At 63.9% G+C, this 44,051-nt stretch carries 35 protein-coding genes (1 of these 35 only partly in view); 12 read left to right on the forward strand and 23 right to left on the reverse strand.

Going from position 1 to position 44,051, the window contains the following annotated elements:
• Both panF and B4E96_RS05865 read left to right on the forward strand, forming a co-directional pair.
• A protein-coding gene (gene panF / locus B4E96_RS05860; RefSeq protein ID WP_286956742.1) for a sodium/pantothenate symporter crosses the window boundary here: on the forward strand, nucleotides 1-1,099 show its 3' portion. 407 nt of this gene lie to the left of the window's left edge; 1,099 of the gene's 1,506 nt are visible here — the last part of the coding sequence; its start codon lies beyond the left edge, outside the window; it ends in the stop codon at nucleotides 1,097-1,099.
• Between the two features lie 124 nt (nucleotides 1,100-1,223).
• The gene (locus tag B4E96_RS05865; RefSeq protein ID WP_286956743.1) at nucleotides 1,224-2,240 is read left to right on the forward strand and encodes a LacI family DNA-binding transcriptional regulator; all 1,017 of its coding nucleotides are present in this window, start codon (nucleotides 1,224-1,226) and stop codon (nucleotides 2,238-2,240) included.
• 9 nt (nucleotides 2,241-2,249) lie between these two features.
• Here B4E96_RS05865 and B4E96_RS05870 read toward each other — a convergent pair whose 3' ends face one another.
• From B4E96_RS05870 to B4E96_RS05925, 12 genes are all read right to left on the reverse strand, one after another.
• Nucleotides 2,250-3,617, reverse strand: coding sequence for a hypothetical protein (locus B4E96_RS05870; RefSeq protein ID WP_286956744.1), 1,368 nt, complete (start codon nucleotides 3,615-3,617; stop codon nucleotides 2,250-2,252).
• Nucleotides 3,618-3,814: 197 nt separating this feature from the next.
• A complete protein-coding gene (locus tag B4E96_RS05875; protein ID WP_286956745.1) occupies nucleotides 3,815-4,852 on the reverse strand; it encodes an LCP family protein in 1,038 nt (345 codons plus the stop codon).
• Nucleotides 4,853-4,975: 123 nt separating this feature from the next.
• Complete coding sequence (locus B4E96_RS05880) at nucleotides 4,976-6,481, reverse strand: hypothetical protein (protein WP_286956746.1); 1,506 nt, start codon at nucleotides 6,479-6,481, stop codon at nucleotides 4,976-4,978.
• An 83-nt stretch (nucleotides 6,482-6,564) separates the two neighbouring features.
• Nucleotides 6,565-8,673 carry a glycosyltransferase family protein gene (locus B4E96_RS05885; RefSeq protein ID WP_286956747.1) on the reverse strand — a complete coding sequence of 703 codons (2,109 nt, stop codon included), beginning with the start codon at nucleotides 8,671-8,673 and terminating at the stop codon, nucleotides 6,565-6,567.
• Nucleotides 8,670-9,857: a non-hydrolyzing UDP-N-acetylglucosamine 2-epimerase gene (gene wecB / locus B4E96_RS05890; protein WP_286956748.1), complete on the reverse strand. Its 1,188-nt coding sequence runs from the start codon at nucleotides 9,855-9,857 to the stop codon at nucleotides 8,670-8,672. The genes B4E96_RS05885 and wecB overlap by 4 nt, the downstream gene beginning before the upstream one ends.
• Nucleotides 9,854-10,726, reverse strand: a complete 873-nt coding sequence (locus B4E96_RS05895) for a DUF6270 domain-containing protein (RefSeq protein ID WP_286956749.1) — start codon at nucleotides 10,724-10,726, stop codon at nucleotides 9,854-9,856. The genes wecB and B4E96_RS05895 overlap by 4 nt, the downstream gene beginning before the upstream one ends.
• Nucleotides 10,723-11,703 carry an ABC transporter ATP-binding protein gene (locus B4E96_RS05900; protein WP_286956750.1) on the reverse strand — a complete coding sequence of 327 codons (981 nt, stop codon included), beginning with the start codon at nucleotides 11,701-11,703 and terminating at the stop codon, nucleotides 10,723-10,725. Before B4E96_RS05900 ends, B4E96_RS05895 begins: the two co-directional genes overlap by 4 nt.
• 91 nt (nucleotides 11,704-11,794) lie before the next feature.
• Nucleotides 11,795-12,604, reverse strand: a complete 810-nt coding sequence (locus B4E96_RS05905) for an ABC transporter permease (RefSeq protein ID WP_286956751.1) — start codon at nucleotides 12,602-12,604, stop codon at nucleotides 11,795-11,797.
• Nucleotides 12,605-12,687: 83 nt separating this feature from the next.
• The gene (locus B4E96_RS05910) at nucleotides 12,688-14,436 is read right to left on the reverse strand and encodes a glycosyltransferase (protein ID WP_286956752.1); all 1,749 of its coding nucleotides are present in this window, start codon (nucleotides 14,434-14,436) and stop codon (nucleotides 12,688-12,690) included.
• On the reverse strand, nucleotides 14,433-15,686 hold the full coding sequence (locus B4E96_RS05915) for a glycosyltransferase family 4 protein (protein WP_286956754.1): 1,254 nt from the start codon (nucleotides 15,684-15,686) through the stop codon (nucleotides 14,433-14,435). Before B4E96_RS05915 ends, B4E96_RS05910 begins: the two co-directional genes overlap by 4 nt.
• Nucleotides 15,683-16,726 carry a hypothetical protein gene (locus B4E96_RS05920; protein ID WP_286956755.1) on the reverse strand — a complete coding sequence of 348 codons (1,044 nt, stop codon included), beginning with the start codon at nucleotides 16,724-16,726 and terminating at the stop codon, nucleotides 15,683-15,685. Before B4E96_RS05920 ends, B4E96_RS05915 begins: the two co-directional genes overlap by 4 nt.
• Nucleotides 16,723-18,573, reverse strand: coding sequence for a polysaccharide biosynthesis protein (locus B4E96_RS05925; protein ID WP_286956756.1), 1,851 nt, complete (start codon nucleotides 18,571-18,573; stop codon nucleotides 16,723-16,725). Before B4E96_RS05925 ends, B4E96_RS05920 begins: the two co-directional genes overlap by 4 nt.
• A gap of 468 nt (nucleotides 18,574-19,041) precedes the next feature.
• Here B4E96_RS05925 and B4E96_RS05930 point away from each other — a divergent pair, with 468 nt between their 5' ends.
• The 3 genes from B4E96_RS05930 to B4E96_RS05940 all read left to right on the forward strand — a co-directional run bounded on the left by B4E96_RS05930 (nucleotide 19,042) and on the right by B4E96_RS05940 (nucleotide 23,111).
• Nucleotides 19,042-20,826: a glycosyltransferase family protein gene (locus B4E96_RS05930; RefSeq protein WP_286956757.1), complete on the forward strand. Its 1,785-nt coding sequence runs from the start codon at nucleotides 19,042-19,044 to the stop codon at nucleotides 20,824-20,826.
• Between the two features lie 23 nt (nucleotides 20,827-20,849).
• A complete protein-coding gene (gene wecC / locus B4E96_RS05935; protein WP_286956758.1) occupies nucleotides 20,850-22,118 on the forward strand; it encodes a UDP-N-acetyl-D-mannosamine dehydrogenase in 1,269 nt (422 codons plus the stop codon).
• A 93-nt stretch (nucleotides 22,119-22,211) separates the two neighbouring features.
• Nucleotides 22,212-23,111, forward strand: a complete 900-nt coding sequence (locus B4E96_RS05940) for a DUF817 domain-containing protein (RefSeq protein ID WP_286956759.1) — start codon at nucleotides 22,212-22,214, stop codon at nucleotides 23,109-23,111.
• 68 nt (nucleotides 23,112-23,179) lie between these two features.
• Here the strand turns inward: B4E96_RS05940 and fbaA are convergent, their stop codons facing one another.
• Together fbaA and B4E96_RS05950 are read right to left on the reverse strand one after the other, a co-directional pair.
• Nucleotides 23,180-24,202 (reverse strand): class II fructose-bisphosphate aldolase, encoded by a 1,023-nt coding sequence (gene fbaA, locus B4E96_RS05945; RefSeq protein WP_286956760.1) that lies wholly within the window; start codon nucleotides 24,200-24,202, stop codon nucleotides 23,180-23,182.
• A gap of 149 nt (nucleotides 24,203-24,351) precedes the next feature.
• Nucleotides 24,352-25,344, reverse strand: a complete 993-nt coding sequence (locus tag B4E96_RS05950; protein ID WP_286956761.1) for a hypothetical protein — start codon at nucleotides 25,342-25,344, stop codon at nucleotides 24,352-24,354.
• A 123-nt stretch (nucleotides 25,345-25,467) separates the two neighbouring features.
• Here B4E96_RS05950 and B4E96_RS05955 point away from each other — a divergent pair, with 123 nt between their 5' ends.
• From B4E96_RS05955 to B4E96_RS05980, 6 genes are all read left to right on the forward strand, one after another.
• Complete coding sequence (locus tag B4E96_RS05955; protein ID WP_286956762.1) at nucleotides 25,468-26,862, forward strand: MFS transporter; 1,395 nt, start codon at nucleotides 25,468-25,470, stop codon at nucleotides 26,860-26,862.
• Nucleotides 26,863-26,989: 127 nt separating this feature from the next.
• Nucleotides 26,990-28,183, forward strand: coding sequence for an acyl-CoA dehydrogenase family protein (locus B4E96_RS05960; protein WP_175293716.1), 1,194 nt, complete (start codon nucleotides 26,990-26,992; stop codon nucleotides 28,181-28,183).
• Nucleotides 28,184-28,220: 37 nt separating this feature from the next.
• Nucleotides 28,221-29,363, forward strand: coding sequence for an acyl-CoA dehydrogenase family protein (locus tag B4E96_RS05965; protein ID WP_286956764.1), 1,143 nt, complete (start codon nucleotides 28,221-28,223; stop codon nucleotides 29,361-29,363).
• A 192-nt stretch (nucleotides 29,364-29,555) separates the two neighbouring features.
• Nucleotides 29,556-30,716, forward strand: a complete 1,161-nt coding sequence (locus tag B4E96_RS05970; RefSeq protein WP_286956766.1) for an LppM family (lipo)protein — start codon at nucleotides 29,556-29,558, stop codon at nucleotides 30,714-30,716.
• 79 nt (nucleotides 30,717-30,795) lie between these two features.
• Nucleotides 30,796-31,419, forward strand: coding sequence for a hypothetical protein (locus tag B4E96_RS05975; RefSeq protein ID WP_286956768.1), 624 nt, complete (start codon nucleotides 30,796-30,798; stop codon nucleotides 31,417-31,419).
• Entirely contained in the window at nucleotides 31,416-32,150 is a 735-nt protein-coding gene (locus B4E96_RS05980; protein WP_286956769.1) for an RES family NAD+ phosphorylase, read from the forward strand. Before B4E96_RS05975 ends, B4E96_RS05980 begins: the two co-directional genes overlap by 4 nt.
• 117 nt (nucleotides 32,151-32,267) lie before the next feature.
• On the opposite strand, the gene B4E96_RS05985 is transcribed toward B4E96_RS05980, so the two are convergent.
• The 9 genes from B4E96_RS05985 to B4E96_RS06025 all read right to left on the reverse strand — a co-directional run bounded on the left by B4E96_RS05985 (nucleotide 32,268) and on the right by B4E96_RS06025 (nucleotide 43,889).
• Nucleotides 32,268-33,518 carry an LppM family (lipo)protein gene (locus B4E96_RS05985; RefSeq protein WP_286956770.1) on the reverse strand — a complete coding sequence of 417 codons (1,251 nt, stop codon included), beginning with the start codon at nucleotides 33,516-33,518 and terminating at the stop codon, nucleotides 32,268-32,270.
• A 125-nt stretch (nucleotides 33,519-33,643) separates the two neighbouring features.
• Nucleotides 33,644-34,879 (reverse strand): amidohydrolase family protein, encoded by a 1,236-nt coding sequence (locus B4E96_RS05990; RefSeq protein ID WP_286956771.1) that lies wholly within the window; start codon nucleotides 34,877-34,879, stop codon nucleotides 33,644-33,646.
• A 53-nt stretch (nucleotides 34,880-34,932) separates the two neighbouring features.
• Nucleotides 34,933-35,601 carry a TrmH family RNA methyltransferase gene (locus tag B4E96_RS05995; RefSeq protein WP_286956772.1) on the reverse strand — a complete coding sequence of 223 codons (669 nt, stop codon included), beginning with the start codon at nucleotides 35,599-35,601 and terminating at the stop codon, nucleotides 34,933-34,935.
• Nucleotides 35,598-37,247 carry an ABC transporter permease gene (locus tag B4E96_RS06000; protein WP_286956773.1) on the reverse strand — a complete coding sequence of 550 codons (1,650 nt, stop codon included), beginning with the start codon at nucleotides 37,245-37,247 and terminating at the stop codon, nucleotides 35,598-35,600. Before B4E96_RS06000 ends, B4E96_RS05995 begins: the two co-directional genes overlap by 4 nt.
• Nucleotides 37,248-38,150 (reverse strand): ABC transporter ATP-binding protein, encoded by a 903-nt coding sequence (locus B4E96_RS06005; protein WP_286956774.1) that lies wholly within the window; start codon nucleotides 38,148-38,150, stop codon nucleotides 37,248-37,250.
• A 136-nt stretch (nucleotides 38,151-38,286) separates the two neighbouring features.
• The gene (pyrE, locus tag B4E96_RS06010; protein WP_170273643.1) at nucleotides 38,287-38,847 is read right to left on the reverse strand and encodes an orotate phosphoribosyltransferase; all 561 of its coding nucleotides are present in this window, start codon (nucleotides 38,845-38,847) and stop codon (nucleotides 38,287-38,289) included.
• Between the two features lie 422 nt (nucleotides 38,848-39,269).
• Nucleotides 39,270-40,109: an SDR family NAD(P)-dependent oxidoreductase gene (locus tag B4E96_RS06015; RefSeq protein ID WP_259800251.1), complete on the reverse strand. Its 840-nt coding sequence runs from the start codon at nucleotides 40,107-40,109 to the stop codon at nucleotides 39,270-39,272.
• Between the two features lie 69 nt (nucleotides 40,110-40,178).
• Nucleotides 40,179-42,377, reverse strand: a complete 2,199-nt coding sequence (locus B4E96_RS06020; RefSeq protein WP_286956777.1) for a malate synthase G — start codon at nucleotides 42,375-42,377, stop codon at nucleotides 40,179-40,181.
• 114 nt (nucleotides 42,378-42,491) lie between these two features.
• Nucleotides 42,492-43,889, reverse strand: a complete 1,398-nt coding sequence (locus B4E96_RS06025; protein ID WP_286956778.1) for an FAD-binding oxidoreductase — start codon at nucleotides 43,887-43,889, stop codon at nucleotides 42,492-42,494.
• On the opposite strand from B4E96_RS06025, the gene B4E96_RS06030 reads away from it, so the two are divergent.
• Nucleotides 43,869-44,051: hypothetical protein (locus B4E96_RS06030; RefSeq protein ID WP_286956779.1), on the forward strand; the 183-nt coding region annotated here is incomplete at its 3' end. The genes B4E96_RS06025 and B4E96_RS06030 overlap by 21 nt on opposite strands.

A 44,051-nucleotide genomic window follows, 5' to 3' on the forward strand; every position in this document is an offset into this window, starting at 1 on the left:
CGTCGCCTATATGGTCGCCCAGTTCGTCGGCGGCGCCCGGGTGCTCGAATCGATCACCGGGATCAACTACTTCGTGCTCGTCATCATCTTCGCCGGAGTCGTAGCGCTGTACACGGCGTTCGGCGGCTTCCTCGCTGCCGCCTTCACCGATGCCGCACAGGGCGTCATCATGCTGCTCGGTGGTGTGGCGCTGTGGATCGTCGTCCTCACCGCCGTCGGCGGCGTATCCGAAGTCGAAGCGGGAACCAAGGCCCTCGACGGCCAGCTCTACGTGCTGCCCGGTGACAGCGGCTTCGATCTGCCGATGATGATCTCCTATGCGGTGATGTTCGGCCTGCTGCTGGCGGCGCTGCCGCACGTGTCCGTGCGGGCGATGTCGTACCGCAACTCCGCGGCGCTGCACAAGGCACTGTGGGTGGGGCCGGCGATCATGGCGGTGTTCACGCTCGGATTCGGTGCGATGGGTCTCATCGGCCGGGTGCTGTACCCGGAGGCGGAGCTGGCCGATATGGTCCTGCCGACGCTCATCATCGACCACCTGCCAGGCCCGCTGGCCGGCGCGGTCCTCGCTGCCCCGCTGGCTGCGGTCATGTCGACGGTCGACTCGATGATCCTGGTGGTCTCCGCGGCCCTCGTTCGCGACCTCTACCGCGGCTTCATCAAGCCGGACATGTCAGATGCCGCCCAGTCGAAGGCCGGCACCTGGACCAGTCTGGCGATCGGCGTCGTCGTTCTCGTCCTGGCGCTGAATCCGCCGGACTTCCTGCAGCACATCATCAACTTCGCCATCGGCGGTCTCGAGGCGGGCCTGTTCGTGCCGCTCATCCTCGGCCTGTACTGGAAGCGCGGCAACGCCCTGGGAGCGATCCTCTCGCTGCTCGGCGGCATGCTGTACTACCTGCTGGCAGCTAACTTCATCCCGGCGCTGAGCCTGGGGATGATGCCAGTGCTCATGGCGACGGTGTTCTCACTGGTGCTCTATGTGCTCGCAGCGTTCATCGGCCCACGGCCCTCGCATCGGGTCATCGTCAAGTTCTGGGGCACCCAGAAGGCGATCGAAGCGATGCGCGCGGAGACCCAGCCGGCTGTCCGCGGCTGAGCGCGGCAGGCGGCACGGTGGACGCGTGCGCGGTGCACGCCAGCGCGTGCGCCGTGCAGACCAGCGCGTGCGCGGCGCAGAGCAGCGCATGTGCGGCGCCGGCCGGCGGTGAGATCATGGCAGCATGACCAGCTCATCCCGCCCCACCCTGGTGACGATCGCCGAGCACCTGGGTGTGCACTACTCCACCGTGTCGCGTGCTCTCAGCCCTGACCCCGCGGTGCGCAGGACGGTGTCCGATGCGACGGTCGAGCGTGTCGAGCGAGCAGCCAGCGAGCTCGGCTACGTGTCGAATCGGATCGGCGCTTCCCTGCGCACCGGCAGGTCGCATGCCCTCGGAGTGCTCGTCCCCCGCACCTCGGAGTGGGTGGTCGGCACAGTGTACGAGGGCATCGATGCGACGGCTTCGGAGCTCGGCTATGTCACCTTCGTCGCCAACACCTTCGACGATGAGGGCACCCGCCAGGCCCGCATCCGGCGGCTCTCGCAGTGGGGGGTGGATGCGATCCTGTATTCCGATTCCCGGCTGGATGCCGAGGACCTCGACCCGGTCGGCGGTGTTCCGTGCTGGCCGATCATCCGGCGCGGGCGCGAGGATCACAGCTTCCGCGTCGACGATGCTGCCGGTGGCCGGCTCGTCGCCGGCCACCTCATCGACAGCGGGTACCGGGATGCGGCGGTCATCTGCGGGCCCAAGGACATGAGCACCTTCCGGGACCGTGCGACCGGGTTCGTCAACGAGTACGTCCGCCTCGGCGGGCGGGTCGGCGCCGACCGCATCATCGAGTCGGATCTGACGATCGAGAGCGGCCGGCGCGAAGCCGGGCGTCTCTTCGACACCGACCGCCCGTCAGCGATCTTCGCCCTGCACGACCCGCTGGCACTCGGCGTCTACGTCGCAGCCGCCGAACGGGGCCTGCGGATCGGCACAGATGTGGGCGTGGTCGGCTACAACGATGTCGAGATGTCCGCGCAGCTGCCGGTCCCCATGACCTCGGTCAACTGGAAGTGCCGCGACCTGGGCGTCACCATCGCCCGCAATGCCATCGCCCGGCTGGAAGGCCGCCCTGAAACGGCGAAGCCTCCCTCGCCCGTTCTGGTTCCGCGCGCCTCCACCATGCCCGAGGCGCCGGCCACCTGACCGCGTCCCTCACCCGTGCACGAACTCGATCGTCGTCGCGGTGCTCGGAGCGATGTCGATGACCAGGCGTCCGTCCTCGGCGGTCTTCACACCGCTGCCGGAGTCTGCGAACTCGGCCAACTCCCGGTACCCGGTCTCGCTCTGCGCGGCATTCGAAGACGCATGGATCTGCGCGGCGCGCTCGGCGGTGAACCCCTCCGGGACACTCACGGTCACCTCGCGGCTGCCGTACTGGGCGGCGTCGGCGTTGTTGACGACGGTGACGATGTAAGAGCCCTCGGTGCGCACGGCGTAGGCGTAGGCGTCGCTGCCGGAAACAGCGACATCGTGGAAGGTTCCGCCTACACCGATTTCAGTCAGCCGCAGACCCTGGAAGTTCGGCTGGGTCAGCACCTCACCGTCGCCGTCCTCTCCCGTGCCTTCTGCTGAGCAGACCACCGACATCGGTGCTCCGCCCTTGCAGGCGCCGAGCATCGAGTGCATGTTCATCCGCTCGACACCCATCTCGGCAGCATGCAGCACATAGTCGACGGTCCACAGCGCCGAGGCGTGGGTGCGGGAGGTGTCGTTGGTTCCCGGGCAGCTGGTCGGCCCGGTCTCCTCGACCCATAGGGGGATGTCGGCGGCCGTTGCCTTGTCCAGCCCGATCGACAGGAGGCGTTCGGCGCTGTCGTGGGCCAGCGGGTTGACGAGGTTCTCCCATTCGGGCCCGCGCCCGGGGACCACGTCCGAGGTGCATTCGTAGGTGGCATACCAGTGCTGGCTCAAGGCGACGGTCTCGTCGAATCCGGCATCGAGGAACGCGGTCATCCATGAGCCTTCGGCCACGCCGGGGCCGACGAGGCTGACAGCGTCGCCGACGCGCTGTTCGATCGCGGTACGGTACGCCTCGACCTGTGTGAGGTAGGCGTCCTCATCCCATTCTGCGGTGTCGCGGATCTTGAGCCCCTCGCGGTGATCGGCGGTGAACCCGTTGGGTTCATTGCCGATCGACACCGCCAGCAGGTGGGATCCGAAGGCCTGCTGCGCATGAGCGACCATGTCGGCGCCGCGTACCGGATCGTAGTCACCCAGTGGGATGCCGAGAGTCACACTCGCGCCGACCTTTTCGACCGTACGCGCGACGCGGTTGAGATCCTCTGGAGCCACGGCGACTCTGCCAGCTGGCGGCTGTTCCCCCGATGAGGTCCAGAACATGCCGCGGTCGAGCTGGTTGCCTCCGAAACGCAGGCCGGGACTGCCGAGTTCGGCCAGCACGTCGTCGAGGTTCCCGGCGTCAGGGTCCCAGCGCGGATCAGCCAGGTCCGTGGCCTCGAAGGAGATGCCGATGTTGTCAGCTGACAGCGCGGTACTCGCGGGATCCGCGCTGACGTCCACATGCACTGGATCGGAACTGGGCGCATCAGAGCCGAGATCCTGCACAAAGGGCACAACCGAGTCCCCGGTCTCAGCCTGACCAGATGTTTCGTCTGAGCGGTCGCGCTCGTTCCCGATGGTGCAGCCGGTGACGAGGAACGTGATGGCAAGCGCTGAGGCTACTCCGGTTCTGCAGAATCGGGACTTAGGTGAGGTTGTCACAGGTGCTGCTGGTCGGCGTTTGCCGCATAGTCCTTCACGGTGTCGTCCTTGAAGGCCGTGCGCACGTCCTCGAGTTCATCTTCGTCGACCTTGACGTATGACTGGCCGTCGGATGATTGGCCGACACCTGTAATCGGAGCGGTGAAGAAGTCGATATCGTCGCTGCGGATATCGCGCATCGCCAGCGCGTACCGGGAGATCGCTGAGGAATGCAGTCCCGAGTCCAGGTACATATACGGCGAGAAGTCCCGGACCATGCCGGTGACCTTGTTCGGGTTGGACAAGGTGTCGGCGTCGACGATCTTGCCGAACAGGGAGGACATGAACTCCTGCTGGTTGCGGGCACGCTGTAAATCTCCGTCAGCGAACTGCTTGCGTGCCCGCACGAAAGCCAGCGCTGCTTCACCGTCGAGGTGGTTCGTCCCCTCCGTAAAGCTATGACCGCCGCTCGAGAATGCCTGCGAGGATTCGACATCGACGCCGCCCACCGAGTCGGTGAGCAGCTGGAAGCCCTCGAAGTCGATCATCGCCACGTGGTTGATCGGCGCCCCGATGAAGTCCTCAACAGTGCTGACCGCAAGCGGCAAGCCTCCATACGACAAGGCCGCGTTGATCTTCGCCTTGCCGTGGCCTTCGATATCGACCCAGGAGTCACGCGGGATCGACATGAACTGGATGCTCGAACGGTCCTCCGGGACGTGGGCGACCATGATGGTGTCAGAGCGGAGTCCGCGCGAGTTCGAGAAGTCCACCTGGTCCATGGGCTCGTCTGCGCCGAGCACGAGGACGTTCATCGCACCGCCGTCGACCGGCGGCGGTGTCTTGTCACCAAAGACCTGCTCGTCAGGGATAGTGTTCGAGTTCTTGTCAAAGGTCCGGCCGAGGTACCATGCGTATCCGCCAGCTCCCGCAACGAACAGGATGACGAGCGTCAGCGCGACTAGCAGTGCGAGCTTCGTGCGTGAACGTCTTTTGCGCCGAGGACGATGTTTGAGCTCGGATTCATCGACCTGCGGGTCAAATTCAGTAGACATGGACAGCTCCTTGAAGACTATGGGGATAGAGGATCGGACGTTCTTTCACAGAACCCACGGAATGATGAACCACTGACCAGTTCACCCGATCACGACCTTGAGCTCCGATGGATCGATCTATCTCTACAATGGCGACTTCACTCCTGAGTCCGTCAGCAACCGCGAGTAGAAGTATCCCGAGAGTCGCTCTGATTCAGGAATCGCATGCATTGCCGCGAAGAAGCGGCGAGAGTTCATTGGTACGGCCGGAATGCATGAAAGGTCGTACTCGGAATACCCGAGCGCTGCCCATTTACTCAAGCGATGTTCCCAATAGAACATATCGTAGAAGTTATAACCCATCAGCTGGTCTTCACAGAAGTCAGTGACATCCATGTACTCTTCGAACTTCGCGATAAGCGAAGGATCCGAGCTGAAGCGTGACGTGGTGTATTTGCGAGCAAGCAATGCGGGGGAGATCGCAGATTCGTCCCGTTCTCGATAGAATCCGGTTCCAACCTCCCCACCGATGGAAAAGAATAATGTTGCAGCTGCCGGCAACCCCTCATATAAACAGGCTGCCAGCGAGGGGAACCGCGCCCCAACAGGGAACGTCGATTTGTAAAGCTGCGCGAATGGACTCGTGCTTGAAAGCTCAGCGATGTCGAGCGTCATATGAGGGAGGCCCGCGGCCACCGCAAGTCGATTTGCAGCTAGAAGGTCGTCGTACGTGGTCGCAGGGTTACGATCGAAGAAGTGGTACGTCATTGCAATCGACCCAGCATCCTGGAACGCGTCCAGGCTACTGGTGAGGACTGCTCGACCGTCTCCTCCCGCCGTCAGGCCAAGGACTGAGATATCGGCCTGTGACAGCCAGAACCGCACCTGTGCGCGAAGGTCCGAGACAAACATGTCATACGCCTCGTCATATGACATTTCCTGGCGGCCAGCGAACGGAAAGAACCGTGAAATTTTGACCTCGGCCGGACTAAACACCGCTTTGCAGTTAGCATAGAGCTGGTCGACGCCGTCGTACGCTGTCACCAAGGCGGGCAGATACTTCCCGCCTGGGCTGTTATAGCCCGGATGGTCCATCACCCAGCGTTGTTCAGTCGACTCGAACGGCCCAGCCACCGCCTCAACGAGTGCTGAGTGAGACGATACACAGAAGACGCTCTGACGAGCCGGCCAGTAGCATGATAGGGAATTGGTCGCATCGCCGTAAAGGTGCAGGCGCGCCCCGTCTACGAGAAGAATGACGTAACGTCCTGATAGCCACGAGATGTAGCGGTCGCAGGCCGACACTCCCTGATCTGCAGCAATTTCTGCGAGGCGGCCGGCAATTTCTACTCCGGAATCAGCAGGCCGATCTGAGTCGAAGATGCGACCTATAACGAGGGCACCCGATTCGGAAACATCCATCGTGGAGAGATAAACCGGCGTGCTAGGGCTTGCATACAGGCGATAGCCAGCGAATCGAAAGCTTGCCCATCCCTGGGGCAAGTCAAATCCTAAAGACCCCGGCTCAGCCGTAATTAGGTAACCACCGGCGTAGGCATTACAGTGTTCGAGCAATTCCGCCGCTGGGCGAAGTGCACGCACCCGTTCTTCGAATCTGGTCCACCGCTCACTCAGTACATGCTTTCTCACAGCATCTCCTCCCGCCGATTGTATGCTCTTGAAGTCGCGGCGATGCGGCGGAATCGACTACCAAGACTAATGGGCAATCGCGCCTACACATCGATCTGCTCAACTCCCCTACCCACGTATTTCATAATGCCGGATCCGAAGAGCTTCGCGTCACTCGTGCGCCACGTATGCTCGGCCGAACCTGCAGAACGATTCACTAGGAAGTTGAAGCGGTCTGCACTGTAGATCGTGCCCCCATCCTGACGGATATTCCGAATCAGCCCCGAGTCCTCTGACACCCCGATCTCGGGGAACCGCCACCGCGTGAACGTCTCTGCCGGGGCGCACATCGTCGCGCCACGGATGAAATCTGTGTAGCGATGCTCGTGAGCCGGGTATGTGAGGATCGTGGCGTTCATGGACTCGAGATAAATATAGCTCGCCGCCTTACCTACCATGTCCGCACCCGAGAAATCGATCGCGTGCAACATATCGTGGATATAGTGCTGTCCGTACCAATCATCATCGTCCATTCGTAGGATGTAATTCCCTTCGGCACGGTCCACCAGGTGGTTGAGGTTGCTACCCAGCGAAACAGTGGATGGAGCAGTGAGATAAGTGCACGTCACTCCATACTGAGAACGTAGGTCAGCTAGGCGTGCAGCGCGCATTTCGAAACCGTGCGTCAAAAGCACAAGTTCCGTCTCAGCACCCGCCTGTCGTGCGATATTCGCGAAGACGTTCTCGATCTGGTGCGGGCGATTCGTGCTGACGATTACCGACGCACTTCGCGGATTCTTTTCGCTCGGTAGACCAATGTCACCAAGTAGCTGATCAATCCGCTTTTCATAAGTGTGCTCGTTCCAAGTGCGGCGTTGCGCGGCATGCACCTTCCGGGTTCGGTAGTCATCGGACCGAAGCAGCGCCCGGATCTTGTCGTAGGCTTCTTCCTCGCCTTCCACGACTGTGAGCTCGTCGTCACGGTAGAAATAGGGAATTGCGTCACTGGGAGGTGAGACGATGGCCGCCCCGCATGCAGTGGCTTCTAGTATGCGACGCGCACACATCGTTCGAGACCCGACAACAGAGTTGACGTTCAATACTACCTTATACGCGTGGTATGCCGTGATCATCTGCTCGTAACTCAGGCTACCCCGGATGAATTTCGTGAATGTCTCGGGGAATGAGTACTTCGGGTCCTTTCCGTCCTGCCGGGAATATATGTCGAAGCCGAACTTCGCAGCTGCAGGGAGGAGAAACGAAAGCTGAGCTCTTCGCTCAGGGTACTTGTGGCGGAAGTACATGCCCCCGAACACAACGTCGCGGTCTCTTAGCACGGCCCCTATTCGGGCTGGGTTGTGGAGCGCCGGCTGCGCTGCAAAAGGTAGCGTGTGAATGCGATTGTGGCCAAGGTCGTTTCGATACCGGTCAACGATGTCGCCATCGGTTGTGGCGACATGGTCGAAAAGTCTCGCAGTGGGCAGAAACTCTTCGTAGTGGGGTGGATCCTCCTTGTTCCAAAAGACGGTGATTATTCCACGCTCGCGGCATTCTTGCACGAGTTCTTGCACTGCCGGGCGAGGTGCCGAGGCTCCTACCAGGTGGTACCGCCAGGCTCCCCCGTTTCCTTCCCAGGCACTTTCAACGAACAGAAGGTCTGGCTGGAAGCTGTCGAGCTCTCCGCGCCAGTTCGCGGGCGTGAGAGAAAGCTGCTCCCATTCGTAGGACAGAGCCCGCTCAGTGAATTCGTCGGCGATAATTGCGACACGAAGCGGCCTCCGCGGTTGCAGTCGCCGTTCGAACCCGGCGGGATTAGTCGCCGGAAGTGAATGCGGCACTCTTGCTCCGGGAACCTCAGCCGGGCCGTGGTGTGCCGACGCCACCCTTGCCGCGATCGACCGAATGATCGGTGCCGCCCGGCCGATCGAACCGGCAGTGTTTCTAATAATTGGCTCTGTTCGGCGCGAGCGATTCGCCACCTCGACAAGAACAGCTGAGGATGCACTCAGATTTTTTTCGTGCTGTTTGAGATATCGGAGAGCGGCAACGCGCGATTCTCTCAACAAATAAATGCTCTCTAACCACGCTAACGAGACAACTGCTGCGATTGCGGCGACAGCTGGGCCGAATTCCAGCCACAGCAGGGTCATTGCGGTTGCCGTCAGCAGAGCTGTAACCGAGAGTTGCTTGATCCAGAAACGGCTGAGATTCACTGCGCTCCTCCAGCTGAGTCGAGGGTCTGTCCTTGTGCTGACCGGGGTGATTCCGTGGTGTCTGCGACGAGCGCTTCCATTGCCGCGACGCCATACTCTGCAGCATGTCCGTCACCGTAGGGGCTCACAGCTTCTGACATCGCCGCATACGCGGATGCGTCATCGAGCAGCCGACTGACTTCCGAGACGATCCGTTGTGTATCCGTGCCAACGAGACGGGCTGTCCCCGCAGCTACGGCCTCCGGGCGTTCCGTATTCTCTCGCAGAACCAGCACCGGCTTGCCGAGGCTAGGAGCTTCCTCCTGCAGTCCTCCTGAGTCGGTGAGGACTACATGCGACCGGTTGATGAGATGGGAGAACTCATCATACCCGACAGGCTCAGTGACGATGACGTTAGCGCAGCCCGCAACCTCGGGGCCGATCGCTGACCGGACCGCCGGATTTCGGTGCGCCGGCCACACCACGAGCAAGTCGGGACGCGCGTGTGCGAGCTGCGCGACGGCTCGCCCGATCCGTTGCATCGGCTCACCGAGGTTCTCCCGCCGATGCGAGGTCAGTAAAAGCATCGGCTGGCTACTGCGCTCAAGCGCCTTCAGAGCAGGATCGTGATAACGAGCAGGTACCTTCACCGCCCACCGCAAAGCGTCGATGACGGTATTCCCCGTCACGGTGATGGTGGCATCGTCGACTCCATCGCGCAACAGGTTCCTCCGCGCCTGCTCAGTTGGGGCTAAGTGGAGCGCGGCGATCTGAGAGACGAGCTTGCGGTTGGCCTCCTCCGGGAACGGCGAGGCAAGGTCCCCGCTACGAAGCCCTGCTTCGAGATGGACTACCGGAATCTCGCGGTTGAATGCTGCAATCGCTGCAGCTTTCACTGTCGTCGTGTCTCCCTGCACGAGCACCGCAGCCGGCCGGTGCTCTTCGTACACAGTGTCGAGACCGGCTATGACCCGAGCCGCAATCTGATTGAGTGACTGCCCTGGTTGCATTAGGTCAAGATCGACGTCGGGGGTAATTCCGAATACCTCATTGACCTGGTCGAGCATTTCCCTATGCTGAGCCGTTATGACCGTAATCGGGAACAGTGTCGGGGACTTCTCGAGAGCCTTAATGACCGGCGCGACCTTGATCGCTTCCGGTCGGGTGCCATACACCACCATGATGGGGGCGCGTCCTGCCGTCATGTGTCTCCTCGGTGTGTCAAGCGCAGGACCTGCGCGGCGATCGATTCATAGTCGGTATTTCGGTAGTGATATGGGGCCTGACCCCAGCGGTGCTGGCTGCCCATCTGCACATCGGCCGCCGAGCGTCGCACGATATGGTCAGGCAGGAAGAAACGGGCTGCGAAGTCCCGGTAACGTCGAAAGCCTCGATTGGCCTCGCGTGCTTGATCAGCGAGGGCTTCTACCTTGGTAGCGGGTGGGTGCAGAAGACAACGGGCAGCAGCGCGGAGGCCCTCTCCACGATGCACTGTTCTCCGCATCTCTCGCAGACCCCGCTGCAGCCGCCGAACAGTGCTGCCCAGCCGCGACCGAACGCCCCGCCGCCCTGGAGCGCCCTCCGGCGCCTCAGCCCAGTCGATGTCGATAAATACGCATACTGCTAAGCGGTTGCGCAGCCCATTCATAACTTGCGAGAACCCTTCTTTCCACAGATCGAAGTGCTCATCGGTTCCGAAAGGCAAGAGCCGCGCCCCGTCGGCCGGTGCCAGTTGTTCGATTCCGATGCGGGATGCCTCTACTGAGTTCGTCAGATACGCGCCGTCGGGGAACAACCACACTCCTCGTCGTTCGTCGACGAGATCGACGAGGATCACCTCCGGCTCGGCTGCGGCGATCCGCGCCGTGACATCAGCTACCATGTCACCGGCAAACATCTTCGCTTGGAAGGCCGATTGAAGATCTGCCGTGGAATACCGCTCAGACCCTACCGGATGCAGACTGCTGATTGCAGACTGACGAGCGACGTAGCAGACCACATCGCTGGTTGGCAGGTACTCGCACGTATCGCGGCTGACACAGGAGCCGAAGATCGCGATCCGGATATCTGTCATCGACGCCTCGCATGGCGCGCGGCCGGGTTACGCCGGTTTGGATACGACAGCACCACTTCGTCACCGGAGATTTCTGGCAGTATATCCGTTTCGACAGGCGGTGAGCGCACAGAAACCGCCTCAGGCCCAGCACTCGAAGCCTCATGCCGCGCGTTCTCCTGCGCGCGCCCCCGGCGCGCTGTGCGGCGCTTCGTCTTCTGTGTCGAGTGGCGCGGTTGCAGGATCCGCTCTGGGGCAGTGGATATCACCTCGACGAGTTCCGGTTCACCTTCCTCGATGGCCCGACGAAGCAGTTTCTCGGCTACCTCGGTTTCACCCTCTGCCACGTTCCAGGCCCACCACCGGTACTTTTCAGCCACCTCCTCGGCGGGTCCATCCATGATCACCTCACCGTGGTGCAGCCAGATAGCCCGAGAGCACATCTCCTGGATGACCTTCGCCGCATGATTGACGAGGAACACCGTGCCAGCGTTCACCAACATCTGTTCCATCGCCTCTTCACTGCGCCGAGCAAACGTGGCATCGCCGGTAGACAGGGCCTCGTCAATCAAGAGAATGGACGGGCGCGCAGCAACTGCGATGGCGAATCGCAGCCGAGCAGCCATACCCGAGGAGTATGATCCCATCGGCCGATAGATCGAGTCGCCCAACGCTGACAGTTCCACCACCTCATCGAAGACCGCATCAGCCTGGCGCGGTGTCATTCCCATCGCAAGACATCCGAGCCGGACGTTCGCCGCCCCCGAAAGAGCCGGCTGCAGGGCTGCATTGACGCCGAGAAGGGTCGGCTTCCGGCGAGCCAGAATCTGTCCCTCATCGGGTCGCTCGACGCCCGCGATCAGACGGAGAAGAGTGGATTTGCCAGAGCCGTTGGCACCGATGACGCCGATGAACTCACCCTGCCGAGCGACCAGGTTCACACCGCGGAGCGCTTGAACTGTCATTTTTCCGCGCCGGCCGGGCAGTTTCCGCTTCATGCTAGCTATCCGACCACGCTGCCCGCTGACTCTGACGGCGTACCGCATGTGAACATTCGACACGACGACCGCAGCACCGCGACCACGGGGGTCAAGCTCGCCCATATTTCTCCTCTCCGAAGTAGAAGTACAGGAATCCGAAGATAAGAAACGCGATCCCCCACCCAAACACCAGCATCCACATCCACATCGGGGAATCGGTCCCATAGAGGAACGAGTTCCTGACTACCTGCAGATATGAGTACATAGGGTTGATCTTCATGATTGCAGCTAACACTGGGACGCCAACGAAACGATCAATGGAGAAGAACACCCCGGAGGCATACAGCCAGAAACGAGCCGCGACCTGAATCACATTTATGAGGTCCGGGATCTCGTGACACAAACGCGCAACGATGAAGGCGCAGCCCTGCGCAAAACAGACCTGCATAGCAAAGCACGGCACGATCAGCACGACGCGCCACGTCAAGTTTTCGACAGGAGGAAACACCAGAATGATCGCGGACATGACAATGAAGCTCGGTATGAAGTTCATGGTCTCCCGCACGACGACAGCAATCGGCAGGGACGCCCGGGGAAACGTGAAGGCGCGGATCATCGACTGTCCTTGGCGGATGGACTGTGCACCCTGAGTGACCGATCTGATCGTGAACTGGAAGAAGAACACCCCGATGATTAGATAGCCTACGAAGTTCTCGACGCCATTCGATGTGTTTAGGACGTAGCCAAAGATCAGAAAGTAGCCCATTCCGTTGAGTAACGGGCTGAGCACCAGCCACACGTTTCCGAGAACATTATGGCGGCCGTCGCCAGCCACTTTGGCGCGTGACTCCGCGATGATGAAATGCCGCCGTTGCCACAGTTGCTCAAAATAGATTTCAAGGGGCGTACGTTTACCCACCTCGCTGAGTGTCCAAGATGGGACCGTGATGGGGCTGCGCCAGGGCAGTTCCGTCTTCGCAGACTCCGATGAGCGGGACCCGGTCATTTCAAGCCTCCAACCCCGAGTGCGGCGTACATTTCGGCATACCTGTTTCCTACAGCCTCCCATGTGCGATGGCGCTCGACATAGCGGCGGCCGGCCCGGCCCATTTCTACGCGCTCGTCTTCGTTGCCCGCTAAACGGCTCAGCTCTTCAGCCCAATCGTGTACAGCACCAGCCGGAATTGCCGAGCGAGCTTCCGGCGGCAACGCTTCTAAGAGAGCCGGGAGGTCACTCATCATCACTGGACGCGCTAGACCGGCAGCTTCAACCGGCTTCAGGGGAGTGACAAGAGAGCAGACTGGATCGTCTCGACGTGGCACGGCAAAGATGTCGAGAGCTGTGATGAGCTCATGTGCTCGCTTCTGCGGAAGACGACCAGCAAAGACAACGGCATCTTTCAGCGGTTCGGCTCGCTGGATCAGCGACGACAGTTCCGTGCCGTCGCCGACAATGAGCAGACGTATGTCAGACCCCTCCTGCCGAGCTTCGACTACCGAATCGATCAGAACGTCTAGACCTTCGTAACCGACGATCGAGGCCGCTGTTCCCACCCACGTACCAGCGGATGGCAATCCGTTCTCTTCTCTGACCTTGCCCGGAGTACGGCTGATGTCACGACTCAGCAGGCCGTGGCTCACCGCGTTTGGAGCCACAAGTATGCGATCTTCGGGAATACCGCGGCTCGTCAGCTCACGGGCCATGGACGTACCGAGCGTAACGATTCGATCCGCCTCGAGTGCGATTTCAGTTTCTCGGGCACGAAACAGCCTGAAGCGTTCGCTCTCCCGAGCTGCATACCGTTCTGGAAGTGATCCAGCGGATGCGGCCCAGGTCTCCTCGAGTACCCCTCTGACTTCGTAGACCCACGGCAAATCCAGTCTTTTCGCAGCTGCGCGAACGGCTACTCCGTTAACAAAGTGTGTGGTGGTGTGGAGGACTTCAGCATTGCTGCCGACGGCAAGCGCTGCTGTGAACTCCGCTTGCTTTTGCAAACGCTCTTCCGCAGTTCGACCTTGATTCCACGGCACGTCGCGCACGTACGTAATACCGTCAACACTGTCCCGGTCGCGCCACGAGAATCGGCCTACCGAAACGGGGTACCCAGTTCGAGTCCCACTAAAGACGTTGACGCTGCGGGATCGGAGCGACTTCAGCACAGCGTGCGATCGAAGGGTGTAGCCCGACTGCGTATGCGGAAGCGAGTTCGTGAGTATATGCAACACGTCAGCGTCCGGGACATTTAGCCGCGGCAATCGTGCAGGAAGCGCCGGCATCCATCCAGGTTCGAAAATTGTTCGTTCACTAGTTAAGCGCGAATGGAGGCGACCGCGTTCAGCGATTGCGATTGCCTTGTTCATATCGCCGGCCTGCCATGCGACCCGGGCGCGGAGACTGCGGCCGGACTCCGGGGACTTCATCCGTTCGGCAAAGCTTGCCGCTGAGTTTCCCATTCTCAGACTCAGCGCAAACTCGCCGCATATACGAGCGGCAACTCCGTTGGTTTCATCAGACTCCAACTGCTGTCGAAGACCCTTCTCGGCTCCCGCAGCGTCGCCGGTCAGCCATCGCCCCGCAATTCGACAGACCGGCGTGGGAATACGGGCGAGGCGCTTGCCCACAGCAGTTGAGACCGAGCGGGGCAGACGTCGCGATAGCTGCACCCCGAAAAAGACCGGGTCACTTCCCATGTGCTCGATGAGCACACGCACGAGAGTTACGGCCTGCCTGCAGGTAAAGGAGATGGTCATTGCGTTCCTTCGAGGACGTAGAGGTAGCGTTGCAGCGCCGCGGCAGGCGCAGCGTGGTCGGCCAACCAGTCTTGGGCACGTGAATCCGGCGTCAGATTGACGTGTCCGTCACGCATTTCTGACAGCAGCGTGCGCAAACCCTTGTCGTCTCCAGGTACCACAGTGTGACCTGCCCCCGAGGCTGTCACAATGCTTGCAGCCTCACCGGACAGGATACCGGTGACATGAATGCCACGTGCCATGAGCGTGTAGAGCTTCGACGGAATCGTGTATTCGAAAGCGGGCAGCGCCGTAAGACTGACGACGCCACTGTCAGCCCAACGCCAGAGACTCTCCAGTTCTTCTCCTGTGGTTTGAGGCAGGAACTGAATAGGCGGTTCCACGGTCAGGCCGCCCGACATCGTCATGACTTCAGCTGCCGAACGCTGCAATTTACGATGCGCAGCGCCTGCACCAACGATCTTCAGCTGAACACCGGAAACGTCTCCGATAGCGCGTACAAGTGCCTCCAATCCCTGGGAACGCCCCACGGTGCCGACATAGAGCAATCGCAGGTCTTCCCCTTCAGCACGATCTCGGAGCTGTTTGCTTGGACGATATGGCATTGCGGTGTTGCGCACAACGGTCACGGCCTCGTGACCAGCGCTTCGAAGTCGAGCGGCAAAACCCTCAGAAGTAACAACGATGTGGGCAGCCCGGCGCAATACACCGTGGAATGCCGCAGGCAGAGCGGTGCGCTCAAAATAGTCGTTCACTGGTTCAGGCAGCAGATCGCGAGTTGCCGCCCGTATGAGGTGTGAGTCGCCGATGAGATCTGGCCACGCATCCCGTACCTCTGCAATATGCGGAACTCCGAGCATCTGTGCGACAACGTCCCCGGTAAACAGCATCGGCAGACCTGGAGTCGTGGAGATCACGACATCGGGTTTCGCTGACCGCATCCCCGCAGCGACGCGCAGAGCGAAAAGCGACGACACCGACTGATCGAGAAGCTGCCCGACCATCGACGTTGAAATGGGTAGGTACGGAAGACGAAGGACGCGTTCGCCGTTCGCCCCATCCTCCCACACCAAGGTCGTCGTGGGGGACGCGCTGAGGACTGATGCACTGCGGTGGGGGTAATGAGGCACAGGGGCACAGACGGCTACTTGATGCCCGGCGGCCGTGAAGCCATCGACCAGCTCTCGCCAGCGCCGCTGCGGAGCCCCGATTTCAGGCGTGTAGTAATGGGTGAGCAGCAGGATTCTCAATCGACGCTCACCTCGGCCCGTGGACTTGTAAGCGAGCGAGCCAATACGGGCAACTGAGAGTAGACACCCGCAACACACATGAGAACGAATGCACTGCTCCACTGCACGGCACGTGCGTCAGTCAGGAGAACTGGAACCGTGGCAAGACACGCGATTGCGTTTAGGCCGGCGTACGCCGCCGAGGTCTGCTCGTGGGTCAAACCGAATTGATGAGTGCGCTGATAGATATGCCGGCGATGAGCCTGGAAGATGTTCTCTCGCTCGTATAGCCGGATGAGCAGGGTCCACCCAACGTCGAAAACCAGAAGCACGAGCGGAGCACCGACGACAATCGGGTTCACTCCGCTGACGAGAAGGAACGCGGCGAAAGCAGCCACAGCCGAACCGACTCCGTAACTCCCGACGTCCCCGAGAAAGGCCTTGGCGTTTCCGATGTTATACGGCAAGAAGCCCAGACCCGCTGCCGCGAATACGGCTGCGAGAGCCGCCGCTACTGGTTCGTCCACATAGAGGAAGATAGTGCAGTACCAGATACCTACAACTGCCGCCCACGAACTGGTGAGCGCGTTGAGGCCGTCCATGAAGTTGACACCATTGACGATGAATACGATGGCGAGCGCGACCGCCGCGAGCCCGAACGCCCCGCTCTTGTCGAAAAGTGAGAGCAGCATGGAGAAAGCGCCGGCGATCAGCACCTGGAGCGCCAGGCGAAGACCCGACGACATTGAGCCCATATCGTCCATGAATCCCAGGATGCTGAAACACCATGTGAACGTCACGAATGTGCCGACGACGAGCACCGCTGACAGCGTCGTGAACACCCCTGTCGAGGTGCCGATCCATGCCGCAGCAGCACCGCCTGCAGTCACCCCGCACCCAACAGCGAATCCGCCGCCGCGGGCGACCGGAGAGAGATGGCTGGAACGAGCGGTCGGGATGTCGACAAGACCGTTGCGTCTGAGGACGGGAATGACGATCGCGGCTGCCAGCAACGTCACTGCCAGGGAGGTGACTGCGCCGGTTGCCAGAACGGCGATCACGGCGCCCCTCGTTCGGATGCGAGCGCCGGCCACCCATCGGCCGACGTCCCGACCAGTTCGCCGAGCATCCGACGAATCGACTGATCGTCGAAGTCAACGCTTCCCTGCACCATCTCGATGAGCCTTTTGACCCGGTTGAGATCGATGGAGTCGATCGGCACCTGCGTGATGAGCGGGTGGTTCGGCCGCTCGTCCTTCTCCGTTCGTGCGAGCCTGGCTTCCTCCAGCTTCTCCCCCGGCCGCAGGCCCGTGAAGACGATCTCGACATCAGGCTGTCCGCTGAGCGCGATCACCCGCCTTGCGAGATCCTCGATGGAGACGCGATCGCCCATGTCGAGCACGAGTGTCTCGCCGGGCCGCCCGATGGCTCCGGCCTGCAGAACGAGTTCGCAGGCTTCGGCAGCCGTCATGAAGTACCGAGTTGCACCGGGGGCTGTCACAGTCACAGGCCCCCCGGCCGACACCTGCGTCACAAAGGTGCCCAGCACTGAGCCGCGAGATCCGAGCACATTGCCGAAGCGCACCGACATATACCGGCGGCCGGATTCGCGGGCCACTGCTGCGACCGCTCGCTCGGTGAGGTACTTAGAGGCCCCCAGGGTCGAGATCGGATCGGCTGCTTTGTCAGTGGAGATGTGGACGAAGTTCTCGACGCCGAAGTCGCGCGCAGCCTCCAGCAGCTCCAGACTTGCCGCGACATTCGTCTTGACTGCTTCGGCCGGAAAGCGCTCGAGGAACGTCAGATGTTTGAGAGCCGCCGCGTGGAACACGATGTCCGGCCTGACATCTGAGATCAGCGATCTGATGAAGCCGCGCTCCCGCAGATCTCCCAAGATGAGGTTCTCACTCATCAGCGATGCGCTGCCGGTGAGGACGAGTTCTGTGGCGTGCAGCCCGGACTCGTCGCGATCGGTCATCACGAGTCGTCCGGGTTCGAAGCGCGAGAGCTGCGAGCACAGATACGATCCAATGGATCCGCCGGCTCCGGTGACGAGGACAGTGCGGCCGTTGATGTAGTCGCTGATCGCCTCAACGTCAGTCGTGATGGCATGACGGCCCACGAGGTCGTCAAGCTCGACTGCGCGGAAGCTACCCGGCCTCAGCGCCACAGCAGAAGAGCTCTTGACCTCTCTGCGGCGGATGTCGACGTCGTCGAATTCCGGTAGCACTCGGACGTCGATGCTCCGCTCACCGGCGAAGGCCAGAATCTCATCCAGCCGCTGGGGGTCCAAGGACGGAATCGCCAGCACGAGCGACCGGGCACCTGTGCGGTCGACGGCGTCACCGAGATCGTCGAGAGTGCCGAGCACCCGCACCCCGCCGACCCGAAGGTGACGTTTGTTCGGATCGTCGTCCACCAAGCCGACGGCGACATATTCCTCGCGCGGGTCATCGCGGATGATCCGCAGTGCAAGCTGACCGTGTGCGCCGGCTCCGATGATGAGCGCAAACCGCGCAGCATCAGACTGCGAGCGCCGCCGGTACCTCAGCCCTGAGCGCAACCAGTTGACGAAAGCGATCGTCAGCAAGGTCATGGCGGCAGCCGACACCGGCGAACTGAGCGGCACGAGCGGTCGATAGAGCTGGAATGCGCTGACCACGTAGATCAATCCACAGGCAACGGCGATGACCCCTGCTGTGGCGATGAGCTCATCGGCCGAGGCCTGAGCGTATCGGCCATGAAGACGCAGCCAGAACTCGCCGACGAAGATCGTCGCGAAACCCAACGCTGAGCTGACCAGGATCCCGGAGTAGTGCGGGTCGGCCACCGCCAGGTCGTAGCGCGCAAGCGACATGAACCAGAGAAAGAGGGCGAAGATGCCGGCGTCGATGCCAGCTCGCTGCACTGCCTTCCGAGCCCGGCGCCGAACGGGAAGCTCCTGCCTCGCTGACGATTCGCTTCCGTTGTGCATAATTGCGCGTCCGCCGGTGCAACACGATGACGGGTGCTACGGTCGGAAGCCGACTCCTCTCTCACTCTGCGAGAGCGCACCACCTCATCCTCAGCGCCGACACTGCACTGCGATGGGTTGATGCACGGTTTCTGTATAATGCCTGAGAACAGTGTACGACAGACTATATGAATTCGCTTTCGCTGTAGCGAGCAGCACTAGACGCGAGTTTCAGTCCGCGACGAGAGCTTGACCGTTCCAACGCCTGCCTGCCTTGATGCGGTCAGACACACTCAGCCTTGGAGACCGGTGACCACTTCCTCACAGCGACCGCACGGCGCGCTTGCACTCGCCCGCACAGCACTGTGGCACCTCCGCACGGGAGGCCCGGCTCAAGTCCAGACGTGGTGGCGGCGGCGCCGCGTGTCGGCACAGCCGTCTGCTCAATCTCCGTCCGGCTCCGCACTGACGCTCACCGAGCAGTTTCCAGCCGCGACGCTGCGTCCTCGCACGCCTGTATTCGACGCTGTGCGCGTCGGCACCATCCTCGATGAGTTCTCGCAGTTCGCTTTCGCAGCCGAATGGGATCTGGTGCCTCTCAAACGCCGGGGCTGGAGTGAGCAGCTCGACACCCTTGACTTCGTCTTCGTCGAATCGGCGTGGAACGGCAATGGCGGTCAATGGCAGTACCAACTGACCGGCGCGTCCGGCGTCAAGGACGACGTCAGACGGCTGCTCGCGGAGTGCCGGCAACGCGGAATTCCCACCGTGTTCTGGAATAAGGAGGATCCTCCCCACTACGCCGACTTCCTCGAGGCAGCCGGTCTCTTCGATGTCGTCTTCACCTCAGACGTTCGACTGCTCGAGCAGTACCGGACTGATCTTGGCCATGATCGCGTCGCCCCGCTGAGCTTCGCGGCACAGCCCGCGATCCACAACCCTGAGCGTCTGCCGGCGGGGCAACACAGCCGGGACGTGGCTTTCGCAGGGATGTACTTCGCTCACCGCCACCCAGAGCGGCGCGAGCAGATGGAATGGCTGCTCGGCGGGGCTGCGGATGTGAGCCCGAAGATGGACCGCGGACTGGAGATCTTCTCCCGGCAGCATGGCGGAGACGCACGCTACCAATTCCCTCCGCCGCTGGATCAGCATGTCCTCGGATCACTGCCGTATGAGAACATGCTGACCGCCTATAAGGCGTTCAAGACCTTCCTCAACGTCAACTCCGTTACCGACTCGCCGAGCATGTGCGCGCGCCGCATCTTCGAGATCTCCGCTAGCGGCACACCGGTCGTCTCAGCGCCCAGCGCCGGAACCGCCGCATTCTTCCCTGTCGACGAAGTCCTCCAGCCGCAAACCCGGGAAGAGGCGGGACTCGCCCTTCGAGCACTCGTGCGCAGCCCCGAGCTGCGCGACCGCACTGTGCACTTGGCTCAGCGCAGGATCTGGAAAGAGCACACGTACTCCCACCGAGCCATAACGATCATGGACAGCGTCGGAGTCGAATACTCAGACCCGATTGCCCGGTCTGCATCACTACTCGTTTCAACCAACCGGCCCGCACAACTCGATCATGTACTGGAAACGGCTGCTCGACAGAACCATGCTCAGCTCGAGCTCGTGTTGCTCGCGCACGGTTTCGAGCTTCAGGAGACTGAGGTTCGCGCGAAGGCCGCGCACCTCGGAATCGAGAACTTGATCCTGCTGAAGGCGACGACTGCGGAAACGCTAGGCGAATGCCTCAATCTCACGATCAGCGCATCCAGCGGGGACGTTCTTCTTAAGATGGATGACGACGACATCTATGGCGAGCACTACGTTTCGGACCAACTCGCAGCGCTCCGGTACTCCGCGGCGGATATGGTCGGAAAACAAGCCCACTACCTCTACCTCACCGGTTCCAAGCTCGTCATGCGCCGGTTCCCTGAACGCGAGCACAGATTCACGGACCTTGTCATGGGCCCGACGATGACCGCAGCTCGGCGGGTCTTCGAGGAGTTGCAGTTCGCCAAGCTGCCGCGGGGGGAAGACACCAACCTGCAGCAGCGTCTCGTGGCGGACGGTGGCACGATCTACTCTGCAGACCGCTTCAATTTCGTCCAGGTTCGCACCGACCACGCGCACACCTGGCAGGTCGATGACGCGCTGCTCCTCGCCAACAGTGACGTGCACGCCTTCGACTACGCTCCCGGCCATTACCTTTTCTGACCAGAAAACCTCTGAGGAGAATGATGAGTAAAGAAACAACGACTACGGCCCCGCATGTTGCCGTCATCGGCCTCGGCTACATCGGCTTGCCGACCGCTGCAGTCCTCGCAGCAGGTGGCGCAGACGTCACCGGTATGGACGTCAATCAGCGCACGGTTGACTTCGTCAATCGCGGTGAAGTGCCGTTCGTCGAACCGGATCTCGGAACGGTGCTCGCGGGTGCTGTGAGCCAGGGCCGGCTGCGCGCAACGTCAGAGGTTCCGGCGGCCGACGCCTACATCGTCGCTGTGCCGACTCCGTTCGCCGAGAACCACAACCCGGATCTGTCATACATCCGCACCGCAGCCAAATCGATCGCCCCGCAGCTGACCGGTGGCGAGCTCGTCATCCTCGAAAGCACCTCTCCCCCGGGCGCCACCGAGCACATGGCTGACGTCATCCTCGAAGCGCGCAGCGACCTGACACTGGAGCCCAACCGGCCGAACACGGTCTACTTCGCCCACTGCCCCGAACGCGTGCTGCCCGGCCGCATCATCGTCGAACTCAGCACCAACGACCGCATCATCGGTTCCCTCAACGGCGACGCCGGCGAACGCGCCCGCGATCTCTACCGTCTGTTCTGCGACGGCGAGTTCCACATCACCGACGCCCGCACCGCCGAGATGGCTAAACTCGTCGAGAACGCCTACCGCGACGTCAACATCGCCTTCGCCAATGAACTCTCCGTCGTCGCCTCAAAACTCAACGTCGACGTGTGGGAGCTCATCGACCTGGCAAACCACCATCCGCGCGTCAACATCCTGCAGCCTGGACCTGGTGTCGGCGGACACTGCATCGCCGTCGACCCGTGGTTCCTCGTGTCAGCGGCACCGGAGGAAACCCCTCTCATCCGCACCGCCCGCGAGGTCAACGACGACAAGCCTGAGTTCGTTCTGAATCAGGTGGTTCCCAAGGCCCAGCGATTCAAAGAACCCCGCGTGGCTGTCCTCGGGCTGGCATTCAAGCCCGACATCGACGACCTGCGCGAAAGCCCTGCCATGTACATCGCCCAGACGCTGGCCGACCGCCTGTCCGAAGGCACCATCCTCGCTGTCGAACCGAACATCGATGAGCTCCCCGCCTCGCTGGCTGAGAAGGGCAATGTCGAGCTCACCGATCTCGAAACGGCCGTCCAGACAGCCGACATCGTGTTGCTGCTGGTCGACCATTCGGAATTCAAAAACTACGACCAGCGCCGACTGCAGAGCACCATCGTCTACGACACCCGCGGAACTTGGCGCACGCTGCTCTGATCGATTCCTCGTCGTGACCGGTGGGCCCTCCGTGGGCCCGCCGGTCACGCCTGTCTGAATCCCACTCCCAGGCTGCGGTCCTACGGTGAACGCATGCCGTCTTCCCGCCGCCCGGACTTCACTCGCGTCGAAGCCGCCATCGATGCGTGGGCGCACCGGCGGCTGGCCACCGGGAAACTCGGTCGCGGCGGGCGTTTCGGCCACATCGTCACCGAGTTCACCGTCTTCGTCCTCAAACAGGCGTGGGCGTGCCTTTTCGGCGCAGCGATGCTGGCAGCGCTCGTCCTCACGCACTTCCTCGACCCGGCCGAAGCTGGGCTGTCCCGCAGCGATGGCCTCGTGATCATCGCCATCGGCATCCAAGTGGTCATGGTTCTCGGACGTCTGGAGACCGGTCGCGAGCTGTGGGTCATCATCCTCTTCCATCTTGTGGGCACCGGGATGGAGCTGTTCAAGACCTCCGTGGGGTCGTGGAGCTACGACAGTGCGGGCGTGCTGCGCATCGGTGCCGTCCCGCTCTACACCGGGTTCATGTACGCCGCCGTCGGCTCCTACCTCGTGCGCGTCTTCAAGCTCTTCCACCTGCGCTTCACCCACTACCCGCCGATCTGGCTGACTGCCCTCATCGCCGCAGCGATCTACGCGAACTTCTTCACCCACCACTACCTGCCTGACATCCGCTGGCTGCTCGTCGCCGCGGTTCTCATCGTGTGGGGCCGGTGCATGATGCACTTCCGCAACCACCGCGATCAGCCGTACCGCCGGATGCCGGTGCTCGTCTCGTTCATCGGGGTGGCCTTCTTCATCTGGATCGCCGAGAACATCGGCACCTACACCGGCTCGTGGGTCTATCCGCACCAGAACGACGGCTGGGAGCTCGTCTCGATCTCGAAGCTGGTCGCCTGGTTCCTGCTCATGATCATCTCCGTCGTCCTCGTCACCCTCGTCTATCGGCCCCAGCCACCCACCTCGAAGGCCGGCACCCGGACATGACAACGGCGGCCCCACCTCGGGGACGGCAAGATGCCGTCTGAGGTGGAGCCGCCGGTGGAGTGGTCAGGTCACTTCATGCGCTTGCCGGCCGAGCCGAGATGCTCGCAGGCTTCGACGATGCGGGCGGCCATGTTTGCTTCTGCGGCCTTGCCCCAGGAGCGCGGGTCGTAGATCTTCTTGTTGCCGACCTCGCCGTCGATCTTGAGGACGCCGTCGTAGTTCTTGAACATGTGGTCGGCGACCGGGCGGGAGAAGGCGTACTGGGTGTCGGTGTCGATGTTCATCTTCACGACTCCGTTGCGCACCGCCTCGGCGATGTCCTCAGCCGAGGACCCTGAGCCGCCGTGGAAGACGAGGTCGAAGGGCTTGTCCTTGCCGACCTCAGCACCGACGGCGTCCTGGATCTCCCCCAGCAGCTCCGGGCGCAGCTTGACGTTGCCCGGCTTGTAGACGCCGTGCACATTGCCGAAAGTCAGCGCCGTCAGGTAGCGGCCCTTCTCACCGGTGCCCAGCGCCCGTGCGGTGGCGAGGCCGTCTTCGACGGTGGTGTAGAGCTTGTCGTTGATCTCGTTCTCCACCCCGTCCTCTTCGCCGCCGACGATGCCGATCTCGACCTCGAGCAGCGTGTGGGCGTCCTGCGAGAGACGCAGCATCTCCTCGGCGATCTGCAGGTTCTCCTCCAGCGGCACGGCCGAACCGTCCCACATGTGGGAGCCGAACAGCGGCTGCTCACCGTTCTTGACGCGCTCGGTTGAGATCTCCAGCAGCGGCTTGACCCAGTGCTCAAGCGCGTCCTTGGGGGCGTGGTCGGTGTGCAGGACGATGTTGACGTCGTAGCTCTTGGCGACTTCCTGCGCGAAGACGGCGAAGGCGACCGCTCCGCGCACCCGGTCCTTGATGGTCGGGCCGGACATGTACTCGGCACCGCCGGTCGAGATCTGGATGATGCCGTCGGACTCTGCTTCGGCGAAGCCGCGGATGGCGGCGTTGATGGTCTGCGAGGATGTGCAGTTCACGGCGGGGTAGGCGAACTGCTGCGACTTGGCACGGTCGATGAGCTCGGAATAGACCTCGGTCGTTGCGATGGGCATGGGTTTCTCCTTCGACGAGCAGGGATGGACGCATGGTCGGTCGTACTTCTGATCTTGTCACCTCGGGGTCCGTATTGCCACATGTGCATCGGCTGCAGGCGCGCGGTTCCGGGCTACCCATCTAGCTCAAGACTGAAACCGACATGACTCTATTGTTGATAGCGCCGGTCTTCCGGTACCTCTTCTTCGTCAACTTGCGTAGCGAACAGATTAACCGGACCCTCGTACATTGGGACACGAACATCCCATTCACTTGAGACTCTCATGCGATGACGCAACAGAGTACGAACCATCTCCTCGAGGTCGTACCACGCCTCGAACATGTCAGCGGATGGAATCATACCGGTGTGAATCAATTCATTTCGAACTCTAACCACCTTCTTGACTCGATTACTCCCCCAATCTCTGGCGCTGGCTTTGTAAAGCGCAGCTCGGATATCTACGGGGTTAAGACGATTGCGGCCTCCAGAAAGCATATCTAACGTGGCCGACAGAATGACGTAACCTACTTCAGTGAGGCGATTCTCTACACCACGCGTATAAAATTTCAATGCAGAGCTAAGGATCGGGTCACCAGTGAACCCAGTAGCACTTGACTGGAGTTCTTCAAGCCCTATTCGACCGATCCCCGGCTGGAAGGTTCGAACTGCCGAGGTAACATCTAGAGCAATCGCGCCCTCGCCAGAGTCAACCACCATGAATTCCCCTATGCGCCGATCTAAAAACCGCTCGTCCAACACCGCACAAAGGGCGCCCAATGTTGACTCGCAGAGCTCTCTCGCCTCCCTCACTTGAATATCGGAGCGTTCGCGCTCTAAGTCGAATTCCGTACTAGCAATTGTGACAAACTGACCAGGGCGAGACCATAGTTTGCGCGTTGTTTCAGATTCGTAAAAGTCTGTTTCGCCGAAAATCACTACATCCGTGTACTGGTAATGGAACGGTTCATCGGACTGGCTAATTTGTACTTCGCCGATACTTACCCCATCACCCGTTAGCTGCGGGACCGGTGAGCCCGCAAAACCTAGCTGGTAATGCACACTGCGCCCTTCAAGTTCGGTTGGGAGCACTTCACCCGTGTCGGGTGAAAACATATCCGTTGGCACCCGCACGGTCCCGGGTTTTTGAGTTCCGTTAGGCATAACAGCGATTCCCCTAGCTTTCGTTCGCGACCGCTCCACATTCCTGTCAAGAACAGTGCGATGTAACAAAGTTCTACCGCCCACATGATCTCGCAATAGATGGATCCCGGCTAGAGTCGAACCATGACCTCTTCTCCCCCGCCGTCCGGCGGCCCGGCCCCGGAGCCGGCAACCGTTCCCGAGGCGTCTGCCCGCCCGGTCGCGCGCCCGACTCCGCGCGGGAGCTCGCGTACGGCGATCACCGCGTGGGCGCTGTGGGACTGGGGTTCGGCGGCGTTCAACGCCGTCATCATCACCTTCGTCTTCGCCCCGTATCTGACGAAGGCCGTCGCCTCGACCGAGGAGGCCGGCTCGACGGCGCTCGGCTGGTCGATGGCCGCCGCAGGCCTCATCATCGCCCTCGTTGCCCCAGCCGCCGGCACCCGGGCTGATGCCGGCGGGCGGCACAAGATGTGGCTGGGCGTCCACACGCTCATCGTCGTCGCCAGCATGGCCGGCATGTTCTGGGTCAAGGACACCCCCGACCACCTGGCGCTCGGGCTCATCCTGCTGGCTGCTGGCAGCATCTTCTTCGAGTTCGCTGAGGTCTCCTACAACGGGCTCATGATCCGCATTACGACACCGGCCAACATCGGCAAGGTCTCCGGGTTCGGCTGGGGCATGGGATACGTCGGCGGGCTCGTGCTGCTCGTCATCCTGCTGCTGACCGTCATCCAGCCCGAGGTCGGGATCTTCGGCGCCACCGACGCAGACGGCCTGCGCTACCGGATCGTCGCGGTGATCTCCGCAGTGTGGTTCCTGCTGTTTGCGCTCCCCGTCTTCCTCTTCGCACCCGGTGCCGCCGACACGGCAGCCGTGCGCGAACAGGGCAATCCGGTCGTCGCCTTCGCCCGTGACTACAAGGCACTGGTCATCCGGCTGGTGACGATGTGGCGCGATGAGCGGCGGACGCTGAAGTTCTTCATCGCCTCGGCCGTGTTCCGCGACGGGCTGGCGGCCATCTTCGCCTTCGCAGGCGTCCTGGCAGCTGGCTCCTACGGGTTCTCCCCCGCTGATGTCATCATCCTCGGCGTCGCAGCCAACATCGTCGCCGGCATCGGGTCGGTCCTCGCCGGGTTCCTCGATGACCGGTTCGGGCCCAAGAGCGTCATCATCGGCGGGCTCATCGTCCTCATCGTCGCCGGCACCCCGATCGTCTTCACCGACAGCGTCACAGTCTTCTGGGTCTGCGCAATGGTGCTGAGCTTCTGTGTGGGGCCGGTGCAGGCGGCCAGCCGCTCCTTCCTCGCCCGCATCACCCCGCCGGAGAAGGCCGGAGAGAACTTCGGCCTCTACGCCACCACCGGCCGCGCCGTCAGCTTCTTGGGCCCGGCGATGTTCGCCGTGTCGATCGCGACCTTCGGCTTCCAGCGCGCCGGGGTCATCGGCATCATCGCCGTGCTGGCACTCGGGCTCCTCCTCGTCATCCCCGTTCCCCAGGGCTCCGCCACGGCAGCGATCGCACGCCGGGACACCTGACCACCGCCTCGGGCGCGGCCACCAGCCGAGACCAGCCCTCCTGCCGCCGGCCGATCGAGTTGTGAGACCTCAACCACAGGCTTAGACTGAACGCACGCTCACTTATCGAACGATCGAGGTAGTTCTTATGGATCATCTGCTCAGCCCGGAAGAGCTCGATTTCGCCCATCAGATGCGCGAGTTCTTCCGCACCGAAATCCCCGAGGAAATCCGCTACCGCCAGGCCATCGGCCAGGAGCTTTCCAAAGAGGACATCGTCACCAGCCAGCGCATCCTCAACAAGCACGGCTACGCGGTTCCGAACTGGCCGGTCGAATGGGGCGGCCAGGACTGGACGCCCGTGCAGCGCCACATCTGGCTTGAGGAGATGCAGCTGGCCTCCGTGCCGACTCCGCTGCCGTTCAACACCGCGATGGTCGGCCCGGTGATCGCGACGTTCGGCTCCCAGGAGCTCAAGGAGCGCTTCCTGCCGGCCACGGCCAACATCGACATCTGGTGGTCGCAGGGCTTCTCCGAACCCAACGCCGGCTCCGACCTCGCCTCGGTCAAGACCTCAGCGGTGCGCAAGGGCGATGTCTACATCGTCAACGGCCAGAAGACCTGGACGACGCTCGGCCAGTACGGCGACTGGATCTTCAACCTCGTGCGCACCGACCCGGATGCCAAGAAGCAGGCCGGCATCTCCTTCCTGCTCATCGACATGAAGTCCCCCGGTGTCACCGTCCGTCCGATCGAGCTCATCGACGGCGGCCACGAGGTCAACGAAGTGTTCTTCGACAACGTCGAGGTCCCCGTCGAGAACCTCGTCGGCGAAGAGAACAAGGGCTGGACGTACGCGAAGTTCCTGCTTGGCAACGAGCGCACCGGCATCGCCCGGATCGGCGATTCGAAGGTCGCACTGGCCCGCGTCAAGGCCTACGCCGCGGCCACCAAGACCTCCCGCGGCACGCTGCTCGACGACCCGCTGTTCGCCGCCCGCCTGACGAAGGTCGAAGCCGAACTCACCGCGCTCGAGTTCACCCAGCTGCGGATCCTCTCGACCCAGGTCGCTGGCGATGACAAGCCGGATCCGCGCTCCTCGGTGCTCAAGCTGCGCGGCTCGATGATCCAGCAGGACATCTCCGAGCTCATGATGGACGTGCTCGGCCCGCAGGGCATCGACTTCGTCGATAGCCGCGAGGTGCCCACCGGCTTCACGACCCTGCCCCCGGGTGCTGTCGATGCCGGCCCGCACTACTACAACTACCGCAAGGTCACCATCTACGGCGGCTCCTCGGAAGTCCAGCGCTCGATCATCTCGAAGGCTCTGCTCGGACTCTGATCCGCAGGCTCGACTCTTTCACCACTAGGAGAACTCAATGGATCTCGAACTCACAGACGTCCAGCAGGAGCTTGCCTCGACCGTCGGCCGCCTGCTTTCCACCAAATACGACGCCGCCGCCCGCGACGAGGTGCTCGCCTCCGAAGCCGGCTACAGCGAGAGCATGTGGAACCAGTTCGCTGAGATCGGCCTGCTCGGCCTGCCGATCGACGAAGACTACGACGGCGCCGGCATGGGATTCGCCGAAGTCGCCGTCGTCATGGAGCAGTTTGGCCGCGCACTGACCTTGGAGCCGTACCTGGCGACCGTCGTGCTCGGTGCCGGGCTCATCACCGCCGTCGGCACCGATGAGCAGAAGTCGGAGCTGCTGCCCGGCGTGGCCGCCGGTGAGACGAAGCTGGCGTTCGCCGCCTACGAACCGGCCGGACGCTACGATCTTACGCACCCAGGCACCACCGCCTCGGTCTCGGAGTCCGGCGTGACCCTGACCGGCGAGAAGTCCGGTGTGCTCGGACTCGGGGCCGCTGACCGGCTCATCGTCTCAGCCGCCGTCGACGGCGGGGTTGGCCTGTTCCTCGTCGACCCGGCTGCCGAGGGTGTGACGATCGACGTGCGCACTCAGGCCGATGGCCACAAGGCCGGCTCAGTGCTCTTCGACAGCGCCCCGGCCACCCGCCTGGGCGAAGGCGATGCTTCAGAAGCAATCGCTGCCGTCATCGACACCGCCAACGCCGCCCTGTGCGCCGAGGCCGTCGGCGCGATGGAGGCCTCGCTGAAGATGACCGCGGAGTACCTGCACACCCGCGAGCAGTTCGGCTTCCCGATCGGCCGCAACCAGGTCCTGCAGCACCGGGCAGCCGACCTGTACGCCACGCTCGAGTACGCCAAGAGCATGGCCCTGTACGCCAAGCTCGCCGTCACCGAGAACAACCCGCAGACCCGTCACCGGGACGTCATCGCAGCCAAGCTCGTCATCGACGACGCCTGCCGGCACATCAGCCAGGAGGCGATCCAGATGCACGGCGGCATCGGCATGACGATGGAGTACCCGATCGGCCACTACGCCAAGCGGCTGACGGTCATTCCGCGCACCTTCGACGAAGCCGACGCACTGACCGCCGAGCTTGCCGAGATGGGCGGGCTCATCGAAGCCCGCGCAGCCGACCTGCAGGCCGGCTGAGACCGCGGGCGGCAGACCGAGACTCCCTGCCTGACCCGCGCACTCCCCTGAACCGACCCCGAGGTGGTGAGAACCGCCTCGGGGTCGGTTGCTGTGCGCAGACGATGGGCGCGGTGGCTGCCGGCGGTGAGTTCGGTTAGGTTGAGGAGTGCACTGCGCTGCCGCCAGTGATGACCCGCCGAAGGAACCGCGATGACCCTGCCCCGGATTTCTGCCACCCGCCACCTGGCAGTCGTCGTCCTGCTCGTCCTCACCGTCCTGCTCACCGGCTGCATGAAGATCAACGGCGACCTCGCCATCAGCAGGGACCTGAAGGTCTCCGGCACCGTCGACGCACTCATCGAGCGCACTGCCGTTGAAGACCTCAGCGCATTCGACTCCAGCACCTACGGCTCGGGCACCGGCGACGCTGACACCCTGATCGATGAGTCGATCGAAGAGGCACGGCAGACCCTGCCTGCAGGTGTCACGGTGGAGAAGATCGCCGATGAGCAGTACATCGGGGCGCGCTACACCTACGATGCGGTCGACCCCAGCCATACCGCGGTGGAGGACTTCGGCCTCAGCGAACTGCACCTGAGCGAGCAGGACAACGAAATCACGCTGAGCATGCCCAACTTCCTCCTCATCGATGACGCCGGCCCCAGTTATGGGTCCGCCGGCTGGAGCCATGCTCCCGGCCGGTTCATGTTCGATGAGGCGAAGATGACCTTCACGTTCCCCGGTCGTGTCGTCAGCGCACCCGGCGGTGAGGTCAAGGGGAAGACGGTGACGTTCGACCTGCGGCAGTTCAGCGGCGACACCATCACCGTGACCGCGAAGGCCTCGTCGTTTCCCTGGTGGATCCTCTACATTGTCGGAGGTGTGCTGCTGCTTGCTGTCATCGCTGGGATCAGCATCGCCGTCGTCGTGCGCAATAAGCGCCAGCGGCAGACGATGCCTCCAGGACCCGGTTATGGTGGTCCAGGTTATGGGGCTGCGCCTCCCGGAATACCGGCGCCAGGTGGGCTGGCGTACGGCGGGTCAGGCTATGGCTCTGCGGGACCAGCGCCGGGAGGTCCTGCATATCCGGGGCCGAGCGGTTCTGGCGGTCCGCCGCCGGTTGGACTCGGCCCGGTGCCACCGCAAGTTCAGCAGATGCCGCCGCACCCTCAGCCCGGACCCTATGGTCAGCCTGCTCCGCAGCAGCCCGGCCCACCGCATCCGCAGCCAGATCCCGGTCACCCGGTGCAGCAGGGTACGCCGCACCCGCGACCTGCCCATCCGGGACCGCAGCCGGCTCCCAGGGATGACCACCGCCGTTTCGCTCCACCCGAATCGCGCGAGCACATGGGTCCTCCGGGCGCAAGCTGATCCTTCTTCGCAAATGTAGCGCGTGTAGCACATGGTGCTATTACGCTACATTGCTACAATGTGGTGAAGGAGGGCTACCATGACCGTCGACAATTCAGACCAGCTCCACCTCAACGATGCCAACGGCCATCTCGAAGTCGTGGGAGCCAGCAAGGAAGAATTGGAACATGCCCTCGCCCTGATCCGGGCAGATCGGCACAGGAAGGTAGCGGCGCGTGCTGCCTTCGTCTCACACGTCCGACAGACGATGCTCGACGAGAGCGCGGCGCTCATCTCGCTTGTGTCGCAGAAGCAGATCCAGCGCAGCGCGGGACTCCGACAGCACCTCTTGGAAGAAGAGGGCTTCGAGACCTACGCGTCTCTCGCAACGACACGCAGCTCTCAGGAGAGCTCGGTGCGCACCTGGGTGTCGAGAATGCGGAAGCGCAACGAGCTGTTCACTGTCGAACTCAGTGGGGCCACCATGATTCCCAAGGTGCAGCTCACAAGCTCCGGTAACGCTGACCCTCGCGTCGTCGAACTGATACGCCCCCTCCTCAGGGCCGGCCTTGATGGCTGGTCTCTCTGGGCATGGTTAACACAGCCGAACGGGCTCCTCAGCGGAGAAGTCCCGGCCGAAGTAGTGAAGACCGACGCTGGGCGAGCGGCACGAGCCTCAGATCGCTACGCCGCCGAGATCCGGCGCGCGACGGAAAGCGCATGACCCGCATCTTCCCTCCCCAAGACCTACAATGTCCTGACCCGAAGAGATGCACGGTAGCCGCTGTTGAACTCAGTGGTCTAGCAGAAGCTGGCGACCTGCCTATCGTCACTATCCCGAAAACGCGGCACTGGTATTGGGTCTACGACACGCAGGACGGGTGCAGCCACCCAAACCCTGGTTTCGGAGACACGAGGTTCGCACCATTCGATGCACTCGACACACAGGAGCGTGTTCCGACGCTCTACCTCGCTGAATCACTTTCTGCAGCACTACTCGAAACCAGCTTCCATGACGTTCATACGCAGACACCGCGAGTCGTGTCGGAACTATCGCTGCACGGCAAACTGCACGCTCGGCTCATTCCGCCCTGTGATATGGAGCTGATCGACCTTCGGGACCCACAGCTGAATCGGCTCGGCCTCACCCGACCCCAGCTTGCGAGCAGCTCGCCCGAGCACTACCCGTGCACCCGCAGAGTCGCTCGAGCAGTTCACGCAGGACCGCAGCACCCTGCTGGAATCATCTGGCATTCCCGTCAGGCAGAACTCAGCAATGCGGGTCCTGCTGAGGTGGCCGTTGTCTTCGCCGACCGCGTTTCACATGTGCGTGGTGCGTGGAAACTCGGTCCCTACCGTGACGCCTGTGGTTCGCTTCTCGAAGGAACGGGCCGTCTCATCCTCGATGACGTCGCCGAGTCCCTCAACATCACCGTCTCGCAGATCGATTTCTAACTGTCTGCCGACGGCGCGTTGACAACATCACCAGTACCGACTTCCACGCAGACAAGAGGGGCCCAGACTGACGTCTGGACCCCTCAATGCTCAGCGCATGTCATGCGCGCTCAGCTCTCACTGTCGTGGTGGCTGCGGACCTGAACCATATCCGGGATTGCCGTATCCCGGCTGCCCCGGCTCCTGCTGGGGCGGCTGTCCGTACTGCTGACCGGGCCGCCCCTGTCCCCACTGCGGTTGCGAACCGCCCTGCTGCCCGTAGGACCCTGGTGCCGAACCAGGTGCCTGCGGTGGCTGCACGCGGCCGGGTCCACCGGGCTGCCCCTGCTGAGGCGGCTGACCATACGGGCCAGGCTGGCTCTGTGGCCCAGGCTGTCCGTACTGGCCGGGAGCCGAAGCGCCGGCACCGGGCTGCCCCTGCTGAGGCGGCTGACCGTAGGAACCGGGCTGTCCCGGCTGGGGCGGTTGGCCGTACTGGCCGGGGCCCGATCCGGTGCCTGCCGGAGCTCCGGGCTGACCATACTGGCCAGGCTGGCCGTACTGACCCGGCTGTCCGTACTGGCTCTGATGACCGTACTGACCGGGCACGCCGTAGGAGGCGGCAGCGGCGGGACCGCCCTGGTACTGCTGTTTCTTCTTCTTCCGCGAGAGCAGGACGGCGAGCAGAATGCCGCCGCCGATGAGCAGCAGCAGAAGAATGCCGCCGATGACGAAGAGGATCCACCACGGGAAGGACGAGCTCTTCGCCTTGACGGTGATGGTGTCGCCGTCGAAGCTCTTCAGGTCGTAGGTGACGACATTGTCCTCGACCTGACCACCGGGGGCGTCGATGATCTTGCCGGGGAACGTCAGTTTGACGGTCGCCTCAGTGAACAGACTGGCGGGATCGCCACCAGCGGTCTCGTATTCGCCGACACCGGACCCCAGATCGGAGGAGCGGATGAAGTTCGGCATCGAGAACGAGATCTCGCCGTTCTCCTTGCTGATCGACAGGCCCTCAAGACCGGTCTCGGAACCGTCGGTCAGCGCATTCGGGTCGACCTTGTCGAGAATGAGCTTCATGCCGAGATCGGTGTCCGTAGAGATCTTCTCCACCGCCACCCCTTCAGGTGCCTCAGCCTGTGCTTCCCGGATGGACTCGTCGACATCGCCTTCGTAGTCAGTCGGCGTTCCGTAGCCGCCGTATTGGGAGGACTGGTCTTCGAGCATCTGCCGGTCGAATGTGTACTGCACGGTGCCGCTGAGCTTGAGGTCCTTGTCGATCTCCATGTCGAAGCTGACGGCCATGCATCCGGTGAGGACGAACCCCAGCAGAAGCATCAGGCCCACAGCCAGCGGCTTCGTCACACGGTCTGTCAGCGTCTTCATGGGGCACCTCTCACGCATCGTCACCGCCACAGCTTCGCAGCGCTGGTCTCAACCTATCAGGACACATGCGGGCTCGCCATGCATCGCTGTTCCAGTTTCGACACTCGGCATCGTTGCCGGCGACCTCAGCCGGTGAGCTTCCCGTTGCGGGCGATGAGCCGGCCTGCCTTGAACACGAACCGCTCATCCGGGCAGTCCATGATCGCAGCGGTCACGGTGTCGGCCTTGGCCAGCAGCAGGTCGGCTGGGGCACCGACGGCCAATCCCGCCTCGGCGTCGGAGGTCACGTCACCGGCAGGGGCGTGCGGGACGCCGTCGAGGATGTGGCGGCCGCCGCGGGAGGCGACGTCGAGGCAGTGCTCGATGTCGGCATCGGCGCGGAAGCCGTTGGTGAAGGCCAGCTGCCACACCCGGCGCAGCACATCACCGTCACCGTAGGGGCTCCAATAGTCGCGCTGGCCGTCCTCACCGAGGCCCACCCGTACGCCGGTCTCCGCCAGCAGCTTCAAGGGCAGCACGGTTCCGGCCGGGGCGACGGTGGTGACGGCGATCTGGCTGGCCGCCAGCATCTCAGCCAGCCGGCGCTGTTCGCGTTCGGGGACGCTGCCGAGCACGAAGCAGTGCGAGACCGTCACCTTTCCCTGCATGCCGGCGGCGTCGGTGCGGGCGATGATCTCCTCGAGGGTGAACACGCCGACGGTGCCGCGTTCGTGGAGATGGATGTCGATGCCGATGCCGTACTTCTCGGCCCAGCCGAAGACCATGTCGAGGTGCGTCTTCGGGTCCCGGTCATACGTCGTCGGGTCGAGCCCGCCGATGAGGTCAGCTCCGGCGGCCAGCCCCTGTTCGACGTAGCGCGGGGCGTCGGCATCGCGCAGCAGCCCGGCCTGCGGGAAGGCGACGATCTCCATGTCGACGATCCCGGCCAGGGTCTCCTTGGCGGCGTGGAGGGCTTCGAAGCGCTCGAGCTGGCAGTCGGAGTCGATCTGGGCGTGCGTGCGGATGCGGGTGGCGCCGGAGGCGACGATCCGGCTGGCGGCGTAAACGGCCTGGTCGTAGGCGCTGCGCTCACCGTGGCGCCAGTTGGCGCGGTCGTTCATGATGAGCTCGTGCAGGCTGGATCCGGCGGTGTGCGGCCTAAACGTCTGGCCCAGCCGGTTCGAGTCGAGGTGGGCGTGGACATCCCCCAGGCTCGGCATGACGACGTAACCGGTCGCGTCGATGACGTCCGTGCCGGAGGCGGGGGCCGCCTCGGCGGCGGGAGCGATGGCTGCGATGGTGCCGTCATCGAGGGTGATGTCGACGGGGTCTGCGTCAGGGGCGCGGTTGAACAGGCGGGCGCCGGTGAGGATGGTAGGCATGATCTGAGTCTATGCCCGCTGGCGCATGGCTGGAGGTGTGCGGCAGGTGGGGCTCACCGGACCGACTGGCCGAAGGCGTGCCGGCGGATCCAGGCATGCATGGCGATCGCCGCCGCGGCAGCGGCGTTCATCGACCGGGTCGAACCGTACTGCTCGATCGACAGCACCGCCTCACAGGCGGCGTGGGCGGCGTCGGTGAGGCCGGGGCCCTCCTGGCCGAAGAGGAACACGCACTTCTCCGGCAGCTCGTAGGTCTCCAGGGGCACGGAGTCGGGGAAGTTGTCGACGCCGATGAGCGGGAGGCTCCGCTCGGCACACCAGGCGGCCAGCGCCTCGGCGTCGGGGTGGTGGTGCAGGTGCTGGTAGCGGTCGGTGACCATCGCCCCGCGGCGGTTCCAGCGGCGCCGGCCGACGATGTGGACGGCGGCGGCGTTGAAGGCGTTGGCGGTGCGCACGACCGAGCCGATATTCAGGTCGTGCTGCCAGTTCTCGACGGCGACGTGGAAGCCGTGGCGGGTGCGGTCGAGGTCGGCGACGATCGCCTTGAGCTTCCAATACCGGTACTTGTCGACGACGTTGCGGCGGTCGCCTTCGGCGAGCAGTTCCGGGTCGTAGTGCTCGCCGGTTGGCCACTCACCGGCCCAGGGGCCGACGCCGACGGTGGTGTCGGCATCGACCCCTGGTGCAGGTGCTGGGTGCTCAGCACCCGGTGGCTGGGTCACGGCTTCTTCTTGGAGCCGGACTTCTTGGCGGCAGGCTTCTTCGCCGCAGGCTTCGCCTTCGTGGCGGTCTTCGCAGCCGTCGACCCGCTGGAGGACTCGTCAGCGTCGTCGACGTCGTCAGTCTCGTCCGCCTCGGCGTCGGCATCGTCTGCATCTGCGGAGTCGTCGGCGGCAGCTGACTTCTTCTCCGCCTCGGCACCGGCGCCCTTCTTGCGCGGCTTGACGGTGCGTCCGCCGTGGCCGGCCCCACGCAGCAGGTTCTTCTCATAGGCGCCTGAAGAGAGGCCGAAGGCCATGAGCGCAAGGACGAGCGCGATGCCGGCGGCCAGCAGGCCCTCCCACCACTCGGCCTGACCGGCGAAGTAGCGCATCGGCATGGCGACCGGGGCAGTGAACGGGACGTAGGACATGATGCGCAGGATGTCGGCCTTGAGCGCGAACACCATCGGCACGAAAGCTCCGGCGGCGGCGAGCAGCACGATGATGCCGCAGCCGATCTGGCGGGCGCGGCGCCCGGCCGGGGTGGCTGCCCACAGGAACAGCGACATGTACAGCAGCACAACGATGAGGAAGACCGCGGAGAACCAGCCGATGCCCGGCAGCGCGGCCATCGCCAGGGAGTTGAACGAGGCGATCGACAGGCCGAGCATGAGCACGCCGACGGTGATGACGAGGTAGACGAGTGCGAGCACCGTCAGCCCGTAGACCCGGCCCCAGGCAGCGGCCCTGGGCGGGATGGTGGCAGCGATGACCTCGGCGAGGCGGTTGCGCTTCTCGACCCGGGCGTTGGCGTACAGGGCAGCACCGAGGGTGAGCACGGAGGCGAGCAGCAGCAGGGCCATGCCCCAGACGAACACCGAGCTGGCCGTGGCCGGCACGGGTGGTTCCTCCAGGTAGGTCACCGGCATCTCCGGCTGCAGCTTGTTCATGATCTCCGTCGGCTTGGAGTTCAGCGCGACGAGCTGCTGCTGGCCCATTCCGGAGGGGTCGACGAGGAGGGCGGCATCGGCTTCGCCGTTGCGCACGAGCTCCTGGGCCTCTTCAACGGAGTCGACGTCCTTGATTTTCAAGCCCAGCTGCTGTTCAGCGGCTGCGGCCTGTTCGCCGAGGCCGACGGTGGCCAGGGTGGAGTCGCCGGTGGAGCCTTCCGGGCTCGCGTTCTGCGCGCCGATGATGATCGCGGCGATGACGGCCAGGCCGAGGATCAGGCTGGTGACGTAGAACAGCGGCGAGCGGGACACGGAGACGGTCTCGCGGTTGGACACGAGCCAGGCGGCCTGCCGGCCGGTGAGGTCGCGGAACTCAGACACGAGCCCGGTCTTGGGTTCGCTGCCGGGATCCGGGCGGTCTTCGCGCAGCTCATAGGGCACATCGGCATCGGTGAGCAGATCGTCATCGGCATCGATCGTCTCGACCGGGATCTCGTCCTCGGAATCGACGTCTGTCTCAGCGTCAGCCTCAGCGTCTGCGTCTGCGCCCTCGGCGAGGGCATCGGCTTCGCCGGGTTCGGTGTCCTCATCGAGGATGACGAGGTCGTCATCGGCGCCGGGGGCCGTCGGGTCGGCCGGGTCGACCGGGGCGCTGGCCTCAGCTGGGTCAGTGGGGTCGACCGGGTCGGTGAGGTCCTTCTTGTTCTTGTCGTTCACTCAGATCCTCTCCTTCAGCAGCTCGGCCAGGCTCGCCTTGTGCGCACCATATTCTGTCACGCCGGTCGTCGCAGCCACGGCTGCGAAGGCCGCCTGCGGATCGGATGCGGAGAAGACCACCAGCTCGCGGTCAGCTGCGCCGGTCTCCTCATCGTCGGCGACTTCGATGCCGGGGTGGGCAGCGAGGCTGGTGCGTCCCGCCTCGGCGGCGGCCGCGGTCTCGTAGCGGGCGGCGTACTGGTTCGCGTCCCGGCGCAGCGTGGCCAGCGCGCCCTTGCCGACGACTGTGCCGTGGTCGAGGGCGATGATGTCATCGGCGACCGATTCGGTCAGCTCATAGGAATCGGAGGTGAAGATGACCGGGACTCCGGAGTCGGCGTGGTCGCGCAGCAGGCTGAAGACCTTCTGGGTGCTGGCGGCGTCTAGGCCGTCGAACGGGTCATCGAGCACGACGACGTCCGGGTCGGCGGCGAGCACGGCGGCGATCTCAGCGCGGGCGACCTCGGTGCCGGACAGGTGCGACAGCGGCGCGTAGGCGCGGTCGGATAGGTCGAGGCGAGAGAGCAGGGTGACGGCGTTGCGCTCGGCTGCGCCCATCGTCATGCCGTGCAGGCGGGCGAGGTAGACGATCTGTTCGAGGACCTTCATCCCCGGGTAGCCGCCGCGTTCGGCGGGCAGGTAGCCGAAGTTCTGCCGGTCGCCGAAGCCCAGTTCGTGGCCTTCGAGTTCGACGGTGCCCTCATCGGGGGTGATGAGGCCCATGATGACGCGGACGAGTTCGGTCTTGCCGGAGCCGCGCTGGCCGACGATGCCGGTCAGGCGGCGGGGGCGGGCGGTCAGCGATACGTCCTTCAGCCACGTCTTGCGGCCGGACTTGAGCGTGATGCCGGTGAGTTCGAGCACGGGTGGTCCTTCGATTGACGGGGGTGCGCGCCGCGTGCGGCGCCGGGTCTAGTGTTGCGTGCGGTGTCAGCTGCCGTCCAATCCCAGCGGTGGCGGCACCGGGCCCGAGGTGCCGGTCCGGTTGGGATCGTGACGCTCAGTCGAGACCGAGGTCGCTGGTGCTCAGCGCGATGAGGTACGGCAGGCCTGCGGCCTCGACGCGCTCCTTGGCACCGGTGTTGCGGTCCATCACGACGGCGACGGCGATGACCTCAGCACCGGCTTCGCGGAGTGCTTCGACGGCGGTGAGCACGGAGCCGCCGGTCGTCGAGGTGTCCTCGACGGCGATGACCTTGCGGCCGGCCACATCGGGGCCTTCGACGCGGCGGCCCATGCCGTGTTCCTTGGCGGCCTTGCGCACGACGAAGGTGTCCTTGGGGGTGCCGCGGACGACGGAGCGGTGCATGATCGCGGTGCCGACCGGGTCGGCGCCCATCGTCAGGCCGCCGATCGCCTCGACCTCGTCGAGGTAGCCGGTGGATTCCAGCAGGTCGAGCATGACGTCGCCGATGAGCGGGGCGCTGCGGTGGTCGAGGGTGACCCGGCGCAGGTCGAGGTAGTAGTCGGCCTCCTTGCCGGAGGACAGCGTGACCTTTCCGCGCACGACGGCGAGTTCGTCGATGAGCTGCAGCAGCTGGGATTTCGCAGTTTCTGACATGCGCTCAGTCTACGTGGACGAAGCCGAGTGCCAGCTGAAGAGGTCCTGCCTGGAGAAACACAAAGACCCCGGGGCGCGTCACGCGTCTTCCCGGGGCCTTTGCAGCACTCCCCTCGAGTACCCGGACGCATCCCCATACGTCCGTCATTCGCCCGATCCCCACCGGGTCGAATTATCACCATTTAACCATGGATTAGTTGATTTGTGAACTTGTCCTGCGAAGAAAATCTCACCGGACACACGCGCCACCCGAGTCCGGAAATCGGCCTCTTACCTGCGTTTATATTGCATGCTTGGCTTTGCATATGCGAAGCGGCTGATAGGCGGAAGGGGTTGCTCGTGGCGAGGCGTGCCGCTCGCTGTGCCCGGCTGCCGATTCCCCAAAGGCACCTTGTCTTCACTGCGCGGGCGGCCTCGGGAGTTCAGCGGCGTGGCTGCCGGGTGAAGCGGAAGCCGTTGCTGGCGAACCGGATGAGGGGTCTGGGCAGCACCTGGGCTGCGGCGTAGGCGAGCTTGTACTGCAGGCCGGGCACGGAGACGACCCTGCCTGCGCGGGCATCGCGCAGCCCCTGCCGGGCGACGGTCGAGGCGTCGACCCAGGCTGCGGCCGGCAGATGCGACATGTCGACGTCCATGCGGTCGTGGAACTCGGTGCGCACGAACCCGGGCAGCACCGCGGTGGCGGTCACGCCGGTGCCGGCGAGTGCGGCGGCGAGGCTTTCGGTGAAGATGAGCACATGCGACTTCGCTCCGGCGTAGGTGCCCATCGTCGTGACCGCGGCCATCGAGGCGATGTTGACGATGCCACCGCGGCCGCGGGCGCGCATCGCATGGGCGGCATGCCAGGAGATGTCCTCAACGGCGCGGATGAGCACGGTGTCGAGCTTCGCGAGCTCCGCCGGGTCGGTTCTCAGCAGCGAAGAGCGCAGTCCGTAGCCGGCGCTGTTGACGACGACGTCGACGCGGCGGGAGTCGATGAGGTCGGTGACCTGCCGGATCCCGCCGATCGTCCCGTCGCCCTCAGTCCGGCTGAGATCGCAGCTGAGCACCTCGCAGACGATCCGGTAGCGGTGCATGAGCCTGACGGCTGTGGCGTCGAGGCGCTCGAGGTCGCGGGCGACGAGGATGAGCCGGTAGCCGTCGGCGGCGAGCTCATGGGCGATCGCCAGCCCGATGCCGCTGGTGGCACCCGTGATGAGGGCGACCGGCGCCTCGGGCGCGGGGGCAGCGGGCACGGAACTCAGGCTGGGTGTCGATGCCATGGCCACAGCATAAGCGCACATGGCTGATCCCGCCCTGTCATCTGCAGGGCGGGATCAGACGGCTGCCGCTCAGGCGCGCTGCTCGGCCTTCTTGGCCCGGCGGGCGCGGTGCAGGATCGGCTCGGTGTAGCCGCTGGGCTGGCTGGCGCCGTCGACGATGAGCGAGCGGGCGGCTTCGAAGGCGATGCCGCTGCCCTTGCCGTCGGTGACGAGCGGCTCGTAGTTCGGATCCCCGGCGTTCTGCTCATCGACCACAGCCGCCAGGCGGTGAAGGCTCTCGTCAACCTGGTCGAGGCTGATGATGTCATGGGCGAGCCAGTTGGCCAGCAGCTGGCTGGAGATGCGCAGGGTGGCGCGGTCCTCCATGAGGGCGACGTCGTGGATGTCGGGCACCTTCGAGCAGCCGACACCCTGGTCGACCCAGCGGACCACGTAGCCGAGGATCGACTGGACGTTCTCATCGACCTCGGTCTGGCGCTCCTCGTCGCTCAGCGAGGCCGGGTCGCCCAGCGGCAGTACGAGCAGCGGGTCGAGCGGGGCAGGTTCACGGGTGGCGATCTCGCCCTGGATCTCGAAGGCGTCTGCCTGGTGGTAGTGCAGCGCGTGCAGGGTGGCGGCGGTCGGCGAGGGCACCCAGGCGGCGGTCGCGCCGGCCTTCACGTGGCCGATCTTCTGCTTAAGCATGTCGTGCATGAGGTCGGGCATCGCCCACATGCCCTTGCCGATCTGGGCGTGGCCGCGGAAGCCGGCAGCCAGGCCGATGTCGACGTTGGCGTCCTCGTAGGCCTTGAGGAAGCTCTGGGACTTCATCTCGGCCTTGCGCACGACCGGCCCGGCCTGCTTCGAGGTGTGGATCTCATCGCCGGTGCGGTCGAGGAAGCCGGTGTTGATGAACACGACGCGGTCGGCGGCCTGGGCGATCGCGGCGGCGAGGTTGGCGCTGGTGCGGCGCTCCTCGTCCATGATGCCGATCTTGAGCGTGCGCGCAGGCAGGTCAAGGAGCTGCTCGACGCGGGCGAAGATCTCGACAGCGAAGGCGACCTCGTCGGGTCCGTGCATCTTCGGCTTGACGATGTACATCGAGCCGGCACGGGAGTTGCCGGTGCCCTCGCGGAGGGCGGGTGCGGCGGCGAGCGCGGTCATGATGGCGTCGAGGATGCCCTCGGGGACCTCCTTGCCGTCGGCGCCGAGGACGGCGTCGGTGGTCATGAGGTGGCCGACGTTGCGCACGAACAGCAGGGAGCGGCCGGGCAGGGAGATCTCGTCGCTGCCATTGGGGGCGACATAGGTGCGGTCGGGGTTGAGCGAGCGGGTGAAGGTGCGGCCGTTCTTCGTCACCTCCTCGGACAGGGTGCCGGTGGCCAGGCCGCGCCAGTTGCGGTAGCAGTGCGTCTTGTCCTCGGCATCGACGGCGGCCACGGAGTCTTCGAGGTCGATGATGGTGGTGACGGCGGATTCGACGACGATGTCTTCGATGCCGGCGGCATCGGTCGTGCCGATCGTGCCGGTGGGGTCGAAGACGATGTCGATGTGCAGGCCGTTGTGGCGCAGCAGCACATGCGTCGGCGAGTCCGGGTCACCGGAGAACCCGGCGAACACCTCGGGAGCGGCAAGCGCGGCCTCGGTGCCGCCGCTGAGCGTGACGTGCAGCTGGCCGCCCTCGACCCGGTAGCCGGTGGCATCGGCGTGTGAGCCCTCGGTCAGCGGGGCGGCGGTATCGAGCAGTTCGCGGCCCTTGGCGATGACGGCGGCGCCGCGGGTCGGGTTGTAGCCGCTGCCCGGTGCCAGCTCGCCGCTCTGGTCGATGGCGTCGGTGCCGTAGTAGGCGTCGTAGAGCGAACCCCAGCGGGCGTTCGCGGCGTTGATGGCGAAGCGGGCGTTGGAGACCGGCACGACGAGCTGCGGGCCGGCCTGGTCGGTGATCTCCGGGTCGACGTTCTCGGTGGTGACCGTCACCTCTGCCGGGGCGGGGACGAGGTAGCCGATCTCTTCGAGGAACGCCCGGTACTCCTTAGGATCCGGGGTGCCGGGGTTCGTGCGGTGGTAGTCATCGATCCTGCGCTGCAGCTGTTCGCGGATCTCAAGCAGCTCGCGGTTGCGCGGGGTGAGGTCGGCCAGCAGCTCAGCGACTCCGCTCCAGAACGCGTCGGCGGCGAGTCCGGCTGCCGGCAGCGCCTCGCGTTCGGTGAAGTCAGCCAGCTCAGCGGCGACCTGCAGGCCAGCGCGGGTCACTGTGTTCGATGCGGTCGTCTGATCGTTGTCAGTCATCGTCATTCCTCCATGCCGGGGATGCAGGGGGATGCTGCGAGCGGGCATACCTGCACTATAGATTCCATTACGTGGAATAGTGTATCTATATTGCGGATTTTTGTGAAGCAGCTCTCAGCAGCCCGGCTCCTCGGGCACGAGGATCGATCCGGGGTTGAGGATTCCATCGGGGTCGAGTGCCTTCTTGATGCGGTGGTTGAGCTCGAGGACGTCGGCACCGAGGCAGTCGGCCAGCCACGGGCGCTTGAGCCGGCCGACGCCGTGCTCACCGGTGATGGTGCCGCCGAGGCTGATGGCCAGGTCCATGACCTCGCCGTAGGCGATGTGGGCGCGTTCGTGCTGCGCGGGGTCGGAGCGTTCGAGCACGATGAGCGGGTGGGTGTTGCCGTCGCCGGCGTGGGCCATCGTGGCGATCGTGACGTCATTCTTCTCCGCGATCTCGGCGATGCCCAGGACGAGGTCGCCGAGGCGCGGCAGCGGGACCCCGACGTCTTCGAGCAGCACGGCACCGAGGCGTTCGATGGCGGGGATCGCCATCCGGCGGGCGACGACGAAGGCCTCACCGTCGGCTGGGTCGTCGGTGGCGAAGCATTCGGTGGCCCCGGTTGCGTTGCAGATCTTCTCGATGCGCCGGATCTCGTCGAGGGCTGCGCCGCTGGGCTCATCGGATTGGGCGATGAGCATTGCTGCGGCATCGCGGTCAAGGCCCATCTTGGTGGCGTCTTCGACGGCGTTGATGGTGGTCTGGTCCATGAATTCGAGCATCGACGGGCGCATCTGCCGGGTGATGCCCAGCACCGCATCGGTCGCCGCGTCGAGTGTTGGGAAGGTGGCGACGAGGGTCGTCGGCTGCTTCTGGGCGGGGATGAGGCGCAGCTGGACTTCGGTGAAGATGCCGAGCGCGCCCTCGCTGCCGACGAACAGCTTCGTCAGCGACAGTCCGGCGACGTCCTTGATGCGCGGGCCGCCGAGGGTGACGGCTCGGCCGTCGGCGAGGACGACCGTGACACCGAGGACGTAGTCGGTTGTGACGCCGTACTTCACGCAGCACAGGCCGCCGGCGTTGGTGGCGACGTTGCCTCCGATCGAGCAGATCTCGAAGGATGACGGGTCCGGCGGGTACCACAGTCCGTGTTCGGCTGCGGCGGCTTTGACCTCGGCGTTGAGTGCCCCGGGCCCGGCGGTGACGGTGCGGGTGACGGGGTCGACCTCGATCTTGTTCATCCGGTCGAGGGAGACGACGATGCCCCGCTCGACTGCGGTGCTGCCTCCGGAGAGCCCTGTTCCGGCTCCGCGGGGGACGATCGCGGTGCGGTGTTTCGCCGCGATCGTGACGACCTGCTGGACCTGCTCCGTCGTTGTCGGGCGGACAACGACGAGCGGCATGCCAGCAGCGGGGTCGTTGGCGCGATCCCACCGGTAGGCCTCCATGCTGACCGGGTCGGTGACGAGGATGTCGTCCGGCAGGGCGGCGATGACGTCGTCGAGTGCGTGAGCGTCATTGCGTTCCATCTGCAGACTTTCCTCCCGGCCGGTGTGACGCACGTTACCATTTCGCCGCCCGGACTGATCGACCGGGTCGGCATTTCAGGACGGCACCTGTTTCAGGACGGCACCTGTTCGCGCTGCGGGCGCTCACCTCGGGCCGCTTACGAGGCGTGGGTCCAGGGAGGC

The sequence above is a fragment of the Brevibacterium sp. UBA7493 genome, from assembly GCF_002479565.1.
Taxonomy (GTDB): domain Bacteria; phylum Actinomycetota; class Actinomycetes; order Actinomycetales; family Brevibacteriaceae; genus Brevibacterium; species Brevibacterium luteolum.

Coding starts and splice junctions, on each gene's coding strand:
- B4E96_RS05975 (WP_286956768.1), top strand. CDS start 30,796: ATGACCGTCGACAATTCAGACCAGCTCCACCTCAACGATGCCAACGGC.
- B4E96_RS05960 (WP_175293716.1), top strand. CDS start 26,990: ATGGATCATCTGCTCAGCCCGGAAGAGCTCGATTTCGCCCATCAGATG.
- B4E96_RS05865 (WP_286956743.1), top strand. CDS start 1,224: ATGACCAGCTCATCCCGCCCCACCCTGGTGACGATCGCCGAGCACCTG.
- B4E96_RS05900 (WP_286956750.1), bottom strand. CDS start 11,703: ATGAAGCGGAAACTGCCCGGCCGGCGCGGAAAAATGACAGTTCAAGCG.
- B4E96_RS06015 (WP_259800251.1), bottom strand. CDS start 40,109: ATGGCATCGACACCCAGCCTGAGTTCCGTGCCCGCTGCCCCCGCGCCC.
- B4E96_RS05970 (WP_286956766.1), top strand. CDS start 29,556: ATGACCCTGCCCCGGATTTCTGCCACCCGCCACCTGGCAGTCGTCGTC.
- pyrE (WP_170273643.1), bottom strand. CDS start 38,847: ATGTCAGAAACTGCGAAATCCCAGCTGCTGCAGCTCATCGACGAACTC.
- B4E96_RS05990 (WP_286956771.1), bottom strand. CDS start 34,879: ATGCCTACCATCCTCACCGGCGCCCGCCTGTTCAACCGCGCCCCTGAC.
- B4E96_RS05965 (WP_286956764.1), top strand. CDS start 28,221: ATGGATCTCGAACTCACAGACGTCCAGCAGGAGCTTGCCTCGACCGTC.
- B4E96_RS06020 (WP_286956777.1), bottom strand. CDS start 42,377: ATGACTGACAACGATCAGACGACCGCATCGAACACAGTGACCCGCGCT.
- B4E96_RS05980 (WP_286956769.1), top strand. CDS start 31,416: ATGACCCGCATCTTCCCTCCCCAAGACCTACAATGTCCTGACCCGAAG.
- B4E96_RS05895 (WP_286956749.1), bottom strand. CDS start 10,726: ATGACAGATATCCGGATCGCGATCTTCGGCTCCTGTGTCAGCCGCGAT.
- B4E96_RS05950 (WP_286956761.1), bottom strand. CDS start 25,344: ATGCCTAACGGAACTCAAAAACCCGGGACCGTGCGGGTGCCAACGGAT.
- B4E96_RS06025 (WP_286956778.1), bottom strand. CDS start 43,889: ATGGAACGCAATGACGCTCACGCACTCGACGACGTCATCGCCGCCCTG.
- wecB (WP_286956748.1), bottom strand. CDS start 9,857: ATGACGGCAGGACGCGCCCCCATCATGGTGGTGTATGGCACCCGACCG.
- B4E96_RS05985 (WP_286956770.1), bottom strand. CDS start 33,518: ATGAAGACGCTGACAGACCGTGTGACGAAGCCGCTGGCTGTGGGCCTG.
- B4E96_RS05910 (WP_286956752.1), bottom strand. CDS start 14,436: ATGACCATCTCCTTTACCTGCAGGCAGGCCGTAACTCTCGTGCGTGTG.
- B4E96_RS05875 (WP_286956745.1), bottom strand. CDS start 4,852: ATGTCTACTGAATTTGACCCGCAGGTCGATGAATCCGAGCTCAAACAT.
- B4E96_RS05955 (WP_286956762.1), top strand. CDS start 25,468: ATGACCTCTTCTCCCCCGCCGTCCGGCGGCCCGGCCCCGGAGCCGGCA.
- B4E96_RS05940 (WP_286956759.1), top strand. CDS start 22,212: ATGCCGTCTTCCCGCCGCCCGGACTTCACTCGCGTCGAAGCCGCCATC.
- fbaA (WP_286956760.1), bottom strand. CDS start 24,202: ATGCCCATCGCAACGACCGAGGTCTATTCCGAGCTCATCGACCGTGCC.
- wecC (WP_286956758.1), top strand. CDS start 20,850: ATGAGTAAAGAAACAACGACTACGGCCCCGCATGTTGCCGTCATCGGC.